This window comes from Streptomyces sp. NEAU-174 (assembly GCF_052665095.1).
Genome location: NZ_JBQTCE010000015.1, coordinates 231,885 through 289,555 on the forward strand (window position 1 = coordinate 231,885; position 57,671 = coordinate 289,555).

Here is a 57,671-nt window from a genome sequence, read left to right on the forward strand (position 1 = left end):
GGACTCGACCCCCGGGCCGGTGGCCACCACGACACCGGCTCCCTCACTTCCCATCAGCGCCCGGTGGTCCGGATACATGCCCAGCGAGATGAGCACATCGCGGAAGTTCAGCCCCGCCGCGCGTACGGCGACGCGCACCTCGAACTCACCCAGTTCACGAGCCACGTCCCCAGCCGCCGCCAGGGTCAGCCCCTCCAGCGTCCGCTCCTTCGAAGGCTCCAGCCGCCATGGCCGCCCCTCCGCCACGGGCACCAACACTCCACTCGCCGGGCCTTGGGTCAGGCGCGGCACCAGTACCTCACCCCCGCGCACGGCCACCTGGGGTTCCCCGGTCAGCACCGCCTCGCGCAGAGCGTCCAGCGAAGCGCCGGCGTCGTCCACGTCCAGCAGGACCAACCGCTCCGGGTGCTCGGCCTGCGCCGAGCGCACCAGTCCCCACACCGGGGCCGCGGCCAGATCACGCACATCCTCACCGGCCTCGACCGCCACCGCGCCCCGCGTGACCACGACCAACCGGGACCCGGCGAACCGCTCCTCCGCCAGCCACCCCTGTACCAGGCGCAGAACCCGGTCAACCGCCGCGCTCACCCCGGACACGACGCTCCGATCACCAACAGAACACGCGCATACCACCACAACATCGGGCACGCGCTCGCCCAGCTCATCGAAGTCCGCGAACCCCTCCGCCCCCCACACCTCGGTCAGCCCGACATCATCCTCCCCGACCACCGCACACTCCTGTGCTCCAACCTCCGGCCCCGCGGCCGGCGGCGCGGGCACCCACTCGACGCGATACAACGACTCCGCCACGCCGGCAGCGGCCGCGAACTCCCCCTCCCCCACCGGACGTGTCACCAAGGCATCCGCCGACGCCACCGGCACCCCCGCACCGTCGGCCACCACTACCGACACCGCGCCATCGCCGGCCGGCGCCAGCCGCACCCGCACCGCCGAAGCCCCGACCGCGTACAACGAGACACCACTCCACGCGAACGGCAACCGGACTCCCCCGGTTTTCGTATCGGTTTCCCTATCGGCTTCCGTATCGTGGTGGACCAACCAGACGTGAAGCGCCGCGTCCAGCAACGCGGGATGTACCCCGAACCGGCTCGCCTCGGTTCGTACGTCCTCCGGCAGCGCCACTTCGGCGAAGAGCTCATCACCCCGGCGCCAGGCGGCCCGCAGACCACGAAACGCCGGGCCGTACGCGAGCCCAGTGGCCGCCAGCCGCTCGTAGAGCCCCGCGGTCTCGACCGCCTGAGCGCCGGTCGGCGGCCAGACGCTCAGATCCGCGGAGGGCGCTGCCGGGCTCAGCGCGGTCAGTGTGCCTCGCGCGTAACGCGTCCATGACTCGCTCGGCGCGTCGTCGCGGCGCGCGTATACGCCGAATTCGCGGAGTCCCGTCTCCTGCGGCCCGCTCACGACCAGGTGCACCTGGAGCGCGCCCTCTTCGGGCAGCACCAGCGGCGTCTCGAGCGTGAGCTCTTCCAGCCGATCGCATCCGGCGGCGTCTCCCGCTCGCAACGCCAATTCGACGAACGCCGTGCCGGGCAGGACGGCACGGCCCAGCACCGCATGGTCGGCGAGCCAGGCATGGGTACGGAGCGACAGGCGGCCCGTCAACAGCAGACCATCGGAGTCGGGCAATTGAACCACGGCTCCCAGCAGGGGGTGCCCGGCCGAGGCCAGCCCCGCCGACGACACGTCATCGGCCTCCGTGGTCTCGGACTCCAGCCAGTAGCGGCGACGCTGGAAGGCGTACGTGGGCAGGTCCACGCGGCGCGCGCCGGTACCGGCGAACACCTCCCGCCAGTCGACGTCGGCGCCACCCACGTATGCCTCGGCGACAGACTTCAAGAACCGCGCCGGCCCACCCTCGTCACGACGCAGTGACCCGACCACCGTGGCCCGCGTTCCGTGGTCATCGGCTGTCTGCTCGATCCCCATGGTCAGTACCGGATGGGCACTGACCTCCACAAACACCTGGATACCCTCGCCCAGCACAACCCGTACCGTCTCATCGAAGCGGACGGTCCGCCGCAGGTTCCGATACCAGTAGGCGGCATCCAACTCCGCCGTATCCAGCACCCCGCCGGTCACCGTCGAATAGAACGGCACCGCCGACGACCGTGGAGCGATCCCCGCGAGGTCGCGAAGCAACTCGTCCTCGATCGCCTCCACATGTGCGGAGTGCGAGGCGTAATCCACCGGAACCCGGCGTGCCCGTACTCCGTCACGTTCGCACCGCACCAGCAGTTCCTCGAGCGCGTCGGTGTCACCCGACACCACCACGGCCGAGGACCCGTTCACCGCCGCCACCGACAGCCGTTCGCCCCACGCGGACAGCCGCTCCCGCACCTCGGCGACGGGAAGGCCGATGGACACCATGCCGCCCCGGCCCGACAGCGCCCGCAACGCCCGACTGCGCAGCGCGACCACGCGTGCCGCGTCCTCCAACGACAGCCCGCCCGCGACACACGCGGCCGCGATCTCCCCCTGGGAGTGACCGATCACCGCCGCCGGCACCACGCCGTACGAACGCCACAGCTCGGCCAAGGACACCATCACCGCCCACAGCACCGGCTGCACCACGTCCACCCGGCCCAACCAGCCGTCCCCGCCGGTGCTCCGCAGGACGTCCAGCGGCGACCAGTCCACATACGGCGCCAACGCGACGGCGCACTCGTCCATCCGCTCCGCGAACACCGGCGAGGAATCCAACAGCTCCGCCGCCATCCCGGCCCACTGCGATCCCTGTCCCGGAAAGACGAGCGCCACCGCGGTGCCGTGTCGTGCAACGCCCGTGACGAGCCCCGGAGTGTCGTGGTCCGCGACGTACTTCTCCAGCTCGCGTACGGCGCCCGCGTGGTCCGGCGCGAGGACCACCGCGCGGTGGTCGAAGACGGTCCGGGTGGTCCCGAGGGCCAGGCCGGTGTGGACCGCGGCGACCTCCGGATGCCTGCGCGCATGGTCCAGCAGCCGGGCGGCCTGGCCGCGCAGAGCCGCCGCGGACCTGGCCGAGAACGCCCACGGGACGAGTGGGAGCGATGCCGAGGCCACCGCGGGCGGTACGGCGCCGTCATCCGACGCGCCGTCCGCCTCGCCCTCCAGCGGGTGGGGCGCCTGCTCGATGATGGCGTGCGCGTTGGTGCCGCTGATGCCGAACGAAGAGACACCTGCCCGGCGCGGTAGCTCACCCTGCTGCCAGGGGGTGGCCTCGGCGAGGAGCCGGACGTGGCCGGCCGACCAGTCGACGTGCGGCGACGGCTCCTCGATGTGCAGGGTGGGCGGCAGCACGCCGTGCCGCATGGCCAGCACCGTCTTGATGACACCGGCCACGCCCGCGGCGGCCTGGGTGTGCCCGATGTTGGACTTCACCGAGCCCAGCCACAACGGCCGGTCCCCGTCCCGCTCCTGCCCGTACGTGGCCAGCAGCGCCTGCGCCTCGATCGGATCGCCCAGCGTCGTACCCGTACCGTGCGCCTCCACGACGTCGACCTCGGCCGCGGTCAGCCCCGCGTCCGCCAGCGCCGCCCGGATCATCCGCTGCTGCGACGGGCCGTTCGGCGCGGACAGCGCGCTGCTGGCCCCATCCTGGTTGACCGCCGTGCCGCGTACGACGGCCAGCACCGGATGGCCGTCGCGGTGCGCGTCGGACAGCCGCTCCAGGAACAGCATGCCGGCGCCTTCGGCGAGCCCGAAGCCATCCGCGGCGGCCGAGAAGGGTTTGCACCGGCCGTCCGGGGCGAGCCCGCGCTGCCGGCTGAAGCCGATGAAGGTGCCGGGCGTGGACATGACCGTGACACCGCCGACCAGCGCGCCGGAGCACTCTCCTTGGCGCAGGGACCGTACGGCCAGGTGCAGGGCCACCAGCGAGGACGAGCACGCCGTGTCCACGGTCACCGCGGGGCCCTCCAGCCCGAGGGTGTAGGCGAGGCGTCCGGACACGACGCTGAGGGCAGTGCCGGTCATCAGGTGGCCCTCGACACCATCGGTCGCCCTGTGCAGGCGCGGGCCGTAGTGCGGGGTGACGGTTCCGACGAAGACGCCGGCCCGACTTCCCTTGAGCGACGCGGGATCGATGCCCGACCGTTCGATGGCTTCCCACGACGTCTCCAGCAGCAGCCGCTGCTGCGGGTCCATCGCCAGCGCCTCACGCGGCGAAATCCCGAAGAAGTCGGCGTCGAAGTCCCCCGCGTCGCTGAGGAAGCCGCCTTCGCGGGTGTAGGAGGTACCCGGCCGGTCCGGATCCGGGTCGTACACGGCGTCGACGTCCCAGCCACGGTCCTCGGGAAAGGCCGTGATCGCGTCCTGCGCACCGGCCAGCAGCTCCCAGAACTCCTCGGGAGTCCGCACACCCCCGGGGTAGCGGCAGCTCATCCCGACGATCGCGATCGGCTCGCGCGCCGCCGCCTCCACTTCCTGAAGGCGCTGTCGGGTCTCATGTAGATCGGCGGTCACCCGTCGGAGGTAGCCGAGGAGCTTTTCGTGGTCCGACATCAATACCTCACGGGATTGAGCTTGGGAAGCTTGGGTGTACGGCGTGCGGTTGGTGTACGGCGTGCGAGAGCGTGCGCTCAGGACGGTCCGAATTCCTGGTCGATGAAGCTGAAGAGGTCTTCGGCCGCCGCGGACTCCAAACGATCAGCGATGGTGACCGGGTCCTTCTGCGCCGAGCCGGCCTGTGTCGGGCCGTCCGATGCCGGGGCGTCGGGAGGTGCCAGTTCCTTTCCGAGGTGTTCGGCGAGCGCGGCCGGGCTCGGGTAGTCGAAGATCAGGGTGGTGGGCAGTCGCAACCCGGTGGCCGAGTTCAGCCGGTTACGCAAGTCCACCGCGGTGTGCGAGACGAAGCCGAGGTCGAGGAAGCCGCGCTCAGGCGCCACGGCTCCCGCTTCCCCGAGGCCGAGGATGGCCGCGGCGTGTTCCCGGACCGTCCGGAGCAGTACCCGCTGTCGCTCCCCGTGGCCGAGGCCCGACAGACGCCGTACCAGCGGCGCTTCTTCCGAACGGGAGGCTTCGGCGTGGGCGGGGGCGGGGGCGCGTCGTGCGGGGACCGGCCGACGGACGCGTCCCTTCGGCCGGGCCGGGCGCGGCGTGAACACCTCGCCGCTCCGTACGGCCACCTGTCCCGCTCCCGCCAGGACGGCCTGCCGCAGGACATCGAGCGACGCCGCCGAATCGTCCACGTCCAGCAACACGAGCCGCCCCGGATTCTCGGGCTGCGCGGACCGCAGCAACCCCCACACCGGGGCCGCCGCCAGATCGCGGACGTCCTCACCCGCCTCGACGGCCACCGCACCCCGCGTCACCACCACCAACCGCGACCGAGCGAACCTCTCCTCCGCCAACCACTCCCGCACCACACCCAAGATCCCGCCCTCGGCACCACTCACGGCCGACGCCACCTCGCCGACGGCGGAATCAACGCACACCACCGCCACATCCGGCACCGCGTGCTCGCTCAGCGCGGCGAGATCCTTGAAGAACTCCGCCCCCAACGTCTCGGCCAACCCGAAGACGTCCTCGCCCACCACGGCGCACGATCCGCCCCCCGAAGCCGCAGGCAACGCGGCCGGCACCCACTCCACTCGGTACCGGCCCTCCCCCGCCCCCGCCGGGACCGCGAACTCCGCCTCCCGCACCGGTCGCATGACCAGCGCATCCACCGACACCACCGGCATCCCCGCCGCGTCGGCCACCGCCATCGACAGCCCGCCATCGCCATCCGGCGCCAGCCGCACCCGCACCACCGAAGCCGCGGCCGCATGCACGGACACACCACTCCACGCGAACGGCAGCCGCACCCCGTCCCCGGCGCCGTCCACGCATGCCAACCACGCGTACAACGCCGCGTCCAGCAGCACAGGATGCATCCCCAGGCGATCCGTACTCGTCCCCTCCGGCAACTCCGCCTCGGCGAAGACCTCCTCCCCCCGGCGCCACACCGACCGCAGCCCGCGAAACGCCGGCTCATATGCGAGCCCCACATCCGCCAACCGCTCATACGCCCCGGCGAAGTCGACCGTTTCCGCTCCCACCGGCGGCCATGCGCTCGCATCCCCCGAGCCGCTCCCATCCCCCGAGCCGCTCGCCTCACCACCAACGCTCAGCAGACCTCGCGCATGGCGCGTCCACGAATCGCTGCCGCCATCACGGGCGTACACACTCAATTCACGCCGGTCTTCCTCCCGCGGCCCGCCGACGACGAGCTGGACCTGGACCGCGCCCTCGTCGGCCAGCACCAGCGGCGCCTCCAGCGTCAGCTCCTCCAGCCGGCGACACCCCACCTCCTCCCCCGCCCGCAAGGCCATCTCCACCAAGGCCGACCCCGGCACGACCACCCGCCCCAGCATCATGTGATCGGCAAGCCAGGGCTGGGCGCGCAGCGACAAGCGCCCCGTCAGCAAGAACCCGCCCGACTCGGGCAGCGGCACCGCCGCCCCCAGCAACGGGTGCTCCGTCGGCTCCAACCCCACCGAGGCCGCAGCACCGGATTCCGCAGCAGCGCGTGAGTCGAGCCAGTACCGCCGACGCTGGAACGCGTACGTCGGCAAGTCCACGCGCCGCGCTCCCGATCCCGCGAACACCGCCGGCCAATCCACCCCGGCACCACCCACGAACGCCTCGGCCACGGACGCCAACAGCCGCTCCGGACCGCCCTCGCCACGGCGCAACGTCCCCACCGCCGCGATGCCGACCCCACAGTCGTCGGCCGTCCCCTCAACGCCCATCACCAGCGCCGGATGCCCACTGGCCTCCACGAACACCCGGAAGCCCTCGCCCAGCAACACCCGCACCGTCTCGTCGAACCGCACCCTTCCGCGCAGGTTCCGGTACCAGTACCGCGCGTCCAATTCCACCGTGTCCAGCACACCGCCCGTCACCGTCGAATAGAACGGGACCGACGACGGCCGAGGAGCGATCCCGGCAAGACTCCGCTCGAGCTCGGCCTCGATCGCCTCGACATGCGCACAGTGCGAGGCGTAGTCCACCGACACCCGACGCGCTCGCACCCCCTCCGCCTCACACACCGCCAGCCACTCCTCAACCGCTTCCACATCACCCGACACCACCACCGACGCCGGCGCGTTCACCGCCGCCACCGACAACCGCTCACCCCACGCCGCCAGCCACTCCTCCACCGCTGCCGCCGGCAGACTCACCGACGCCATCGCCCCACGGCCCGACAGCGCCCGCAACGCGCGACTGCGCACCGCCACCACCCGCGCGCCGTCCTCCAAGGACAAGCCGCCCGCCACCACCGCGGCCGCGATCTCCCCCTGCGAATGCCCCACCACAGCCGACGGCACCACACCCAGCGAACGCCACGTCCCCGCCAGCGACACCATCACCGCCCACATCACCGGCTGCACCACGTCGACCCGGTCAAGCCACTCCGGCCCCTCGGCACCTCGCACCACGTCCAGCAACGACCAGTCGACCGACGGCGCCAGCGCCGCCGCGCATGTCCTCATCCACTCCGCGAACACCGGCGACGAATCCAGCAGCTCGACCGCCATCCCCGCCCACTGCCAGCCCTGGCCGGGGAAGACGAAGACCGCTCTGTGGTCGGAGCCGATGACGGCACCGTGCGCCACGCCCGGGGCCTCCCGTCCCTCCGCCAGGGCGGCCAGGCCGCGCGCCATATCGGCGCGATCCGCGCCCAGGACCACCGCGCGGTGGTCGAACACCGCACGGGTGGTGGCCAGCGAGAATCCGACATCGTTCGTTGCCACCGCGTCCGGGCCGGCGCCCTCGTCGACAAGCGACAGCAACCGCGCGGCCTGGTCCCGGACCGCCGCCTCGGACTTCGCCGACAGCACCCAGGGGGTGATATCACCGGCAGCGACCGCCAGGGGGCTCGGCACGGGCTCGTCGTCCGCCTCGGCCTCCGCAGCCGCCTGTTCCGGTGAATGTTCCAGTGCCGGTGCCGGTGTCTGTTCCAGGATGATGTGGGCGTTCGTTCCGCTCACGCCGAAGGAGGACACACCCGCCCGACGCGGTCGTCCGGTCTCGGGCCACTCGACGGGGTCGGCCAGCAGCCTCACCGCGCCCGCGGACCAGTCCACATGCGGCGACGGCTCATCGACGTGCAGGGTCCGGGGCATCAGCCCGTGCCGCATGGCCAGCACCGTCTTGATGACACCGGCCACGCCCGCGGCGGCCTGGGTGTGCCCGATGTTGGACTTCACCGAGCCCAGCCACAACGGCCGGTCCCCGTCCCGGTCGCGACCGTACGTCGCCAGCAGCGCCCGCGCCTCGATCGGATCGCCCAGCGTCGTACCCGTACCGTGCGCCTCCACCACATCGACCTCGGCCGCGGTCAGCCCCGCGTCCGCCAACGCCGCCCGGATCACCCGCTGCTGCGACGGGCCGCTCGGCGCAGTCAGCCCGTTGGTGGCGCCGTCCTGGTTCACGGCCGAACCCCGTACCACCGCCAGCACCTGGTGCCCCTGGCGCCGGGCCTCCGACAGCCGCTCCACCACCAGGACGCCCACGCCCTCGGAGAAGCCGGCACCGTCGGCCGTCGCCGCGAACGCCTTGCAGCGCCCGTCGGGAGCGAGCCCGCCCTGGCGGGTGAACTCGGTGAACAGGCCGGGCGTGGCCATGACGGTCACCCCGCTGACGAGGGCGAGCGTGCACTCGCCGGTGCGCAGCGACTGTACGGCCAGGTGCAGGGCCACCAGCGAGGACGAACATGCCGTGTCCACCGTCATCGCGGGACCCTCGAGGCCCAGGGCGTAGGACACCCGGCCGGAGAGCACACTGGCCGTGTTGCCGGTGATGACGTATCCCGCCGCCTCCTCGGGCACCTCGGGGCTCATGGCGAGGTAGTCCTGGCCGTTCGTCCCGGCGAAGACGGCGGTGCCGGTGCCCCTGAGCGCCAAGGGGTCGATGCCCGCCCGCTCCAGCGCCTCCCAGGACGTCTCCAGCAGCAGCCGCTGCTGCGGGTCCGTCGCCAGCGCCTCACGCGGCGAGATCCCGAAGAAGTCGGCGTCGAAGTCGCCCGCGTCGTGGAGGAAACCGCCCTCGTCGGTACAGGACGTCCCGGCGCGGTCGTTGCCGGAGTCCGGGTCGTACAGGGCCGCCAAGTCCCAGCCGCGGTCGGCGGGGAACGGGGTGATTCCCTCCGCACCCGTGTCGAGCATCCGCCACAGGTCCTCGGGGGACCGGACGTCACCGGGGAATCGGCAGCTCATCCCGACGATGACCACGGGGTCCTGGTCGGTCGCCGGTTCTGCGGCCACGGGCGAGGCAGCCGCCGCCTCCGGTTCGGGGAGCAGTTCCGCGCGCAGGTGGGCCGCGAGCGCGCGGGCGTTCGGGAAGTCGAAGGCCGAGGTGGGCGACAGGCGCAGGCCGGTCGCCGCGTTCAGGTGGTTGCACAGCTCGATGGCGGTCACCGAGTCGAGGCCGAGGTCTTTGAACGCGCGGGACGGATCAACCGCGTCGGCTCCCACGTGGCCCAGGACCGACGCCACGTGGTCACGTACCACGGCGAGCGTCGCCGTCTCCTGTTCGGCCCGGGTCGCCAGGCCGGCGAGCCTGCCGGCCAGGCTGTCGGGCGCGGCCGCCGCGTGTGTGCCGGGACCGGCCACGTGGGCGAGCCTGCGTACGTCGGGCAGGTCGGCCAGGAAGGGGCTGGGGCGGGTGGCGGTGTAGGCCACATGGAACCTGTCCCATTCGACGTCCGCGATCACGACGTTGGGCTCGCCTCCGGCCACCGCGCCCGCCAGTGCCGACACCGCCAGTTCGGGGTCCATCTCCGGCAGGCCGTGCCGACGCGCCACCGTGCCGATGCCGCCCTCGGCCATGCCTTCCTCGGCCCAGGCGCTCCAGGCCACCGAGGAGGCGGGAAGGCCGAGGCCGTGCCGGTGCTCGGCGAGGGCGTCGAGGTAGGCGTTGCCGGGCGCGTAGTTGCCCTGTCCTGAGGCGCCCAGGGTGCCCGCCACAGAGGAGAACAGCACGAACGCGTCCAGGTCCATGCCGAGGGTCAGCTCATGCAGGTACCAGGCACCGTCGGCCTTCACCCGCAGCACGCGGTCGATCTGCCCGGGGGTCAGCCGCTCCACGACCGCGTCGTCCAGGACCGCCGCGGTGTGGACCACCGCCGACAGCGGGCAGCCGTCGTCGGATACGTCGTCGAGGAGCCGGGCGAGTGCCGTGCGGTCGCCCACGTCGCAGGCGGTGACGGTCACCCGCGCGCCGGTGGCCTCCAGTTCCTCGCGCAGCGCGGAGGCGCCGGGCGCGTCCGGTCCACGGCGGCCGGCCAGCACCACGTGCTCGGCGCCCGACCTGGCCAGCCAGCGGGCCACCCGCGCGCCCAGACCACCGGTACCACCCGTCACCAGCACGGTGCCGCGCGGGCGCCACACCGCCCCCGGGCCGGGACGCGTGGCGCGGGCGAGGCGGCGGGCGAACATTCCGGAGGGACGGAGCGCGACCTGGTCCTCGCCCTCGGCACCGGCCAGTACCGCCGCCAGCAGGCGGCCCGCGCGCGCGTCCCACCGCTCCGGCAGGTCCACCAGGCCGCCGAACCGCTCCGGGTGCTCCAGGGCCGCGATCCGGCCCAGGCCCCACACCATCCGCTGGGCGGGAACGCCGACCTGATCCCCGTCCGCGACGGCCACCGCACCGCGGGTCAGGCACCACAGGGGTGCGTCCACCCCTGCGTCGCCCAGCGCCTGGAACAGGGCGAGCGTCCCGGTCAGGCCCGCCCGGGAGACACCGGCTCCGGTGGGTGGCCCGTCGGCCAGGGACAGCAGCGACAACACACCGCGGTACTCGCCGCCCTCCGCCCGAACACCTCGCAGCGTGTCGGCGATCCGGTCGCGGACGGCCCCGGCGGGCAGCTCGACCGTGACCGCGTCGCCTCCGTGGTCCCGCACCGCGGCCGCGACCGGCCCCACGGCCTCCCCGGCGCGGCCCTCCGGGACGACCAGCAGCCAGGTGCCGGACAGCGTCGGCCGACGTGCCGTGCCCATGGGCACCCACCTGGTGCGGTAACGCCAGCCGTCCACCGTCGAGGTCACGAGCTGCCGCTGCCGCCAGGACTTCAACGCGGGCAGCACCTGCGCGACCGACTCGGCGTCGACCTCCAGTGCGCCGGCCAGCGACTCCGCGTCGCCGCCCTCCACGGCCTGCCAGAACGCCGCGTCGGCCGCGCTGCCCTCCGGTGCCGGCTCGGCGTCCGGCTCCCACCAGAACCTCTCGTGCTGGAACGCGTACGTGGGCAGGTCCACGCGCCGCGCCCCCGACCCGGTGTACGCCCGCGTCCAGTCCACCGGCACACCGTGGACGAACGCCTCGCCCAGCGACGTGAGCATGCGTCGCGCACCGCCGTCGTCGCGCCGCAGCGAACCGACCACCACGGCGTCGCTTCCCGCGGTCGCCAGCGTCTCCCGCAGGCTCACGGTCAGCACCGGGTGCGCGCTGCACTCCACGAACGCCCCGAAACCCTCACCGGCCAGCGCCCGGATCGCCTCTTCGAAACGCACCGTCTGCCGCAGGTTGCGGACCCAGTACTCGGCGTCCGGGCCGCGCTCGCCGCCCAGCCACTCCCCGGTGACCGTGGAGAAGAAGGGCACCGCGAACGTCTGAGGCTCCATCGGCGCCAGATCGGCGAGGATCTGTTCGCGGACCTCATCGACCTGCGAGGAGTGCGAGGCATAGTTCACCGCGACACGCCTGGCCCTTGTTCCGTCGCGTGCACACCGCGCCAGCAGTACGTCCAGCGCCTCCGGCGTGCCCGACACCACCGTGGACGACGGCCCGTTGACCGCCGCCACCGCCACCGCCCCGCCCAACGCCTCGATGCGCCGCCGCACTTCGTCGACCGGTGCCGCCACCGACACCATCCCGCCGCGCCCGGCCAGCCCGGTGCCGATCGCGCGGCTGCGCAACGCCGCCACCCGGGCACCGTCCCGCAGCGACAGGCCGCCCCCCACCACCGCGGCCGCGATCTCCCCCTGTGAGTGGCCCACCACGGCCGCCGGTTCGACACCGTACGAGCGCCACACCTCGGCCAGCGACACCATGACCGCCCACAGCGTGGGCTGGACCACCTCCACGCGCTCCAACGCATCGGCGTCGTCGAGCACATCCAGCAGCGACCACTCCACGAACGAGGACAGCGCCACCGCGCACTCGCTCATCCGTGCGGCGAAGGCCGTCGAGGACGTCAGCAGCTCCCGAGCCATTCCCACCCACTGCGACCCCTGCCCCGGGAACACGAACACGGGGCGAGGCGTGATTCCGCCGTCTCGCGCCACACCGCTCGTCGCGGTGGACTCGGCCACCGCCCTCACCGCTTTGAGGAGTTCCTCCCGCGAGCCGCCCGTCACGACCGCGCGCCGCTCGTGCAGCGACCGTGAGGTGACCAGTGACATCCCGACGTCAACGGGCGACACCTCGGGGCGCGCCTCCAGGAAGGACGCGAGCCGTCGCGCCTGCCCGCGCAGCGCCGCCTCGCTCTTCCCCGACAGGACCCAGGGCATGACAGCGGGGGCGACGTCCGGTTCTTCCGCCGGCGCTTCCGGCTTGTCCGGGGCCTCTTCGGCCTCTTCGGCCTCTTCGGCCTCTTCCAGGATGACGTGTGCGTTGGTGCCGCTGATCCCGAACGAGGACACACCCGCCCGCCGCGGACGGCCACCCCCGGCCCACGGACGCGCCTCGGTCAGCAGCTCCACCCCACCCGCCGACCAGTCCACCTGCGGGGTCGGCTCCTCCACGTGCAACGTCTTCGGCAACACCCCGTGCCGCATCGCCAACACCATCTTGATCACACCGGCCACACCCGCGGCCGCCTGCGTATGACCGATATTCGACTTCAACGACCCCAGCCACAACGGCCGATGCCCGTCCCGGTCCCGCCCATACGTGGCCAGCAGCGCCTGCGCCTCGATCGGGTCCCCCAACCTCGTCCCCGTACCATGCGCCTCGACGGCGTCGACCTCATCCGCGCCGAGCCCCGCACTCGCCAGCGCCGACCGGATCACCCGCTGCTGCGACGGACCGTTCGGCGCCGTCAACCCATTCGACCCACCATCCTGGTTCACCGCGGAACCACGCACCACGGCAAGGACCCGGTGCCCGTTCCGCCTGGCGTCCGACAGCCGCTCCACCACCAGCACCCCCACACCCTCACCCCACCCCGTACCATCCGCACCCGCCGAAAACGCCTTGCACCGGCCATCCGCCGACAACCCGCGCTGCCGGCTGAATTCAATGAACATGTCCGGGGAGGCCATGACCGTGACACCGCCGGCGAGGGCCAGGTCGCACTCGCCGGAACGCAGCGCCTGACCGGCCAGATGCAGCGCCACCAGCGACGACGAACACGCCGTGTCCACCGTCACCGCCGGGCCTTCCAGCCCGAGCGCGTAGGCGATGCGGCCGGACATCACGCTCGGCGTGTTACCGGTGAGCAGGTAACCGGCGAAGCCGTCAGCTGCCTGGTGGGCACGTGGACCGTAGTAATGGGTGGTGGCGCCTATGTAGGTGCCGGTCGCCGACTCGCGGCGCGATCGCGGATCGATTCCGGCTCGCTCCAGTGCCTCCCAGGACGTCTCCAGCAGCAGCCGCTGCTGCGGGTCCATCGCCAGCGCCTCACGCGGCGAAATCCCGAAGAACTCCGCGTCGAAGTCACCGGCTCCGGTGAGGAAGCCGCCCATCCGTGTGTAGCTGGTGCCCCAGTGCCCGGGGTCCGGGTCGTAGAGGGCGTCCAGGTCCCAGCCCCGGTCGGTGGGGTACCCGGAGATGGCGTCCTCGCCGGTGACGACCAGCTCCCACAGCTGTTCGGGCGTGCTCACGCCGCCGGGGTAGCGGCACGCCATGCCCACGATGGCCAACGGCTCCGCCGTCGCCTTCGCGACGCGGGTGTCAGTCGCCCGTCGCTTTCCGGTGATCTCTTCGTAGAGGTGGTCGGCGAGACCGCGCGGGGTCGGGTAGTCGAAGACCAGCCGGCCGGCGAGGGGCAGACCGGTGCGTGCGGCGAGACCGTCGGCCAGCTCCTGCGCCATCAGGGAGTCGAAGCCGAGGTCTTTGAAGGTCAGCGTGGCGTCGACCCGGCCGGTGTACTCCATGACCGACGCCGCCTGGTCGCACACCGTGTCGAGGACGGCGTCACGTTGTTCGGGCTCGGACAGCCCGGCCAGAACGGCGGCGAGGCGTCCGTCGGCCCGCCCCGCGTCCAATGCCGCTGCCACCCCGGCCCCGTCGGTCTCCGGGACCTCACGAGTGGGTTCGGCGGCCGTCCGTTCCGGTGACGGCCGGCTCTCGATCCAGTACCGCTCGCGCTGGAACGCGTAGGTGGGCAGGTCGACTTGTCGCGCCCCCACGAAGAACGGTTCCCAGCCGACCACCTCACCGCGCACCCATAGGTGAGCCATCGCAGTGGCCGCGGTATGCGTCTCGTCCCGATCCCTGCGGCAGAACGGGACCGCGGCGACGTCGGGATGCGTCCGCTCGTCCTCGGCCCAGGCCCGGACCGACTCCTTGATCATGGGGGTGAGAACGGCGTCGGGGCCGATCTCCAGAAAGGTCGCCACCCCGTGGTCACGCATGGTGGCAACCGCATCGGCGAACAACACCGTCCTGCGCACCTGGCGCACCCAGTACGCCGGATCCTGCAACACCCCCGGAGCAGCCATCCGTCCCGTGACGCTCGACACCACCGGCACGTGCTGATCCCGGTACCCCACCGACCCCACAACCCGCCCGAACGCCTCGAACATCGGCTCCATCAACGCCGAATGCGTCGCATGCGACACCGTCAGACGCCGCGTCCTCACCCCCAACCCCGCCAAGCGCCCCGCCTCGGCCAACACCGGCGCCACCGTCCCCGAAAGCACCACCGACTCGGGACCGTTCACCGCCGCGACCTCCACACCGTCGCCCGAACGCACCGCGTCCACCCCAGCTCCCACCGCCACCATCACGCCCTCGCCGGTCGGCAGCCCATGCATCAGCCACCCACGCGCCAGCACCACCCGAGCCGCGTCCCGCAACGACCACACACCCGCCACATGAGCCGCCACCAACTCGCCCAGAGAATGCCCCGCCACCACCGAGGGACGCACATCCCACGAACCCAGCAAACGCCACGAAGCCACCTCGAACGCGAACAACGCCGGCTGCGCCCACCCCGTCCCGGTCAGCCCGTCAATACCTCCGGACATCACCTCCCGCAGTCGAGCCGAGAAATCCCCTCCGACCCCGAAGACCTCCTGAAGCTCCTCCGAGAGCCCTATGTCAGCGGCCACACCACCAGCGACCTCGTCAAAGACGCCCAACACCTCATCCAGCGCCACAGTGAACGCACCGAACCCCGACAAGCCCTCACCCATGCCGACGCGCTGCGCGCCCTGTCCCGAAAACACCACCCCCACATCACCGTCCACCACCGAACCCGAGACCACGCCCGAGCCACCGCCCCGTTCAGCCAGCCCCGACAACCCCTCGGCGAGCTGACCCCGACCCGCGCCCATCACCACCGCGCGATGTCCGAAACGCGACCGCGACGACACCAGCGACCAGCCCACGTCGACCGCGTCCATGTCGCCGGCGCCCTCGACGAACCGGGCCAGGCGGCGCGCCTGTCCGCGCAGCGCCTGCTCGGAGCGGCCGGAGACGATCCAGGGCACGATGGGCGGATCCGTTCGGGTGCGCCCGCCGGTGTGCCCGTCCGCCGGTTCCGGCCGCCAGTCCGACAGCACGACATGGCAGTTGCTGCCGCCCATCCCGAAGGAGCTCACCCCCGCGACGAGTGGCTCGTCCGGCGCCGGGTCCCCGGGCCACGGACCGAGTTTCCGCTGCACCTGGAGGTTGAGTTCGTCCAGGGGAATCCGGGGGTTCGGTGTCTCGAAGTTCAAGCTGGCGGGCAGCAGCCGGTGCTTGAGGGCCAGGACGGTCTTGATGAACCCGGCGATACCGCCCGCGCCGCTCAGGTGGCCGATGTTGGTTTTGATCGACCCGACGGCGAGCGGCCGGCCGACCGGACGCCGACTGCCGATGGCCTCTCCCAGTGCGGCGGCCTCGACCGGGTCGCCCACCGGGGTTCCGGTTCCGTGCAGCTCGACGTAGCGCACGGCGGCCGGGGACAGGCCGGCGTGCTCGTAGGCCCGGGTGAGGACGTCGGCCTGGGCGCCCACCGTCGGAGAGGTGAGCGTCTCACCCCTGCCGTCGTTGTTGGTCGCGCTGCCACGCACCAGGCACAGGACGCGGTCTCCGTCCTCGAGCGCGGCGCTCAGACGCTTGAGCACGACGGCGCCTCCGCCCTCGCCCGGCACATATCCGTTGGCCTTGGCGTCGAACGTGTGGCAGCGGCCGTCCGGCGAGAGACCGCCCCAGCTCGCGGCGAGCAGCACGCTTTCCGGCATCAGGTGCAGATTGACGCCGCACGCGATGGCCAGTTCCGACTCCCCGGACCGCAGGCTCTCGCAGGCCAGGTGCAGGGCCACCAAGGAGGAGGACTGTGCGGAGTCAATCGTGAGGCTCGGGCCACTGGCGCCGAGGAAAGCGGAGAGCCGGTTGGCGATAATGCCGCGCTGAATGCCCGGCAAGGTGTGGTGGGCGCCGAGTGCTTCGGCGTGACGCGTCAGCAGCTTCGCGTAGTCGTCCGCGTTCACGCCGACGAATGTGCCCAGTCGGCTGCCGCTGACCTCACTGGGGACCACGCGGGCGTCCTCAAGGGCTTCCCAGCCCAGTTCCAATACGAGTCGCTGTTGCGGGTCGACGAAAGGCGCCTCGCGGGGGGAAAGGCCGAAGAAGCCCGCGTCGAAGTCCGCCGGCCGGTCGAGAAAGGCGCCCCACCGAGGTGCTCCGTCGGAGGCCTGACCTGTCCAGCGGTCCGGCGGGACCTCCGTGACGGCGCTTTCGCCCGACGCCAACAGCTCCCACAGCCGCCGCGGGCTTTCCGCCCGCGGGAACCGGCAGGAGACGCCGATCACGGCTATCGCCGTGTCCGGGTCGACAGCGTCTCCGGCGCGGACCTCTCCAGACAGGCCGACAGTGGTCATCGAGAGAAACCTCCAGCACCGGGCGTGCGGCCGAACGGAAACGAATTCAGAAGAAGCCCGGCGTGGAGTTCATGCTCTCGATATACCCGGCATCAACTGCCTTATAAGTGTCCGCCGCCGCACCCGTCAGTGACATCGGCGATCACCGCCGTTACGGCACTGTCCTCTGCGCATCAGCATTCGCAGCCCATTGCCCACCGGGCCGTCGGATGGTAAGTGTGACGGCAGCGCATGCCGAGTCTTCTGGTACCGGCTCGCCGATCCCGTCATCCGGCCAATGAATCCGCCGTATCATCATGGAGGGCACAAAGGGTATGCCGAACTATGACGCCGTGGTTTCCGAGATTACGGAGATACGCTCGACCTATATCCGCGATCGTTTCGCTTTCGTCCCCGGCGCTCAGCTCACCAGGATCGTCAAGGGATTGGGCGCCACAGACGACGACCTCAAGAGCCTCACCACCGTCAGCGACGGGCTGAAGAGCGACCCGACCCTCCCGTTCCGAAAGACCAGGACCGGCCGCTTCGGTTTCGACCCGTCTGCCATGCGGGTGCGGCGGCTCGAATTCCAGCCGTTCATGCTGTCCATGGAGGACGACTTCGTACGGCACGATTCCGGCCAGGTGCGCAACTTCGACGAGATTCAGAACGACCTACAGCTCAACACCGCCCTGCAAGCGCTTCTCGTCTTCAAGTTCATGGTCTTCGAAGGCGTGACGGTCACCCATCGGCCGAAACTCGACTACGACAGCGACCAGTGGATCTGCACCCTGCTCAACGTGAGGACCACCACCGACGGTGACATGATCGGCGAGCCGGCGCTCGAAGGGGTGCACAGCGACGGCGTCGACCACACCATGACGACCTACCTGGGCAGCGAGAACATGACGGACGACAGCGCCGTCACGTTCCTGCACGACATGCGCGAGGTGAACGGCACCCGATGGCACGACACGGACGCCGACCTGATTCGCGCCAAGGCGCAGCACCGTGACTTCCTCGACACATGCCTGATCGTCGACCACGAGAGCAAGCACAGCGTCTCGACCCTGTACGCCGCCGACACGTCGAAGCCCGCCACGCGGGACCTGCTGGCCTTCCTGACCCGCAAGCCGGTGGCCGAAGGGCACCACTCGCACGCCTTCGATTCGCTCGAGCCGCACCGGGAGCTTCCCATGACGGTCGGCCTGCGCCTCCTCGACAGCACACCATCCAGGTAGCGGCCGTGCCGCGTCAGACCGGAAAGGTCACGAGGCGGCCCACAAGTCGCGGAGGGATCGCTCCAGCGGCACCCGCGGGGACCAGCCCAGCCGCCCGCGCGCCAGCCGGATGTCGGCCTGGGTCCACGCGCCGCCCTTGCTGTGTACCGGGGCCTGCCCCTTCCGCACCAGGTGCGGGGGCACCCCCGACACGGAGACGAGAATTCCGGCGAGTTCCCGCATGCTGGTGGCGGTCCCCGACCCGATGTTGATCAGGCGCCCGGTCGCCCGTGTGCCCGCCGCCAGCACCACGGCCTCGGCGATGTCACGTACGTCGACGAAGTCGCGCTGGTCGTCGACGACGGTCAGGGTGAGCGGAGCGTCCTCGCTGGTGGTGCGCAGTTGGGCGGCGAGCCGGCCGAGGAAGCCGTGCAGCGGGGCGCCGGGTCCGCAGCCATTGGTGAGGCGGAGCACACAGCCGTCCACGCGCCCCGCCTCCGTGGCGTCCAGGACGATTCGGCTGCCGGCCAGCTTGGTGCGCGCGTAGAGGCTGCCAGGGGCGGTCGGGTGATCCTCCGCGATGGCCGTGCCCTCCGGGACGGGGCCGTACTCGTGCACGGTGCCGAGCTGTAGCAGCCTCGGCCGTCGGCGGAGCGTCGAGACGGCGCGCACCAGCCGGTCGACGAGCAGGACATGCCCGGCCGTCATCCGTTCCTCGTCGTCCGCCCCGAGGTCGCCCGCCGCGTTGACGACGAGATCGGCGGAGCCCACGGCCTCGGCGATGTCCCCGACCGTCGCGGCTGCCACGTCGAGCGGCAGGAAGCGGGCCCCGGGAGTCGGTTGGGCGGGTTTTCTCGCCACGGCCAGGACGTCATATCCATGTGCGGTCAGCGCTGCGCAGATGTGCCGTCCCAGGAATCCGGTGCCGCCGATGACGACGGCGGAGCCCGCGTGCGCGTCGATCGCGTGGTTCACCGTGCCCCGTCACCCCTGTCCACGTGCAGCGCCCGGCACACCTCGTACGACGGCAGCACGCCGGCGCGGCGGGCCTCGGCCAGCGTCGGCGCGTCCCGGTCACGTGGGGAGACCAGGTACTCCATGCCGTCGGGCCAGGGCAGCCCGAGCGCCGGGTCGAAGGCGTCGACCTCGTGCTCGGCCGCCGGGTCGTACTCCACCGACGTCACATAGGCGGCCACCGTGTCGTCCCGCAGGGCGATGAACGCGTGCCCGAGTCCCTCCGCCAGGTACACCGCACGGCAGGAGTCGGGGTTCAGCCGGGTGCTGTCCCAGCGGCCGAACGTGGGGGAACCGACCCGCAGATCGACCACCACATCGAGCAGCTCCCCGGCGGGGCAGGTCACCACTTTGGCCTGGCCGGGCGGCACATCCTCGTAGTGCACACCCCGGACGACCCCGCGCCGGGAGAAGCTGTGGTGCACCTGACCCAGGCGCAGCGGATACCCCACGGCTTCCGAGAAGGCGGTTTCGGTGTAGTGGGCGACGAACGCGCCGCGCCGGTCGCGGTGAACGTCGGGTACGAACTCGTAGGCGCCGGACACCGCCAGCTCTCGTACCTTCATCGGCGACGCTCCGCGGTGAGGTTTTCCAGTACGGGTACCAGATCGTGTGGGGTGGGCGCGCTCAGGTTCTCCTGGCGCAGGCGCTCGGCTCCGCTCCGGAAGGAGGGGTCCTTGACCAGCCGTTGCACGCTGTCGCGCAGGACGTCGGCCGTCAGCTCGGAGGCGTGAACGGCGAGTCCCGCACCGGCCTCGGACAGGCTTGTCGCTCTGTTCCACCAGTCGCCGTAGCGGATGGTGGGGATGAACTGGGGTACGGCGTTGGCGAGTGCGGTGCTCCAGGAGCCGAAGCCGCCGTAGTGGACGACGGCCGAGGCAGTGGGAAGCAGGGCGTGCAGGGGGACGAAGTCGACGATACGGGTGTTGCCGGGGACCTTGACGAGCTTCTCGGCCTCGTCGGGCGGCAGCGTGGCCACCACGTCGACGTCCATGTCGCCCAGCGTGTCGATCATGTCGGGGATCGGGAGGAGGGTGCCGCCGACCACGGCATGCGCGGAGATGCCGGGCGTCAGGACGACGCGCGGGCGCTCGGGTGGCTCGTGCACCCAGTCCGGGATCTCACAGGGTCCGTTGTAGGGGAGGTAGCGGACCGGTATCCGCTCCACCGTCAGCGGAAACTGGAGGCTGGTGGGTACCTGGTCGATGGTCCACTGGCCGACCACGACCTCTTCGTCGAACGAGCTGCCGTAGCGGCTGAGGTGCTTGCCGAGCCAGTCGGCCATCGGGTCTTCACGGCGCTCCCGCGGGCGTTCCGCCTGGCGCTGGAGGAAGACGTCGCGCATCGCGGAGTGGTTGTCGAAGCACCACAGCAGCCGGGCGTGGGCGGCGCCGACGACGCGCGCCGCCACCGGCCCCGCGTAGCTGAGGGGTTCCCAGATGACCAGGTCGGGTCGCCAGCGGCGGGCATACGCGACCAGGTCGGGGATCATGGGGTCGTTGTAGACCTGGTGCGAGAACATGACGCTGACTCTGAGCTTCGCCAGCGCCTGCTCCCACGAGTGCGCCTCGAGGGTCGGGTTGGACCAGTCGGAAAGCGGGTTCTCCAGCGAGCCGCGGTTCCGCGCCAGCATGTCGTGGAAGTTGTGGTCCTCGCCGACGGAGACCGCGGTCAGGCCCATGCTCTTGATGGCGTCCACCAGCGCGGGGCTGCTGGCGACTTGGACGTCGTGGCCCGCGACGGCCAGGGACCACGCGAGCGGCACCATGGACAGCAGATGTGACCTGTCGGAGAGCGTCACGAAAAGTACACGCATCGTCGGGTTCTCCCTCAGCCGATGGTCTGTCCGCCGCGGGTCCGCGCCGCACTCAGGGTGTCCGTGATCGCCGCGGCCACCGCTGTCCCGTGCTCGGCGACATAGAAGTGGCCGCCGGGGAACACCCGCAGGTCGAAGCCGCCCGCGGTGTGCTCCCGCCAGCCCGCCGCCTCCTCGACCGAGACGTGGTCGTCGGCTTCGCCGGTGAGTGCGACGATGTCGCACCGCAGCGCCGTGCCGGGCTCCGTCTGGTAGGTCTCGGACGCCTTGTAGTCGCTGCGGATCGACGGCAGGGCCAGTTGCAGCAGTTCGCGTTCGTCGAGGATCTGCGCGTCGGTGCCACTGAGCCGTCGCAGCTCGGCGACGAGCCCGGCGTCGTCGAGACGGTGGATGTCCCGGCCGCGCTGGAGCGAAGGCGCGGGCCTGGCGGAGGCGAAGAGCGCCAGGGGTGTGGTCCCCAGCTCTCGTTCGAGCAGCATGGCCAGTTCGAATCCGACGGCGGCGCCCATGCTGTGGCCGAACAGCGCGACGGGACGCTCGGCGGCGAGCGGCTTCAGCACGTCGAAGACGGCCCGCGCCATCTCGGGGACGCTCTCGACGCACGGCTCGCTCAGCCGGTCCTGTCGCCCCGGGTACTGGACGGCCAGGGCCTCCACGGTCGAAGGCAGCAGCTCGGAGAGCGGGAAGTAGAAACTCGCGGTTCCCCCGGCGTGCGGCAGACACACCAGGCTGATATCGGCCTCCGAGTTCGGATGGAACCTGCGGAACCACCGGCTCTCACCGGTAGCGGGCAACGCCATGGCTCTTGTCATTCCCTTCTCTGGTGTTTCTGTCCGCTCGTGGACGAGAGGTTCCCTCAGCTTCGAGAGTTTCCTTCCGCGCGCCCACCCACTATCCGCTCACCTTCAGTGGCTCCCACCAATCGCGTCGCCCCGCATACCATTTCACGGTGTCCGCCAGGCCCTCCTCGAGGGACACGGCGGGCTGGTAGCCGAGTTCGCCGGAAATCTTGGTGATGTCCAGCGAATAGCGACGGTCATGCCCCTTTCTGTCCGGCACCTTCCGCACCATCGACCAGTCGGCACCGAGCAATTCGAGTATTCTCTCCGTGAGCTCCCGGTTGGCCAGTTCCGTACCGCCGCCGATGTTGTACACCTCCCCCGCCAGTCCCCTTTCCGCGACCAGGGCGACGCCCCGGCAGTGGTCTTCGACGTGCAACCAGTCCCGCACGTTCGCGCCGTCGCCGTACAGCGGCACCGGCTCACCATCCATGAGGTTGGTGATGAACCGCGGGATGGCCTTCTCCGGATGCTGGTAAGGACCGTAATTGTTTGCGCACCGGGTCACGCACACGGGAAGCCCGTGGGTGCGGTAAAAGGCCCGTGCCAGGAGATCGGACGATGCCTTGGACGCGGAATAGGGAGAGTTGGGATCGAGTGGTTCGTGCTCGGTCCAGGAACCCCGGTCGATAGAGCCGTACACCTCGTCCGTGGAGACATGGACGAATTTCGCCACCTCGGCTTCGGCCGCCGCCTCGAGGAGCGTGTGGGTGCCCAGTACATTGGTCCTGACGAACTCCTCGGCGCCCGCTATGGAACGGTCGACGTGCGATTCGGCGGCGAAGTGGACCACCTGGTCGGCCCCGCGCAACAGGTCGTTGACGAGCGCCGCGTCGCAGATGTCACCCCGCACGAAGCGCAGCCGGGGACTGGCGGCAACCTCCGCCAGGTTGGCCTCGTTGCCGGCGTAGGTGAGCTTGTCGACCACCACCACCTCCGCGTCCACCAGGGCCTCGTACGCCCCCGTCAGTGCCTGGCGGACGAAGTGCGAGCCGATGAAACCCGCACCGCCAGTCACGACTATGCGCATGAGTTCTTCCCCTCAGCGGTTTTCGGCCGTGATGTCCATAAGGTACTTTCCGTAGTCCGTATGCCGCAGTTGTTCGCCGAGCCCGTAACAGGCCGCGGCGTCGATGTACCCCATGCGGAAGGCGATCTCTTCGAGACAGGCGATCCGCACTCCTTGGCGCTGTTCGAGGAGCTGGACGTACTGTCCGGCCTGGAGCAGCGAATCGTGCGTTCCGGTGTCGAGCCAGGCGAAGCCGCGGCCGAGGCTGATCAGCCTGGCCTTCCCGCGCTCCAGATAGACCCGGTTGACGTCGGTGATCTCCAGTTCGCCGCGCTCGGACGGCCGGATGTTCTTGGCGATGTCCACGACGTCGTTGTCATAGAGATAGAGTCCGGTGATCGCCAGATTTGACGTGGGCTCCGCCGGCTTCTCCTCCAGGTGGATCAGCCGGCCCCGCTCGTCCATGGTGCCAACGCCATAGCGCTCCGGGTCCTTGACCGGATAGCCGAAGAGCACGCAGCCGTCGATGCTGCCTGCCTCCCGGTGCAGCATCCTCGAAAAACCGGGACCGTGGAAGATGTTGTCCCCGAGCACGAGTGCCACGGGATCGTCCCCGATGAATTCCGCACCGATGACGAAGGCTTCGGCGATGCCGTTCGCCGCACGCTGCTCGGCGTACTCGATCGACATCCCCAGTTGGCTGCCGTCGCCCAGGAGCACACGGAACAGGTCCAGATGGCGCGGAGTCGATATGACGAGGATTTCCCTGATCCCGCCGAGCATGAGCACCGACAGCGGGTAGTAGACCATCGGCTTGTTGTAGACGGGCAGGATCTGCTTCGACACCGCATGCGTCAAAGGATGCAGCCGGGTACCGCTCCCGCCCGCGAGGACTATCCCCTTCATGCCGTAACACGCGCCGAGGGCGGCTCAGCCGCCCATCGCCTCGATCAGGCTCTTGGGTCGCATATCCGTCCAGTTCTCCTCGATGTACGCCAGGCACGCTGCACGAGTGTCCTTGCCGTGGGCGATATGCCAGCCGTCGGGCACGTCCGCGAAGGCGGGCCACAGCGAATGCTGCCCCTCGTCGTTGACCAGCACCAAGAACTCGGCGTCGGGGTCGTCGAAAGGATTCACGCCAGTCTCTGCCTCTCATGCCGTCCTGCGGTGGACAGGCCACCTGAATGCCACCATCCTCACGTGCCCCGGCGGGAGGGGCGTCCGCGAGAGCCACAGTTACAGGTCCCAGCACACCCTGAACCGGTGCCAGGCAAACCCTCCTATGGCACTCTTGCTGCGCAACAGCCGCCGCAAGATCCGCCCTTCGTACCCACAGTTGGGTGGCGGCGCGGTGCCGATGTCGCGCACCACGCCGCCCGCGGATCGCCGAGCGCTCGGCGGCCGTGTTTCCCGGAACGAGTAGAGGCGGAGTCGATGACCGCGACAGGTCTGATGTTGCCGTCCCGCACCGCGGAACCCCGTAGCGTGTCGAGGCTTGCCGCCTCCGCCGCCGCGGTCGACGGCGGGGTGATGAGCAACCCGGAGGTACTGGCGTGGCTCGACAGACGTCGTCGCGAGCACGCGCAGCGAGTGGAGCGGGTGCCGTTCGCCGCCTTGCGCGGCTGGGGCTTCGACGAACGGACGGGCGATCTGCGGCACGCGAGCGGACGGTTCTTCTCGGTGCACGGGCTGCGGGTGCGATCGGACTTCGGTCCGGTGTCCGCATGGTCGCAGCCGATCATCCGACAGCCGGAGATCGGCCTTCTCGGCATCGCGCTGCGCGACTTCGACGGTGTGCCGCATCTGCTGATGCAGGCGAAACCCGAGCCGGGGAACGTCAACGGCGTACAGCTGTCGCCGACCGTGCAGGCGACCAAGAGCAACTACTCCCGGGTGCACGGTGGTTCCGCCGTCCCCTATCTGAGGCTCTTCCGCCGCGCGGCGCCCGAATCCGTCGTCGCGGACGTTCTCCAGTCGGAACAGGGCTCGTGGTTCCTGCGCAAGCGCAACCGCAACATGATCGTGGAGGTCGGCCCCGAGGCCGAGGCGGATGAGGACTTCGCCTGGCTGACGCTGGGACAAGTCCACGCGCTGCTGCGGCAGGACAACCTGATCAACATGGACGCGCGGACCGTCCTGTCCTGCCTTCCGGACTGGCGGCAGGAGGACACCCGGCGGGCGCTCCACGCGGACCGGGAGATCCGTAGCTGGATCACGCGGCGGCGGGCCGAGCACGAGGTCGAGGTGGTGCCGATCGGCCTCGCGGAGACCGCGGGCTGGCACCTTACCGCGGACGAGGTGGCCCATGAGCGGGCGCTGTACTTCAAGGTGGTGGCGGTCGACGTCTCCTCGCGCCGGCGTGAGGTGCCCTCCTGGTCCCAGCCGCTGCTCGAACCGCACGGCACCGGAGTCGTGGCCCTGTTCGTCCGCCGGGTCGACGGTGTACCGCACGCGCTGCTGCGGGCGCGGGCGGAGCCGGGATTCCTCGATGTGGTCGAGCTCGGCCCCACGGTGCAGTGCGTGCCGGAGAACTACGCCCATCTGCCCGCGGCCGACCAGCCGCCCTATCTCGCCGAGGCACTGGCCCGCGCCGATGGCGCCGCCTACGACGTGGTCCTGTCGGAGGAAGGCGGCCGGTTCCGGAACGCCCAGAGCCGTTACCTGATCATCGAGGCGGAGAGCGACCTCCCCACCGTATCGGACGATTTCCGTTGGGTGACACCATGTCAGTTGGACGAACTGCTCCACTACAGTCATCACGTGAACGTGCAGGCCAGGACCCTGGTGGCGGCGCTGCGGGCGTTGTGAGCCCGGCCGGGGTCCGGCCGTTGCGGCTGGGGGCGCTCGCCACGTCGTCGATCGCCCGCAGGCGCGTGCTGCCCACCGCGGTGAACATGCCGGAGGTCGATCTCATCGCGGTCGCCGGCCGGTCCGTGGAGAAGGCGGGCCGTTTCGCCGAGCAATTCGGCTGTGCGGCGGAGACGGACTACGCCGCGCTGCTGAACCGCCCGGACGTGGAGGCGGTGTACATCTCGACACCCACGGCGCTGCACCGCGCATGGGCAGACCGCGCGCTGCGCGCCGGCAAGCATGTGCTGATCGAGAAGCCGATCGGGGTGAACGCCGACGAGGCACGCCAGTTGTACTCCCTCGCGCGGGAGCGCGGTCTGGTGCTGCGGGAGAACTTCATGTTCCCGCACCATCCGCAGCACGCGTTCGCCGCGGACCTGGTGCGACGCGGACGGATCGGCACGCCGAGCACGTTCCAGGCGTCCTTCTGCATTCCGCCGCTCCCCGCTGACGACATCCGGTACGCACCCGGCCTCGGCGGCGGGGCGCTGCTCGACGTGGGCGTCTATCCGTTGCGCGCCGCGGCGCTGCTGCTGGGGCCCGGGCCGCGGGTGGCGGGCGCGACGCTGCGCACGCGCGCCTCGGACGGGCTCGACCTGTCGGGGCAGGCCTTGCTGATCTCGCCTTCCGGGGTACTGGCCCACGTGACGTTCGGCTTCGAGCACGTGTACGCGTCGTCGTACACGCTGTGGGGAGACCGGGGCCGACTGTCGGTGACGCGCGCGTTCACTCCGCCCGCGGCTCATCAGCCGGTGCTGGTGCTGGAGGAGCAGGACCACGAGGAGCGGTTCACGCTGCCGGCGTCGGACCAACTGCGCGTCTGTCTCCAGGACTTCGTGGCCGCGGTGCGCGGGGGCGATGTGGGCGAGGGGAGCGCGGAGGCCGACAAGCGAAGAGACGCGGTCGCCGTGTTGGAGTGCGTGGATGAAGTGCGCAGACAGGCCGTGCGCGTCATGACCGATGACCGTCCGTAGGGGCTGGCCGCGGCGAGCGGCGAGGAGCGGAGGGAGTCGGACATCTGGCGGCGCGGTGCTACGGCTCGATGTGGTGTCAGACTCCGCCCACTCTCCCTCGGCGCGCCGCGCCACGGTGGCCGCGGACCCGCCGCGCTTACTTGCCGCGCCCGGTGACGAAGTCGCGGGCTCGGTCCACCAGCCCCGCTCCGGGGGCGAGCAGCTTGTTACCCGGCGGGGTGTCCGGAGCGCTGGGATGCGGCCGGGTGGGGGCGGTCTTCTTCGCGCGACGGACCTTCTCCCCCCGACGCGGGAATGGTCGGCGATCTCCTTGTCGGCGACCGCGTCTCCTCCGGCCAGGTGACGGCGGACGGCGGGATAGAGATGCTCTTCCTCAGCGACTGAATGTCGCACCAATTCGCGTCACGGCCGGGTTCCCTCCGATTCCCATCCGCTAACAAGCCTGCCGCCAGGGTTTCGGACGTCCGATGGTTTGCATGTGTTGCCGAGGGGAACTCAGGGCACCCGATCTTCTGGTTTCGGAGGCCATCACATGAGCGGACAGGACCAGCGTCATCCAGGGAAGCGCTACCCTCAGCCCGAATTTCCGCAGCAGGACCAATCCCATCCCGGCGCCACGGACCACATGGAGCCGCGGCCCGACCACGGAGAAGGCAGCTACCAGGGCCATGGCCTGTTGGACAACCGACATTCTCTGATCACCGGCGGCGACTCCGGGATCGGGCGGGCCGTAGCCCTCGCATTCGCCCGTGAGGGCGCCGACGTCGTTTTCAGCTATCTGCCCGAGGAAGAGAAAGACGCCCAGGAGACGGCACGTCTGATCAAAGAGGCCGGGCGCCGCGCCGTTCCGGTGCCCTGCGACATCCGCGACGAATCCGAGTGCGGGAAATTGGTGGCGCAAGCGGTCGACGCCTTCGGCTCGATCGACATCCTCGTCAACAATGCCGCCTTCCAAATGGCACAGTCGGGAGGGCTCGAAGACATCACCACCGAGCAATTCGACCGCGTGATGCGCACGAATCTGTACGGGATGTTCTGGCTCTGCAAGATGTCCCTGCCGCATATCCCGGAAGGCGGCAGCATCATCAATACCACCTCGGTGCAGGCGTACAAGCCCAGCCCTCATCTGCTCGACTACGCCACGACCAAGGGCGCCATCGTGACCTTCACGCAGGGCCTGGCCGGCAACCTGGCGGAACGCGGCATCCGGGTGAACGCCGTGGCCCCCGGCCCGGTGTGGACGCCGCTGATCCCCGCCACCTTGCCCGACACCTCGCAATTCGGCGAGCAAAGCCCCCTGGGGCGTCCGGGCCAGCCGGCCGAGATGGCCCCCGCGTACGTTTTCCTGGCCTCACAGCAGGCCAGCTACATCACCGCCGAAATCCTCAACGCCACCGGCGGCACGCCCCTGCCCTAGCTGCCTACTTCATGTCTCGACGCCCAGATCGCAGGGCGACCATTTGGCCACTCACCTTCGGCCGCCCGCTGGAACTGCTCGGACTGCCCTGACCTGCAACGCGACCTGATCAAACGGTGGGCCCGGCCGGTGCCGGGCCCACAGGGCGTTTCTCAGGTGTCGGGGATGAGGAGGGAGTCGTCTTCGGTGCGGGCGCCGGGGAGTTGGTGGCGGGCGGCGATCACGCTGCGCTGCTCGGCGCCCGGCGCCCGGTGCCGGGCGCCGGGCATCAGGCGGCGGCCGGGATCGGCTGGGGCCGCGGCTCGGTCTCGACCTGTTCGCGGATGTCGTGGCAGCTGCGGGAGATGAGACGCGAGACATGCATCTGGGAGATGCCCAGCTCATCGGCGATGCGCGCTTGGGTCATATCGCGGAAGAACCGCAGGTACAGGATGTGCTGCTCCCGCTCCGGAAGCCGGTGCAGGCAGGGCTTGACCGCTTCGCGGTCGAGGACCGTCTCGTAGCGGGCCTCGGGCCGGCCGAGGGTGTCGGCCAGGGAGTAGCCGTCATCCGCACCCGTCAGCTCGGCGTCCAGGGAAAGGGAGCGGTAACTGCCGAGGGCCTCCATGCCGGTGAGCACGTCCTCCTCGTTCATACCGGCGGCCTCGGCGACCTGCGCCACGGTCGGGGAGCGGCCGGCGCCTTCGGTGGCGGCCATCTCCTGGACGGTGGCGCGGACCTTGTTGCGCAGCTCCTGCACCCGCCGGGGAACGTGCAGGGCCCAACTGTGGTCGCGGAAGTACCGCTTGAGCTCCCCGACGATCGTGGGGATGGCATACGGCTCGAACGCGCCGCCGCGCCGCGCGTCGTAGCGGTCGACGGCCTTGACCAGGCCCATCGCCGCGACCTGTTCCAGGTCCTCCAGGTTCTCTCCGCGGTTGCGGTAGCGGTGGGCGAGGCGGTGGGCCATCGGCAGCCAGGCCGCCACCAGCTCCTCCACCAGCACCTCGCGCTCGGGCCCATCGGAGGCCGCGGCCAGCCGCTCGAAGTCGGCCTGGGTGTCAGGGGCGTCGTCGTGAGAGTGGCGGGCACGTGCGGGTGCGGGTGCGGTGATCATCGGTGTCATCTCTGCTCCCTGCTCGTTGCTGTCCAGCAGCGCGGAAGCCCAGCGCGGCACATCTGGGGTTCACAGCGCGTTACGCGCGGCTCCCGCGGGGTGTGCCTGCTTTCCGAAGCACCTCGGTTGCTGACTCTTCTAGCCCCGCGCACTGATGTCAAACCGTTGTGTTCCAGTGCTTGGCAACTTCACTCGCATCCCGCAGACGCTTCGGAACGAGCTGAGGGGCGAGCTGGATGAGCGGCCGTGCGGCCAGGGTTCCGTGCCGTCTGGGCCGGTTTCGCCGTCCCCGCCTGCTGAGATACCTCCCCCGGCCGTTTCGTACGCGCCGCCCCGGGCACCCGCCCACCCTGCTTCGGCAACACCGCGTGGTCGCGTGGCAGCCCGGCTGCCACGGCCGCCGAAACCGCCCCGTCAGAGGAGGGATGGCCGTGCAAGAACGAGACGCCACGAAGACCGCCGCGTACGAGACCGCGCCTCAGGTCGTGTCGGAGCCCACACCTCGGTTCCGCGCGCTGAAACAGGAGCCCCCCGGCCTCGAGCGGGACATGGACCCCCGCCCTCGCTACCGGGCCGAAAACTACAGGGCATCCGGCAAGCTGACCGGCAAGGTGGCCCTGATCACCGGTGGTGACTCCGGGATCGGCCGCGCCGTCGCCCTGCTCTACGCACGCGAAGGCGCCGACGTCGCCATCGTCTACCTCCCCTACGAACAGCCGGACGCCGAGGAAACGCAACGCGTCGTGGAAGAACAGGGCCGCACATGCCTGCTCCTCCCCGGAGACCTGTGCGACCCCGACTTCTGCCGCGAGGTCGTCGAACAGACGGTGCGGAGGTTCGGCCGCCTGAACATCCTGGTCAACAACGCGGCCTACCTGAACAGCAAGCTGGAGCTGGAACAACTGACCGCGGAGGACTGGGACCGCACCTTCAAGACCAATGTGTACGCCTACTTCCACCTGGTCATGGCGGCCCTGCCGCACCTCGAGCCGGGCGATGCGGTCATCGCCACCGCCACCGAGGAAGCTCTCAAGGGCAGCACCACGATGATCGACTACGCGGCGTCCAAGGCGGCTCTGGTCGCCTTCACCAAATCCATCGCCCCCCACCTGGCCGAGCGGGGAGTCCGCGCCAACATCGTCGCACCGGGGCCCACTTGGACCGCCCTCAACAACTCCGACGATCACATGCCACGCGAAGGCCTCGCCGATCTCGGCAGCGAGGCGCCCCTTGGCCGCCCGGCCCAGCCGGAGGAAATCGCGCCGGCGTACGTCTACCTCGCCTCGGACGCGGATTCGAGCTATACGGTGGGCGAAGTGATCGCCGTGACGGGCGGAATCGTGGACACCCGCTGAGACCCGCCACATGTCCGGATGATCTGGGCGCTGCCGCCCTGCTTGACCGGATGGGAATCGGCGCCCACGGCGGTTACATCTTCGCGCTCGCCGACGTCATAGTGTGGACATCCCGTGCGGCAGACGAAGGGTGGAGGAGTGTGGACGGGCTTCATCACCGGGACGCGACCGAACTGGCTGAGCTGATCCGGACACGGCAGGTGTCGGCGGTCGAGGTGGTGCAGGCGCATCTGGACCGGATGGCCGAGGTCAACCCACGGCTGAACGCGGTGGTGACGGTGCTCGCCGAACAGGCACTCGCCGCGGCGCGGGCCGCCGATGAATCGGTCAAGGCCGGTGCCTCCCTCGGGCCCCTGCACGGTGTGCCCTTCACGGTCAAGGACGCGCTGGACGTCGCGGGCGTCGTGACCACGCGCGGCTCCGTGTTGTTCCGCGATCACCTCGCGGCTGCGGACGCGACCTCGGTAGCGCGGCTTCGGGCAGCCGGTGCCATTCCGCTGGCCAAGACGAACCTGCCCGAGTTCTCCTACTGGACCGAAACCGACAACCTGCTCGTCGGCCGGGCCCGCAACCCCTGGGATGCCGAGCGCACACCCGGCGGTTCCAGCAGCGGAGAGTCGGCCGCGATCGCCGCCGGGATGTCACCGCTCGGGCTCGGCAGCGATGTCGCCATCTCGGTGCGGGGCCCAGCACACGACACGGGGATCGTCGCCCTGAAGGCGACCCGGGGAAGAATCCCGATCACCGGACACTGGCCCGAAGTCCCCCGTCGGTACTGGCACGTCGGCCCGATGGCGCGCAGCGTGCGGGACATCGTGACCGCGTTGCGCATTCTTTCCGGGCCTGACGGCGTGGATGGCGACGTGCGGCACTCACCACCCCACACCGACGCCCCGAAGGAGGTGGCCGGGCTGCGCGTCGGCTGGATGGCCGAGCCCGGATTCGGTCCGGTGGACCGGGAGGTGGCGGCCACGGTGGCGGCCGCTGCCGAGGCGCTGCGCGGCATCGGCTGCACCGTCGAACCCGCTCCCCTGGGAACGTTGGAGACGATCGACGGCACCGCGCTGAGCGCCGTCCTGTATACCGCGGAGACGGTGCCGTACTTCCGGCGGGCCGCCGCCGGCCGCGAGTCCGAGCTGCACACCGTCATCCAACGCACGCTCTCGGATCCGGAGGTGACGTCGGCCGACTACATCGCCGCGCAACAACGAGTCGAGGCGCTCAGTTCGCTGTTCGCCGGATACTTCGAGCGCTACGACGCGCTGCTGTGCCCCGTGTGCCCGGTGCCGGCCCCGCTCCATGCGCAGCCGACGTTGCTCGTCGGGGACCGGACGGTACCGGCGCGCGGCATCATGCGCGCCACCGTGCCGTTCAACCTCACCGGCTTGCCCGCGCTGTCGTTGCCGTTCGGGGCCACCGGCGACAAGCTGCCGATCGGTGTCCAGCTCGTCTCACGCTGGTACGACGAGTCGACCGTCCTGCGTCTGGGCGCGGCACTCGAGTCGGTCAGTCCCGTCCGCCACCGCTCCCCCGACCTCGCCCGCCCCTGACCCCCGGTTCGCGCCGCTCCTCCGGCCGTTCGCCCCGGGTTCGGGCCGACGTCGCTCAGTGGCCGGTCAGCGCCCGCGCGCCGAGTTGGCGGCTGGCTCATGTGTGGAACGATACCCATCCGGTATCGACACCACGGAAGGGGTCTTGGACACTCACGGCCCCCCGGCAGTGGAATGACGGCGTGACCGATGAACCGAAGATCAGTGAGCCGAATGCCGACCCCGCCGTATCGGTGGTCGGCCCGGGCGACGGTGAGACGATCGTCCTGGGCACCACGCGACTGCGCATCCTCGAGGACGGCAGCAACACCGGGCACCGCCTCGGGCTCGCCGAATCCGTCCTCGCACCGCACACGCCCGGACCGCCGCAGCACCGCCACGCCCAGCACGACGAGGGTTTCTACGTCATCTCCGGCACGGTGCGATTCACGGTCGGAGAGCAGGACTACGACGCGACGGCGGGCACGCTCGTGATGGTCCCTCCCGGCGCCCCGCACACCTTCGCCAACGTGACCGACCAACCAGCCGTCATGCTCAGCACATTCACACCGGACCTGTATGTGCAGTACTTCCGGGACCTTCAGGACATGATCACCGGCGGCCAGGCGCTGACCCCGCAGGCGAACCTCCAGGTGATGAGCCGTTACGCCACCGAGCCGGCCACCGACTTCGCCCAGAGGGCGGAAGGGACGACGTGGTCGCCCGCGACTGGTGACTCCGGACGGGAATCATGATCATCACCTATTGGATCGTCGCCGGCCTGCGGCTCGGCCAGGGTGCCGCGCGGGATGCCCGCCCGGTGGCGTCCGAGGGTCCGACGACGAGTGAGCGCCGGGAGCCGGCAGCCCATGGGACTTCGCTCTGGACAACGCCAGAGGGCCCCTTGTGGAGATCTCACAATCCGGGCTCCCGCCTGGGCGAGAGAAAAATGAGACACCTTGGCCGCTTTCCTCGGACACTCGTCCGCCGTCGCGCACATCGTGCAACTATGGCCGGGCGATATCCGGCTGATCGACGGGGAAGATCCTCGCTCCCCTCGGCGTTGCTGCCTCGCATAAGGATTCGATGCGCGTGACAGGAGTGGAACACCGTATGCCCAGCCCTTCCACCGTCCAGCCCACCGCCCAGATCGGCGTCACAGGGCTCGCCGTCATGGGTAGCAACCTCGCCCGCAACTTCGCCCGGCACGGGCACACCGTCGCTCTCCACAACCGCACGTTCGCCAAGACCAAGGCGTTGATGGAGGAGCACGGCCACGAGGGGAACTTCGTGCCGGCGGAGAGCGCCGAGGAGTTCGTCGCCTCGCTCCAGCGGCCCCGGCGGCTGATCATCATGGTCAAGGCGGGTGCGCCCACCGATGCCGTCATCGAGGAGTTCGCACCCCTCCTCGAAGAGGGCGACGTGATCATCGACGGGGGCAACGCCCACTTCGAGGACACCCGGCGCCGGGAGAAGTCCCTGCGCGAGCGCGGGCTGCACTTCGTGGGCACCGGCATCTCCGGCGGCGAGGAGGGCGCGCTCAACGGGCCCAGCATCATGCCCGGCGGATCGGTGGAATCCTACAAGTCCCTCGGTCCGCTGCTGGAGTCCATCTCCGCCAAGGTGGACGGCACGCCGTGCTGCACCCACATCGGCCCGGACGGCGCCGGCCACTTCGTGAAGATGGTGCACAACGGCATCGAGTACGCGGACATGCAGCTCATCGCCGAGTCGTACGACCTGCTGCGGCGGGCGCTCGGCATGTCGCCCGGTGAGATCGCAGAGGTGTTCCGCACCTGGAACGGCGGCCGCCTGGAGTCGTATCTGATCGAGATCACCGCCGAGGTGCTCGGGCACACCGACGCCGCCACCGGCAAGCCGTTCGTGGACGTGGTGCAGGACCAGGCGGAGCAGAAGGGCACCGGCCGCTGGACCGTGCAGACCGCGCTGGACCTGGGCGTGCCGGTGAGTGGGATCGCCGAGGCGGTGTTCGCCCGCTCGCTGTCCGGCCACGCGGAGCTGCGGGACGCCTCGCAGGGGCTGCCGGGGCCGTCCGGCAAGGGGCTCACGGGGGCCGCCGCGGAGCGGTTCGCCGACGATGTCGAGCAGGCGCTGTACGCCTCGAAGATCGTGGCGTACGCGCAGGGCATCCACCAGATCGAGGCGGGCAGCCAGGAGTACGGCTGGGACATCGACCCCGGGGCGGTCGCGCGGATCTGGCGCGGTGGCTGCATCATCCGGGCGCGGTTCCTGAACCGGATCACCGAGGCGTACGCCAAGGACCGCAAGCCCGTCACGCTGCTGACCGACGACCACTTCGCCGAGGCGCTGGGCGCGGCGCAGGACGCCTGGCGGCGGGTGGTGGCCACCTCGGTCGAGTTGGGCGTACCGGCCCCGGGCTTCTCGGCGGCGCTGGCGTACTACGACGCGCTGCGCTCGGAGCGGCTGCCCGCCGCGCTGGTCCAGGGGCAGCGGGACTTCTTCGGTGCGCACACCTACCGGCGGGTGGACCGCGAGGGTTCGTTCCACACGCTGTGGGGCGGCGACCGCGACGAGCGTACGGCCTGAGGGCCGCGACGGCCGTGCCCCCGCCCAGGATTCCGGCGGGGGCACGGCCGTCGTGCGTTCGCCTGCCCGAGCGCGGCCGCGTCGTCAGGGCGTGTAGCGGCGGAACGCGGGCACCGCGACGGCGAGCCCGAGTGTGCTGACGGCCACCAGCAGCCCGCCCGCGGCGACCGCCGCGCGGGTCCCGAGGAGCGAGCCCGCGGTGCCGTGCAGCAGATCGGCGATGCGCGGGCCGCCCGCCACCACCACGGTGAACACACCCTGCATCCGGCCGCGCATGTCGTCGGTGGCTGCGGCCTGGAGGATCGTCCCGCGGAAGACCATCGAGACCATGTCGGCCACGCCCGCGAGGGCGAGGAAGGCCACCGCCCACCACAGGTTGAGGCTGAGCCCGAATCCGGTGATGGCCACGCCCCAGGCCACCACGGCGGCGATGACCATCAAGCCGTGGCGGCGGGCGCGGGAGAAGGTGCCGGAGAGCAGACCGCCGGCCACCGCGCCGAGCGGGATCGCCGCGAAGAGCAGGCCGAGCGCGAACCCCTCGCCCCAGGGCGCGTAGGTGTGCGCGGCGAGTTGGGGGAAGAGCGCGCGGGGCATGCCGAAGACCATGGCGATGATGTCGGCGAGGAACGACATCAGCAGGATGCGGTGGGCGGCGATGTACCGGAAGCCGTCGACCACATCGCGCCATCCGCCCCGCCGCGCGCCGCCCTCGGCGCCCGTGGCGCCCTCGGTGAGGGGCGGCAGCGCGGGCAGCCGCCAGACGGCCCACAGGGTGACGCACAGCGCCACGGCGTCGATGAGGTAGAGCGCGGGCAGGCCGAGGACGGGGATCAGGGCGCCCGCGAGCAGCGGGCCGAGGATCATGCCGGTCTGGGCGACGGTGGACTGGAGGGCGCCCGCGGCGGGCAGTTCGTCGGCGGGGACGAGACGGGCGACGGAGGCGCTGCGGGCCGGGGAGTTCATGCCGAAGAAGCCCTGCTGGACGGCGAGCAGCACCATGAGCAGCGCCACCGAGTCCAGACCGGCGAAGGACTGCGCCCAGAACAGCACCGAGGTGACGGCGATGCCCACGTTGGTGACAAGCATCAGGGTGCGCCGGTCCATCCGGTCGGCCACCACCCCGCCCCACAGCGCGAAGACCACCAGCGGGAGGAGTCCGGCGAAGCTGGCGTAGCCGACCCACGCCGACGAGCCGGTGATGTCGTAGATCTGCTTGGGCACGGCGACGGCGGTGAGCTGGCTGCCGATGGCGGTGACGGTGGTGGAACTCCACAGCCGGCGGAAGGGGCGGTGGCGCAGCGGCCGGATGTCCATCACCCAGCGGCGCCAGCCGGGTCTCGGCGGCGGGGCGGCGTCGGTGTCCCCGGCGCCGAGGGGCGCGTCATCGTCGGCGGCGGTGGGTTCTATGTCGTCGTCGCTGCTTCGAGCGGTCTCCACGGCTGGTTCGATTCCTCCTACATCCATTCGGGCCGGGAACCATTGTGACGATCCCCGGCCCGGGCCGTGGCCCCGTCTCAGCCTCCGGCCGCGGGCCGCATCGGCTCCTGACTGTGGATGCTGCCGCTGAGGGAGGTCAGCCGGGTGCCGCTGCCGCCCCAGCGGTCGGCGATGATCTCGGCCGCGATGCTGACGGCGGTCTCCTCCGGGGTACGGGCGCCGAGGTCCAGGCCGATCGGCGAGGCGAGTTTGGCCACCGCCTCCTCGCCGAGACCGGTGGCGCGCAGCCGGCGGAGCCGGTCGTCGTGGGTGCGGCGGGAGCCCATGGCGCCCACGTAGGCCAGCGGCAGGCGCAGGGCGACGTCCAGCAGCGGCACATCGAACTTGGGGTCGTGGGTGAGCACACAGACCACCGTGCGTTCGTCGATCCGGCCCGCCTCCGCCTCGGTGCGCAGATAGCGGTGCGGCCAGTCGGTCACCACCTCGTGTGCCTCGGGGAAGCGGCGCGGGGTGGCGAAGACGGGCCGGGCGTCGCACACGGTGACGTGGTAGCCGAGGTAGGCGCCGATCCGGGCCATGGCCGCCGCGAAGTCCACGGCGCCGAAGACCAGCATCCGCGGCGGGGTGGCGTGGACCGAGACGAACAGGGTGAGTTCCTCGTCCATGCGGACGCCGTCGTAGCCGAAGCGCAGGGTCTCGGTGCGCCCGCCGGCCAGCAGTCCGCGCGCGTCCTCGGCGACGGCCGCGTCCAGCCGTCCGGAGCCGAGGGATCCGGAGGTGCCGTCGGGCCGTACGACCAGCCGGCGGCCCAGCCGTCCCTCCGGGTCGGGCCCGTCGACGGCCACGCAGATCACCTCGGCCACCGGCTCCCCGGCGGCCACCGCCTCGGCCACCTCGCCCAGTTCGGGGAAGCCCGCGGGGTCGATCCGCTCCACATAGACGTCGATGATCCCGCCGCAGGTCAGCCCGACCGCGAAGGCGTCGTCGTCGCTGACGCCATAGCGCTCCAGCACGGGCCTGCCGCTGTCGGTCACCTCCTGGGCCAGTTCATAGACGGCGCCTTCGACACAGCCGCCGGAGACGCTGCCGATCGCCGCGCCATCGGGGCCGACCAGCATGGACGTCCCGGGCGGCAGCGGAGAGGAATGCCAGGTCGCCACCACCGTGGCCCGGGCGAACGGTTCGCCCTCGCCCCACCATCGGTGCATCTGCGCTACGACGTCCCGCATGGAATTCATATCTCCTCGCCACGGATGTAAGAGGTTGATACATTCAATGTATGAGCCTCTCACATCACTCACCGAGTAGCGACATCACCTTGCGGATCAACGGCACGTCCCACTCCCTGACGATCGACAACCGGACCACCCTGCTCGATGTGCTGCGCGAGCGGATCGGGCTCACCGGCACCAAGAAGGGCTGTGACCACGGTCAGTGCGGGGCCTGCACGGTGCTGGTGGACGGTGAGCGGGTGAACAGCTGCCTGATGTTCGCGGTGACCGCCGAGGAGCGCGAGATCGTCTCCATCGAGGGCGTGGCGGCGCTGTCGGACGGCGGGGAGCTGCACCCGGTGCAGCGTGCCTTCCTCGACCACGACGGGCTCCAGTGCGGCTATTGCACCCCGGGCCAGATCTGCTCCGCCATCGGGGCGCTGGGCGAGGCCGGGCGCGGCTGGCCCAGCCATGTCACCGAGGACACCGCCACCGGGGTGGCCGATGTCTCCGCGCTGGACGCGCGGGAGGTGCGCGAGCGGATGAGCGGCAACCTGTGCCGCTGCGGCGCGTACAACGGGATCGTCGAGGCCGTGCTGGAGGCCGCGGGCGCCCAAGCCGCCCAGGACACGGCCACCGTCGGGGGCGCCCGATGAAGGAGTTCGCCTACGCCCGCGCGGGCGACGCCGCCGAGGCGGCCGCGCTGATCGCCCAGCGCCCCGATGCCACCTATCTCGGCGGCGGCACCAATCTGGTGGACCTGATGAAGCTCGGCGTCACCGACCCGGGTCTGCTCATCGACGTCTCCCGGCTGCCGTACGACCGGATCGAGCACCGCGCGGACGGCTCCGTGCTCATCGGCGCCACCGTGCGCAACGGCGCGCTGGCGGGCGATCCGGGCGTCCGTGAGCGCTTCCCGCTGCTGTCCCAGGCGCTGCTGGCGGGGGCCTCCGGGCAGCTGCGCACGGTCGCCACGGTGGGCGGCAATCTGCTCCAGCGCACCCGCTGCGGGTACTTCCAGGACGTGACCAAGCCGTGCAACAAGCGCGAGCCGGGCACCGGGTGCCCGGCGATCCAGGGCGCGCACCGCGATCTGGCCGTGCTGGGCACCTCCGACCACTGCGTGGCCTCCCACCCCTCCGACATGGCGGTGGCGCTGGTGGCGCTCGACGCGGTGGCGCACGTGCGGTCGGTGGACGGCGGCTCGCGCGCCGTTCCGGTGGCGGAGCTGTATCTGCCGCCCGGCGACACACCGCACCGGGAGACCGTCCTGGACCACGGCGACCTCATCACCGCCGTGGAGCTGCCCCCGCCGCCGCACGGTGCCCGGATGCGCTACCGCAAGGTGCGCGACCGCTGGTCGTACGCCTTCGCGCTGGTGAGCGTCGCCACCTCGGTGTCCGTGGCCGAGGACGGCTCGCTGCGGGACGTGCGGATCGCGCTCGGCGGAGTGGCGCCACGGCCGTGGCGCGCCCGGACCGCCGAGGAGCGGCTGCGCGGCGCCCGGCCGGACGAGGAGACGCTGCGCGAGGCGGCGCAAGCCGAGCTGGCCGAGGCGCGGCCACTGCCCGACAACGCCTTCAAGGTCGACCTGGCCACTGATCTGATCGTCGCGGGCGTCCGCGACCTCGTCGCGAGGAGGGATCGCGCATGACCACCGTCGAACAGAGCGTCGGCGCCCCGGTGACCCGGGTCGACGGCCTGGACAAGGTGACCGGCGCGGCGCGCTACGCCTATGAGTTCCCCACCCGGGACGTCAGTTACGTATGGCCGGTGCAGGCCACCATCGCCCGCGGCCGGGTGACGGAGGTGGACCCCGCCCCGGCGCTGGCCCTGCCCGGTGTGCTGGCGGTGCTCGACCACACAAGCGCCCCGCGGCTGAACGCCGAGGCGCAGGCGAGCGCGGACCTCTTCGTGCTTCAGTCCCCTCAGGTGGCGTACCACGGCCAGATCGTGGCCGCCGTGGTGGCCACCTCGCTGGAGGCGGCGCGCGAGGGCGCGGCGGCGGTCCGGGTGGGCTATGAGCGGGAGCCGCACGATGTGGTGCTGCGCGCCGACGACGAGCGGCTGGAGATCGCCGAGACGGTGACCGACGGCAGCCCGGGCCTGGTGGAGCGCGGTGACGCCGATGGCGCCTGGGCCACCGCCCCGGTGCGGGTGGACGCCACGTACACCACTCCGGTGGAGCATCCGAGTCCGATGGAGCCGCATGCCACCATCGCGGTGTGGGACGAGGACCGGCTGACGCTGTTCAACTCCGACCAGGGTCCCTATATGAGCGCGCAGCTGATGTCCGCGCTGTTCGGGATCGAGCTGAGCGCGGTGGAGATCGTGGCCGAGTACATCGGCGGGGGCTTCGGCTCCAAGGGCATTCCGCGCTCGCCGACGGTGCTGGCGGCGCTCGCCGCGCGGGCCGTCGAACGGCCGGTGAAGATCGCCCTGACCCGGCAGCAGATGTTCCAGCTGATCCCCTACCGCTCCCCCACGATCCAGCGGGTGCGGCTGGGCGCCGAGCGCGACGGCCGGCTGACGGTGATCCAGCACGAGTCGGTACAGCAGCGCTCGGCCCAGGTGCCGTTCGCCGATCAGACGGTGTCCTCGACACGGATGATGTACGCGGCGCCCCACGTCCGTACGACGGTGAAGGTGGCGCCGCTCGATGTGATGACGCCCGCCTGGTTCCGCGCCCCCGGCCACACCCCGGGGATGTTCGCGCTGGAGTCGGCCGTCGACGAGCTGGCCGGGGCGCTGGGCATGGACCCGGTCGAGCTGCGCATCCGCAATGAGCCGGAGACCGACCCGGAGAGCGGCAAGCCGTTCAGCAGCCGCAACCTGGTGGCCTGTCTGCGCGAGGGCGCGGCGCGGTTCGGCTGGGAGCGCCGTGATCCGGCCCCGGGGATCCGGCGTGAGGGGCGCTGGCTGCTGGGCACCGGTGTGGCCGCCTCGCACCACCCGGACTACACCTTCCCCTCCTCCGCGGTGGCGCGCGCCGAGGAGGACGGGACGTACCGGGTGCGCATCGGCGCGGCCGACCTGGGCACGGGCGCCCGTACCGCCCTCACCCAGGTGGCGGCGGACGCGCTCGGCATTCCGCTGTCGCGGCTGCGGCTGGAGATCGGGCGTGCCTCGCTGGGCATGGCGCCGTTCGCGGGCGGTTCGCTCGGCACCGCATCGTGGGGCTGGGCGGTGGACAAGGCGTGCCGTGCGCTGCTCAAGGAGCTGGACACCTACGGGGGTGTGGTCCCGGACGGCGGTCTGGAGGTGGTGGCGAACACCGTCGAGGATCTGGAGCGGCGGGCGGATCTGTCGCGGCACACCTTCGGGGCGCAGTTCGCCCAGGTGCGGGTGGACGGCGACACCGGTGAGATCCGGGTGGACCGGATGCTGGGCGTGTTCGCCGCCGGGCGGATCGTCAATCCGCACACCGCGCGCTCCCAGTTCCTCGGGGCCATGACGATGGGTCTGTCGATGGCGCTGCTGGAGATCGGCGAGGTCGATCCGGTCTTCGGCGACTTCGCCAACCATGACTTCGCGGGCTATCACATCGCCGCCCACGCCGATGTTCCGCGACTGGACGTGGTGCTGCTGGAGGAGGACGACAACACCACCAACCCGGTGGGCGCCAAGGGCATCGGCGAACTGGGCATCGTGGGCGCGGCGGCGGCCATCGGCAACGCCTTCCACCATGCCACCGGAGAGCGGGTGCGGGATCTGCCGATCCGCGTCGAGCGCTCGCGGGACGCCCTGCGGGCCGCCCGGGCCGCCGAAAGGCGCAGGCCAGGGGCGGGTGAGCCGGAATCGCGGGTCGGGTAGGGTCACCCGAATGGCACCCACCCCGAAGGGACGCGCCACCTACCACCACGGCGACCTGGCCGCCGCGCTGGTGCAGACGACCCTGGAGATCATCGACGAGGTCGGAGTGCGCGGCTTCTCCGTGGCGGAGGCCGCGCGCCGCACCTGTGTGAGCCCGGGCGCGCCGTACCGCCACTTCGCCGACCGTGACGCGCTGCTCGCGGCCGCCGCCCTGGAGGTCTCGCGGCGGCTGCGGGCCATCTACCTGGAAACGGTGGCCGACGTCGGGTCCGCCCAGGAGCGGCTGGCGACGGTGGCGGGCACCTTCGTGCGCACGGCGGCCCGCTACCGCGGCGGTCTTGACATCCTCTTCGCTACGGGGCTGCGGGCCACCCATCCGGAGCTACGGGACAGCAGCAGGGAGTTCGTGGACCTGCTGCTGCCCAGCGCCTTCGAGGTGGTCGCCCCGGGCGATGCCGCAGTGACGGCGGTGGCGTTGCTCGACGCCCTGCACGCGCTCGCCCGCGGCTATGTCGCCCAATTGCTGGAAGGGAAGTTCGGCGATCCGGATGACGTGGTCGAGGAGGTCGCCATCCGGGCGACCCGGGCCGCGAGGGCGCTGGTGGCGGGCTACGGCCTGCCGTCCGGGCCGTTCGGCGAGGAGGGCCGGGACCGCTGACGGAGGGACAGAATTTCCCGTTCCGCTTCACGTTCTTCGTTCGGCGCGCATACCGTCGATGCGGAACGGATCGGAGGAACAGATGTCCCTGAAATCCGGTAAGGGCGCCCACCGGCGCCCCTCGCGTCTGCGCTCGCCCTACGCCATCGGCGGACTGGGAGTGGCGATCACCGCCGCCGTCCTCGCCACCCTCGTACCGGCCACGGCCTCGACGACCGACCCCGACCACGACGCCGGCAACGGCCCGGCCCCCGCGGCGTCCGTCCCGCACCCCGAGCGGGACTGGATGGGCTCGACCATCGCCCGTCACGAGAAGACCGACCCCGGCGCCACGCCCCGGGCCGCCAGAGCGGCCTCGGTGGAGGGCGTGGACGTCAGCGACCACCAGGGTTCGGTCGACTGGGCGGCCCTGTGGGACGACGACGTCCGATTCGCCTATGTGAAGGCCACCGAGAGCACGACCTACAAGAACCCCTCGTTCGCCGCGCAGTACAACGGCTCCTTCCAGCAGGGCATGATCCGCGGCGCCTACCACTTCGCCCTGCCGGACCGTTCCAGCGGCACCCGTCAGGCGGACTTCTTCGTCGCCAATGGCGGCGACTGGTCGGACGACGGCAGGACACTGCCGCCCGTCCTGGACCTCGAGTACAACCCGTACGGAGCAACCTGCTACGGCCTGACCGACGCCCAGATCGTGAACTGGATCGGCGACTTCACCGCGCGGGTCAAGGAGCGCACCGGACGCCGGCCGGTGATCTACACGACCACCGGCTGGTGGCGGACGTGCACCGGCGACAGCGCCGCCTTCGCCGAGCGGAACCGGCTGTGGCTGGCGCGGTACGCCGCCACCCCCGGTCCGCTGCCGGCCGGCTGGAAGGCCCACACCCTGTGGCAGTACACCTCCAGCGGGCCGCTGGTGGGCGACCACAACCGGTTCAACGGAAGCCTGGCGGACCTCAAGGCGCTGGCCACGGGGTGAGGCGGCGGCGCTCAGCCGCCGAGCACCCCGCCGACCCCGCCGAGCACCCCGTCCAGGGTGTCGCCGACACCGTCCACCAGTCCGCCCACCACACCCTTGCCGTGGTGGCCGCCCTGACCGGGGGTCTGCGACGGCTGGCCGGGCTGCTGCGACGGAGTGGTCGGGTCGGCGCTCGGGGTCGTCTCGCTCGGCGCGGAGGGCGACGAGGGCACCTGGTCGTTCCGCTGCGCGGGGGCGGTGGGCGCCATGGTGGGCGCGGCCTTGGAGGGGGCCGCGTCCGGGGTGCCCGGGGCTGCGTGCCGCGGGGTGCCGGCGCTCCGGTCCGAACCGCCGCCACCGGGGGTGGCGGCGTCGGTGTGGTCGGAGATCAGCTTCGGCTTCGAGGACTCGCTGGGCGAGACATGGCTCTGCGAGGGCGAGTGATCCGCGGTGGGCTCGACCTCGTCCGGCGTCTGCGCCTGCTGTGCGTTCACATCGGAGCGGGCCTCGACGGACTTGTCACCGCCGACCGTCGAGTGGAGGCCGAAGGCTATGGTTCCGGCCACTCCGAGGGCGGTGGCCGCCTTGAGCGTCGTGGTACGCGCCTGCTGTGCGGCGGTCGGTCGGCTGTGTCGACCCATTTCGCTGGTCTCCCCGTTATGGCATGGGTTGGGTGGGGTGCCCCGGAAGCCCGATTCCCAGCGGAACAGATGTCCGACGCACACGTGTTAGACAGTAAAGAACCAGCCAGATGATAACCACCGTCCCCCGGTGTACGGCCACCCGTGCACCGGGGAACGTGTGTTCCTGGCTAGCGCGCGGCCTCCGGATAAAAGTCGCGCGAACGGCCCTTGCCGTCCTTGAGCTTCCCGAGCAGGCTCGCCGGGTACTCGATGGCCCAGTAGCTCACCGCGGCGGCGGGCACGGCCACCACCAGCACGATGACCACGGCCAGCGGGAAGCCCTCCTGGCCGTCGGGCGGCAGCAGCCCCGCGTTGTACAGGCCCAGCATGATCGGCTCATGCCAGACGAAGAGGCTGTAGCTGGCGAGGCCGACACCGGTGAGCCAGCGGGCCGTGAGCCATGCGTGCCACCGCCCCTGCCGCCGCACATGGATGGTGCTGTACAGCAGCAGCATCCACAGCAGGGCGGACAGCGGATGGTAGAAGGTGGTCGGGAAGTCCTCCGCCTCCGTACCGCAGTAGGACAGCAGGTACAGCCCTACGAGGGCGGCCGCCCGCAGCGGGATCGCCACCTTCGCGTCCAGCCGGCCGCGGTCGCCGAGGGCGACCATCGCCACGGCGAGGCCCATGCCCGCCGCGAACCCCCCGAAGCGGGCCTGCGGTCCGAAGTACACCGGCCATTCGGTGTGCGGGATCTCCAGCCCGTAGCGTGCGACCGCGATCCAGATGAACGGCCCGATGTACAGCAGGGCACAGCCCACGGCGCACACCGCCACCCGGGAGGCCCTCCGGCGCAGCGGACGGCAGGCGCGGACGGCCAGCGGGCCGAGCCCCACCAACGCCACATAGAACATGATTTCCAGCGACAACGACCAGGTCGGGCCGATGGTGTAGAAGATCTGCTCCTGGTCGAAGACCTGGGTGAAGGTGAGATGGTGCAGCAGATCGGACCACTCGCCGGGCAGGGTGGGATTGCGGGTGGCCCAGATGAACGTCACCGCCAGGAAGTACAGCGGGACGATCCGGATGGCCCGCCGGAAGAGGAACACCCGGCCGGGCCGGGTCGAGCCCCCCTCGATCGCCGCCCGTGCGTAGGACAGCGTCAGCAGATACGCGGACAGCACGAAGAAGAGGTCGATGACCTCCAGCGACACCAGCGCGTTCGCGTACCGGTTGGGCACCGGTGAGTGGGCTCCGTCCCGGTCGTAGACGAAGTACTGCTGCCAGACGTGGAAGACGACGGTGAGCAGCGCCGCCATTCCCCGCAGGCCCTGGATCTCCTGGCTCATCCGGTTCCGCGAGGGCGCGCCCTTGGCGGGTGTGCCGTTGACCGCCCGGGGGGCGGTGGTGGACGCGATGGCCGTGGACAGCGTGCTCATGTCCGCTTCACCGCCTTGTCACCGGGGCGCGGGGTGACCCGCCACTGGCGGTCCCGCAGCACCTCCTTGAGGAGCGACTGCCGGGCCACGATGTTCTTGAAGTGGCTGTAGAAGACGGTGGACACCAGCAGATACCGCCAGAACCACGCCCTGCGGCGGCGCAGTTCCGGCACCGCGAGCCGCCACGCGAACAGCGCCTGCACCAGCCCGGCGGACAGTGTGAACAAGGTGGCCAGCAGGCAGACCGGCACCGCCCAGTCGAGATGGTCCACTCCCCCGGCCCGCCACGCCGAGTACAGCAGTACGGGCAGGATCTGGAGGGTCAGCCACGGCTGGATCTCCCGCCACCCCAGCAGCACCAGCAGCCCCGCCTTCTGGCGGGCGGTGAAGGCCGGGGAACGCAAGCCGCGCCACAGGTACTTCAGCGACACCTGGAGCCAGCCCTGGGCCCAGCGCGACCGCTGGTTCCACAGCGCCTTGAGGGTGGTGGGCGCCAGTTCGCGCGAGATGAGCGTGCGGTCGGTGGCGATCCGGGCGCCCTCGTGCAGGGCGCGCATCGTGGAGTCGATGTCCTCGGTGAGCATCGTGCCGTGCATCCGGGTCCTGGCGAGCAGATCGGTGCGCCAGAAACCGTTGGAGCCGCCGAAGACACCGAAGGTGTAGAGCCGGGTGCGGCCGGGGTGGCTGACCGCGTAGATGGCCTCGAACTCCACGCCCACCAGCTTGGCGACCCAGGAGCTCTCGCCGTTGCGGATCACGCAGTGGCCCTGGACCACGTCGTAGCCGGCTGACAGCCAGTGCCAGGCGTGCTGGAAGGCGTCGGGCACCGGGTGGTGGTCCGCGTCGAAGATGCCGACGAACTCACCGCGCACCCGGGTGACCGCGGCGTTGACGTTCTGCGCCTTGGAGGTGCTGCCCGCCACCGGCATCAGCACCAGCCGCGGGTCGCGGCGGGCCATCTCGCGCAGGGTCTCCTCCACGGGCATGGGGTGCGGCGTGTTGTACGCGAGCACGATCTCCAGCTCGTTGGGGTAGTCCAGGCGCAGGAAGGACTCGATGGTGTCGACGATGGTCGCGGCCTCATTGGGCAGATACGCGGCGATGACGGCGCTGGCCGGTGGGTACGGCTGCGCGGGCCGTTCCGGCCGGGGCTTGGCGTCCAGCGAGAAGAGGCACTCCAGCACGATCAGCGCGGCCGAGAGCACCAGGCCGGACACCACGACCCAGTACGCGGCCGAGCCCACGTCCCAGCCCAGCTCGTACATCTGCTGGTAGAAGACGAACGGGATGCCCACCCCGAAGAGGAGCACCAGGACGGGCGAGAGCGCCGACAGCAGGGTGCGGAGCGCGGTGGCGAGGGTACGGCGGCTGCGCCGGTGGGTGCCGCGCATCCACGCCGCGTACTTGACCGGCCGCAGATCCCGGTGGCGGACCGACTCCTCGACCGCGTTCCGGGCGTTGGCGACGGCCTGGGCGCGGTCCGCGCAGTCGGCCAGCGGGGTCCAGCCGATCGCCGGGGTCAGCCGCACGTTCTCGTCGGCCACCACGAAACGGGTCCCGGCCACGGCGTTGGCGAAGTTCTGGAGTTCGCGGCGCGCGGCCTCCTCGTCCACACCGGGCATCAGCATCAGCAGATGGCCTTCGTCGTCCCAGCCGAGCCGGTCGCAGACGCCGCCCAGCTTCTCGGCCACGCCCGCGAGACGTTCGGCCACCTCCCGGCGCACCCGCGGCCCCAGCCGGGCCTCGAGCGCGGCGATCTCGGCCACGCCCACCATGGCGACGACGCCACCGGTGCGGCTGTCGTCGACCCGCTTGAGCTCCCGGTCGAGCTCGCCCAGGAAGTGGGGCTGGGAGTACAGGCCGGTGCGCGGGTCGAGCAGCAGGTTCTCGACGGGGACCGGGACCCGGCGCAGCTTGGCCTCGATCCGGGCGGAGAGCTCGACCGGGTCGGAGGTCTCCGCCACGCAGTCGTCGGCGCCGCCGCGCAGCATGTCGGCGACGCCGGTGGGGCCGGGGTCGGAGGTGACCATCAGCAGGGGGAGCGCCCGTCCCGCGGGGACGGCGCGGACCTCGCGTATCAGGTCCAGTCCGTCGTCGGCGTCGTCCAGGGCGACGATCGCGTCCGGCGGGGAGTGCCGCATCTGTCGGCTGACGTCGCCGGGCTCCGCATGGGTCACCTCATGCCCGGTGGAGACGAGTGTCCGGGTCAGCCGGTCGAGCCTGGGGCCCGGTTCGCCAACCGCCAGCACATGCCCGCTCTGTCCCGCCACGTCGCCGCGAGCGGCGGGCACGGGTTGCTGGGGTTCGCGTGATCGTGGGTGGTGCGAAGTAAGCACCTGAGGGGTTCCTTTCGTGGGGGGTTGCGTCACCGAACGGGCCGTGGGCACGCGGACGTTCCGGCCGGGTCGTGGCAGACCGCGTGGTCATGACGGACCACCGCGGTCAGGGCAGACCACCGCGGTCATGGCAGACCGCCGGGGTCATGGCAGACCACGTGGCCCGCGGGCGGGTGCACGGGGGCACGCGCCTACGGGCAGGCCGGAGGACGGCGTCGCCGGGAAGGCCGGGGCGATCCGCCGTTCGGTGAGTGGTGAGAGGCGGCTACGCCGCTACCGTGGCCGATCCGCGCGGGGAGAGGTGAGATCTCCGGCGGGCTCTCGGACAGACGGGCACGACGGCGGCGGGGATCACGCGGGCGTGCTCCAGTGAATTGCGCATTAGGTCCCATCCTGTTCGGATCGTGGGGGGCGGACCGAACATCACCAGTGCGGGGCGACCGATCTTTTGGGCCGACCGGTCGGATTCCCCAGTCTCATCGATCACTACGGAACCACACAACACATCGAGGTAACACTCTCATTAACCGATGAGAGAGTTCCGTTCGCCCGCCGATCGACCCCGGCCATCCCCAACTGCCCTGCGACACCCGCGTGTCGGCGCCCTGTCGGCGCCGCGTCGGCGGGTCGTCGGCGCGTCATCGACCCGGCGTCGGCGCCGCGTCGGTGGCATGTCGGCGGCTCCGGCCAGTCTTTATCGAGGCACCACATTCGGTGGTTGAATTCGGAAGGGACAACGCCATGCGGAATGCACGGGTTCTGATTTCCGGGGCCAGTATCGCCGGCCCCGCGCTCGCCTACTGGCTGGATCGTTATGGTTTCCAGGTCACCGTCGTGGAGCGCGCCGCGCGCCCGCGCCCGGGTGGACAGGCGATCGACGTACGGGGCCCGGCGCTCGAGGTGTGCGAGCGGATGGGCGTGCTGGAGGAGGTCCGGGCGCGCCGCACCGGGCTGCGCGGCATGTCGATGGTCGACGACGACGGCAAGGAGCTGTTCAGCACCACCGAGCGGACCGCGAGTGGCGGAGATCTCAACAGCTCCGACATCGAGATCCTGCGGGACGATCTGTCCTCGGTGCTGATGGCCGCGGGTGGCGACGGGATCGAGTACCTCTTCAACGATTCGATCGCCTCGCTCGTCCAGGGCCCCGACGAGGTGGCGGTCACCTTCCACCGGGGCGGTGCGCGCGCCTTCGACATCGTGGTGGCGGCCGACGGGGTGCACTCCTCCACCCGGGCGCTGGTCTTCGGCCCGGAGGAGGACTTCCTCCGCCATCTGGGCGGCTATCTGGGCGTGTGGACGGTGCCGAACTATCTGGGCCTCGACCGCTGGGAGGTCATCTACCAGATGGCCGGGGACGTCTGGGGCGGCATGATGATGAGCGTCCGCGACAACACCGAGGCGCGGGTCTACATCGGCATCGACTCCGAGGAACCGCCCGCCACGTTCCTCGGCTCCCGGTCGGTCTCGGAGCAGAAGCGGCTGGTGGCCGAGCGGTACAAGGACGCGCGCTGGGAGATGCCGCGGCTGCTGGAGTACATGTGGGGGGCGCCGGACTTCCACTTCGACGCGGCGGCCCAGATCCACGTGGACTCCTGGTCCCGTGGCCGGGTGGCCCTGGTCGGCGACGCCGGATACTGCGGCTCGCCGGCGTCCGGGCAGAGCACCAGCGTGGCCGTGGTCGGCGCCTATGTGCTGGCGGGCGAGCTCAGGGCCGCGGGCGGCGACCACACCGCGGCCTTCGCCGCCTACGAGCGCGAGCTGCGGGGCTATGTGGCGGCCAACCAGCAGCTCGCGCTGGACAACATGGCCCGGAAGCAGGCGCAGGACGCATCGGCCGGGCAGGGGCCCGACACCAACCCGACCAATATCGACGACAGCTTCTACGAGGTGGTCAACTCCTACACCGTCAAGGACTACTGACCCGGCCCGGCGGCCGTGGCCGGGTCAGCATCCGTGCCGGAGCAGCGGCCGTGGCCGGGTCAGCGGCCGTGGCCCGGCTAGGACACCACGTCCTTGCGGCCGAAGCCGCGGAAGGCGAACGCGACGAGCACCAGGGCGTACGCGACGGACACCGAGACGCCCTTCACCATCCCGCCCCACTCCATATGGGGCTGGAGCGCGTCCGCCCACGCGAACTGCCAGTGCGCGGGCAGGAAGTCGCGCCACGAGCCGAGCGCGGTGACCGCGTCCAGCACATTGCCCACGATGGTGAGCCCGACCGCGCCGCCCACCGCGCCCAGCGGCGCGTCCGTGACGGTCGAGAGCCAGAACGCCAGGGCGGCCGTGACCAGCTGGGACAGGAAGATGTACAGCACCACCAGGGCCAGCCGGACCAGGGCGTCCCCGACCGGCAGCTCACCGCCCGTGGGCATCCGCAGCGGCCCCCAGCCGTACGCCACGGTGCCCACCGCGAGCGCGACCAGCGGCAGCAGCACCATGGCGGCCGCGCTGAACACCAGGGCCACCACCAGCTTGCTCACCAGCAGCCGGGCCCGGGGCACGGGCGCGGCCAGCAGATAGCGCAGCGAGGACCAGCTGGCCTCGGAGGCCACGGTGTCGCCGCAGAACAGCGCGACCGGTACCACCAGCAGGAAGGCGGCCGAGACGAACAGCGCGGTGGCGGCGAGGTTGGCGCCGGAGGCGGTGGCCGTGGTCATCAGGGTGACCCGGTCCTCCCGCCCCTCGGGGGTGCCGCCGACGGCGAACGCGATCACGAGGACGAACGGCAGCAAGGCCAGCACCAGGCCCATCACCAGGGTCCGGCGACGGCGCAGCTGCCGTACGGCCTCGACCCGCAGCGGCAGGGTGTGGCGGGCCCGGTAGCCGGGCGCGACCTCGGTGACCTGGGACAGGGAGCTCACGCGGGTCCTCCTCCGATCAGCGTCAAGAAGGCGTCTTCCAGGCGCCGGTTGGGCCCGAAGCTGGTCACCGGGACCTCCAGCCGCACCAGTTCGGCGAGCAGCCGCGCGGGGGTGGTCCCGTCGAGCTGGACGAGCAGTCCGTCGGCGGTGCGGCCGGCGGAGACGACCCCGGGCAGCGCGCCCACCTTGCCCACCAGGGCCTCGCTCAACTCGCCGTCGTGGCCCACCAGCACACTGCCGCCGTTACCGGTGATCTCGCCGACCGCGCCCGCCTGGACCAGCCGGCCGCGGTCCATCACGACCAGATGGGTGCAGGACTGCTCGACCTCCGCCAGGAGATGGCTGGAAACGATCACCGTGCGCCCCGCGGCGGCGTACCGGATCATCACCTCGCGCATCTCGCGGATCTGCGGCGGGTCGAGGCCGTTGGTCGGTTCATCGAGGATCAGCAGATCGGGCAGGCCCAGCATGGCCTGGGCGATGGCCAGCCGCTGCCGCATGCCCTGGGAGTAGGTGCGTACGGCACGCTCCAGCGCGCTGCCCAGGCCCGCGATCTCCAGGGCCTCCTCGATATGGGCGTCGGCGGCGGGGCGGCCGGTGGCCCGCCAGTACAGCTCGAGGTTGGCGCTGCCGGTCAGATGCGGCAGGAAGCCCGCCCCCTCGACGAAGGCGCCGACGCGGGAGAGCACGGGCGCGCCGGGCCTGATGGCCTGGCCGAAGACCCGGATCTCGCCGTCGTCGGGGGCGATGAGCCCCATCAGCATCCGCAGGGTGGTGGTCTTGCCCGCGCCGTTGGGCCCGAGGAGCCCGAGCACCTGTCCCTTCTCGACGCGGAAGGACAGATCGCGCACCGCGTAGCGGTCGGCGGACTTGGCGTAGCGCTTGCTCAGACCGGTGATCTGAAGGGGTACGTCGGCCAGTTCGGGGTCGGGTGGCGGAGTGGCCGTACGCCGCCTGCCGGTCAGCAGCAGCGCGAGCGCCACCACGGCCGCGCCGAGCGGCAGCCCCCACACCCATGCGGGCAGCGGGGCGGGCTGGGTGTGCACCCCGGGCGCGGTGGGCACCGTCAGACCGCCGTCCGCGAGCCCGACCGTGTACGTGGCGGGCTCGTTCGGGGAGGCGTAGCCGAGGTCGGTGGAGGCGAGCACGAGCCGCAGCCGGTGGCCCGCGATGAGCTCGTGGTCCACGGCGGGCAGCCGGACGGTGACGGTACGGCCCTGCTTCGCGCCGTCGACGCGCACCGGCGCGACCAGTTGCTCGGGCAGCACCTGCTGTCCGTCCGGCCCCACGTCGTAGACCTTGGCGAAGAGCACGGCGTCGTCCGTGTCGGCCTTGACCCGCACCTTCACCTCGGGCGATCCGGTGATCCGCAGGGGCCGGTCCAGCGGCGCCGAGTCGAACCGGGCGAACTGCCCGGGGATGTCGAGGGAGAGACCGACGCCGAGCGAGGACGCCTGGGACAGTCCGGCGATGCCCGGCACGGTGGAGATGGACGGCGGTCCCGCCCCGGGCGGGTTGGCGAACGACTGCTCGCGTCCGCGCAGCGCCACCTTCCGGTCGCCGTCGCCGAGGCCGGCGTAGCGGTCGCCGGTGGCGCCGCGCAGTTGGACCGCGCCGTTGGTGGTGTCGATGCCACCGGTGCGGCTGATCCGGAAGGCGGGTCCGGTGTCGGTGCCCTTGTCGCCCTTGAGGTAGCGGTCGAACCAGGCGCCGGTGCGGGCCGCCACCCGCGAGGTCTCGCGGTCGCCGCCGTCGTGCCCGCCGGCCGTCCAGTCGACGGCGACCGGCGCGCCGTTGGCCCGGATCGCCTTCGCCATGGCGTCGGCGTGGCCGAGCGGGAAGAGGGAGTCGGCCTGCCCCTGGAGGATCAGCGTGGGGACCTTGATCCGGTCGGCGACGGCGGACGGGCTGCGGGCCTCGAGCAGTCGGCGGGCGGCGGCGTCGGGCTTTCCGGCGACCGCGACCCGCTCGTACATCTCGCACAGCTGCTTCTCGAAGCGGCCGCAGCCCTGGCTCTGGTCCGTCCTGGCCTCTCCCCCGCCGTTCGGGCCGCCCGGGTCCGACTGGACTCCTTGGCCCGTCCCGCCGCCTCCGCCTCCCTGGCCGCCCTGACCTCCCGGGCCCATCCCCCCGCCGCCCGCGCCGCCGGCGTCCTCCTGGTCGCCCTGGGCACCGCCGAGGTCGGCCGAGCCGGTGGTGAAGAACAGCCCGGCCCAGAGCTTCTTGTAGACGCCGTTCGGGAAGAGCGCGTCGGCGAGGTTCCAGTAGGTGATCTCGGGCGCGATGGCGTCCACCCGGCGGTCGTATCCGGCGGCGAGCAGGGAGATCGCCCCGCCGTAGGAGGCGCCTGCGACGCCCACCCGGGGGTCGCCCTGGCGGTCGAGCCGCACCTCGGGACGTTTCGCCAGCCAGTCGATCAGCCGCCGGACATCGGCCACCTCGTGGTCCGGGTCATTGAGCCCGATCTTGCCCGTGGATCTGCCGAAGCCACGCGCCGACCAGGTCAGCACGGCGTATCCGTCGCGGGCGAGTTCCTCGGCGTGGTCGCGTACGTCGTCCTTGCTGCCGCCGAAGCCGTGGCCGAGCAGGACCGCGGGCCTGCGGCCGGTGCCCGCGGTGAAGTACGAGGTGTCGATGTGCGCGCCCGGCATGTCCAGCACGCGGTCCTGGCGGTGCACGGCCGGCCGGTCGCCGGAGGCGGCCACCGCCCAGGTGCCCGCGCCCGCGAGGAGGACCGCGGCGGCGACGGCGGCGACCAGGCGCCGGCCCCTCGGCCGGGTCTTTCGGAGATCCATAGGTGAAACCCTAAGAGGAGGAGGCAAACGCCGCGGCTGACACCAGACGGATTCTCGTCCACTCCCCGGGGAGTACCCGGACACCGTCCGTACACCCGGCGCGGTATGCCCCGACCGTGGTGGCCGGGCTTTTGGATCAGCCGGATGATGCTCCATAAGATGCGCCGGTGATCATAAAGAAACGTCTGGCGACAGGCGCGTTGGGGCTGCTCGCGGCCCTCGCCTGCGGCCTGATATCCCCTCCGGCCGCGATGGCCGGCGAACCGGCTCCCGATTCCCCCAAGGTCGAACTGGTGCTCGACGTCAGCGGCTCCATGCGGGCCCGCGACGTCGACGGCGACACCCGGATGGCGGCGGCGAAGCAGGCGTTCAACGAGGTGCTGGACGCCACACCCGAAGAGGTGCGGCTGGGCATCCGCACCCTCGGCGCCAATTACCCCGGCAAGGACCGTAAGGCCGGCTGCCAGGACAGCGAGCGGCTCTACCCGGTGGGCCAGGTGGACCGCACCGAGGCCAAGGCGGCCGTCGCCACGCTGCGCCCGACCGGCTGGACGCCCATCGGGCTCGCGCTGCGCGGCGCGTCCAAGGACCTCTCCGGCGGCGAGGGGACCCGCCGGATCGTGCTGATCACGGACGGCGAGGACTCCTGCGGTCTGCCGGACCCGTGTGATGTGGCCCGGGAACTGGCCGCCCAGGGAACCCACCTGGTCGTCGACACGCTCGGGCTGACGCTGGACCGCAAGGTCCGCGAGCAGCTCAGCTGTATCGCCGAGGCCACCGGTGGCACGTATACCGCGATCCAGCACCGGGACCAGCTCTCCAGCCGCATCAAGCAGCTGGTCCGGCGCTCCGCCGACACACCCGTGGAGACGCCCACGCCGGTACGGGGCGCCGCGCAGTGCGCGAAGGCCCCGTACCTGGGCTCCGGCCTCTACAGCGACCGGGAGAGCTTCGGGGAACACCGCTGGTACCGGATGCGGGTGGCGCCCGGTCAGGAACTGCGGGCCTCGGCGAGCGTGGCCGTGGACCGCGCCGTGGACCCGGACTACGGCGTGCTGGTGCGGGCCGTGACCCCGGGCGGCCGGGAGCTGGTGCGCGGCAGCGAGGCGGGCAGCGGCCGTACGGACGTCATCTCCAGCGGACTGCGCTATCCGGTCGCGGACGTGGACGACGACGAGGACGAGACGGCGCGGACGGTGTGCGTGGAGCTGAGCCAGTCCTTCTCCGCGCCCGCCTCGGTCAAGCGCGCTCCGGGCCTTCCGGTGGAGCTCGCCGTCGACGTGGTGGACAACGACGATCCGCCCGCCGATGTGGCCGCCTTCGGCCTGGGCCGCGGCTGGGTGCTGCTGGGCGTGCTCACCGTGGGCGGGCTGCTCGTGGGGTTGCTGTGGGGCTGGCTGGCCCGCTGGCGTGTCACCGTCTGGAGGTCCAACTGATGCGAGCCTTGCGTACTCTCGGCGCGGCGCTCACCCTGTGCGCCGCCGCCTGGCTGACCGCCGCCGCACCGGCCGCCGCGGACGGCACGGACGGCACGGACGGCAAGAGCGGCACGGAGGCGCCCACCGAGGCGGGGACGGGCTTCCGTACCGCCACCGAGATCAAGCCCGGTCAGCGGGCCACCGCGGCGGCCTCCACCGGCGACTATCTGTACTGGGTGTTCCCGGCCGCCGCCGGGCAGGTCCCCGAGGTCGAGGCGGAGCTCAAGCTGCCCGACGCCTCGAGCCGGCACGGCAGCGCCACCTGGCAGCTGGATGTCTACGACGGTCTGCGCCGCCACCAGCCGTGCGCCTCGGGCACCCCGGCGCGCCGGGCGGCCCAGCAGGACCGGACGGTCACCGTGAGCTGCACCCTGCGCCAGGTGCGGTCCTGGTCCGAGCGCTGGGCCAACGACCCGCTACAGGGCGCCTATTACGTGCGGCTGACCGTCGTCGATCTGCCCGCCCAGGACCTCGGGCTGCCGATCGACGCCGAGGTCGAGGCGTCCGTACGGGACGCGGGCGGGGCGCACGCCGACGGCGGGGACATGACGCCGCTCAATCCGGTGCTGCGAGCCGGAACGGCCCCGGGGACGGACTCCGAGCCGCCGGACGACGACACGGCCTCGGATTCCGCGGATTCCGCGGACGACAAGGGCGGGGAGGTCCCGCACGCGGTCGCCGAGCCGGAGGACGGCTGGGGCTCCGGCTGGTGGTCGGACCGCTGGGTGTGGACCGTGATCGGCGCGGCGCTGGCGGCGCTCGCCGGGGTGGGCGGCTACACCCTCACCCGGGGGCCGCGCGCTCCGGGCCGTCCGCCGGTCGGGCCCTGATCCGATATCTGACCTGATGTCCGGAATCGGCGAGGGACCCGCACGGCGATCGTGCGGGCCCCGCGCCGCATCGGCTCCGGCGGCCCGGCCTTCAGGGAAGCTCCCGGGAAGTCGCCGCCCGGGCGCTCAGGAATAGTCCTTGCCCATGAGCTGTCCAAAGCCCTCGGGATCCGCGTCGAATCCACGAATAGCGCTCTGAATTCCCCATTCCCCCGCGTCGTCCCGGGTGAATACCGCGACCGTGGCGGAAGTGGCTTCTGAGACACCGGTGAAGTCACTCGTCATGAGTTCGGTGTATCCATTGAGAATCCGGACACTGGTGTTCGGGACATCCCCGAACGTCTTACGTCCCGAACCCTGCTGGATGGTTATCCCGACGACCACCCGCGCGTATTCGGACGACAGCCGTTCGAGCTCGAGGGTCATGGACTCGTCGGTGCCAAGGCCCTGACCGGTGCGGCTGTCCCTGTTGAGGTTGATGGTGCCGTCCGGTGAGCGGCTGTCGAAGTGGACCAGGTACGCGGGCGCACCGTACGGATCGGCGGCGCGGTACGTCCCGGCCACGATGTCGAGATCATGGGGCGGCTCACCGAGGGGACTCGGATCCCACTTGAGCGCCACCTCGATTTTCTGAAGCCCCTTGTTGAGACCAGTCACCCGGACTTCCCTTCCCTCGAACCGTGCGGATTTGAATGCGCGTGGCGTCAAGCCTATCGCGGGCAGGGCGAGTTGAGGATTTTTCCACAGCCGGGTGCGACGCCCCGCCGAGGGGTCTCTACTATGGGCCTCCGTACTAACGGCGGAAGGAAGCGTCCATGCGACGGTTGGGGGAGCTCGAGGCGGAGATCATGGACCGCCTCTGGGCTTGGCAGCGTCCCACGACGGTGCGGGAGATCGTGGACGACATCAACGAGCACCGTCCGGTCGCCTATACCACGGTGATGACCGTCGCTTCCATCCTCTACAACAAGGGCTGGCTGCTGCGCGCCAAGGAGGGCCGGGCGTGGGTGTACTCACCGGTCCGCAGCCGCGAGGAGTACACCGCGGCACTGATGGAGGACGCCCTCGGCACCAGCGAGGACCGCTCCGCCGCGCTCACCCACTTCGTCGAGCAGATGGGCCCCGAGGAGGTCAGCGCGCTGCGCAAGGCCCTGCGGACCGCGGGGCGGCGGACCAAGGCGTGACGGCCGCCCTCGCCCTGGCCTGCTACGCCGCCGTCGCCGGCTCAGTGGCCCCGAAGGCGCTGGCGCGCAGCGCCTGGCCGCATCGCGCCCCCGCCTTGGCGGTTGCCGTTTGGCATGGGTTAGTCCTGTCGTTCACCATCGCGCTGGCTCTGACCACTTATCACCTCGTCACCCCAACTTGGCATCTTCATAATGGAATGTCCGGCTTGCTCCGGTTCTGCGGATTGACGCCGGACGCCCGGATCCCGGGCACGGGCCCGGTCGGCGTTCCGGCCATTGCCGCACCGGCCTCGGTGGCGCTGATCGCGCTCGCCTTCTTCGGCCATGAGGTGCTGCGGGCCCGGCGCGTCCGCGCCCGCCACCGGAGCGTGCTGGACATGGTCGGCCGACGCTCGGCGCGGCTGCGCGCCACCGTGCTGGACCATGACACGCCCGCGGCCTACTGCCTGCCCGGCCGCAGGCCGCGGATCGTGGTGAGCGCGGGCGCGCTGCGGCTGCTCTCCCCCGCGCAGCTGGAGTCCGTACTGGAGCATGAGCGTGCGCATATCGCGGGCCGCCACCATCTGGCGCTGGCGGCCACGGAGGCGTTCGCCCGGGCGTTCCGGTGGCTGCCGCTGGCGCGCGAGGCCAGGGCGCAGACGGCGCTTCTGCTGGAGATGGCCGCGGACGACCGCGCGCTGCGCCGCCACCCACGCCAGGCGCTCGTCTCCGCCCTCTGCACGATGGCGGCGGGCCAAGGCGCCCATGCCCCCGGCGGCGCCTTCACCGTCGGCGGACCGGGCGCCGTGGTCCGGCTGCGGCGGATGCTGGACGCCCGGCGGCGTCCGCATCCGGCACTGTGCGGCGTGCTGGCGGCGGTCGCGGTGGGCTTACCGCTGCTGCCGCCTCTCCTGGGCTGCGCTCCTGGGATGTAGCGCTCCGAGCGCACCCCAGGGCCCGCCCCGGGCCGTACAGAGGGACCGCGGGACCCAGGGCGGGGTGTGGCGCGGCTCAGAGCCGTGACGGGGCTCAGAGCCGGTCGAGCAGGGTCCGCAAGGTGGCGACCTCGGTGGACTGGCTCTTCGCAACACCATCAGCGAGCTTCTTGGCCTTGGCGTTACGACGCTTTTGCCAAGTGTTGACTGTTCCGTGGGACGTACCGGCGCTTTACACACGGTTCGGCCTATATCCGCAGAACAATGGGTCGGGGTGGCCCAGGGTGTGCGCGCAGACCCCGAAAGCCCCCAGGAACCGCTCACCCCTCCCGCATCGCCAGCCTGGCCAGCATGTTCTTCGCGTCATCGGCGACCTGGGCGTCCGCGACCACCTCATAGCGCGCGGCCACGATCTGGCTGCGGGACGCGAAATCGCGCTGCCCTCCGGTC

37 protein-coding genes and 1 pseudogene (2 of these 38 cut by a window edge) are annotated in these 57,671 nt (G+C 71.2%); 18 read left to right on the plus strand and 20 right to left on the minus strand.

Translation table 11 applies throughout. From position 1 onward, the window contains the following. A protein-coding gene (locus ACT2CW_RS36575) for a type I polyketide synthase (protein ID WP_445519661.1) crosses the window boundary here: on the minus strand, positions 1 to 4,500 show its start. The gene continues 6,552 nt to the left of window position 1, outside the view; only the first 4,500 of its 11,052 coding nucleotides appear in the window; the start codon lies at positions 4,498 to 4,500; its stop codon lies off the left edge, out of view. Positions 4,501 to 4,577: 77 nt separating this feature from the next. After that, positions 4,578 to 17,015: a type I polyketide synthase gene (locus tag ACT2CW_RS36580; RefSeq protein WP_445519662.1), complete on the minus strand. Its 12,438-nt coding sequence runs from the start codon at positions 17,013 to 17,015 to the stop codon at positions 4,578 to 4,580. A gap of 332 nt (positions 17,016 to 17,347) precedes the next feature. On the opposite strand from ACT2CW_RS36580, the gene ACT2CW_RS36585 reads away from it, so the two are divergent. After that, a complete protein-coding gene (locus ACT2CW_RS36585) occupies positions 17,348 to 18,235 on the plus strand; it encodes a 2OG-Fe dioxygenase family protein (protein ID WP_445519663.1) in 888 nt (295 codons plus the stop codon). Between the two features lie 27 nt (positions 18,236 to 18,262). Here the strand turns inward: ACT2CW_RS36585 and ACT2CW_RS36590 are convergent, their stop codons facing one another. The 7 genes from ACT2CW_RS36590 to ACT2CW_RS36620 all read right to left on the minus strand — a co-directional run bounded on the left by ACT2CW_RS36590 (position 18,263) and on the right by ACT2CW_RS36620 (position 24,029). Continuing rightward, complete coding sequence (locus ACT2CW_RS36590; protein ID WP_445519664.1) at positions 18,263 to 19,189, minus strand: NAD-dependent epimerase/dehydratase family protein; 927 nt, start codon at positions 19,187 to 19,189, stop codon at positions 18,263 to 18,265. After that, complete coding sequence (locus ACT2CW_RS36595; RefSeq protein ID WP_445519665.1) at positions 19,186 to 19,794, minus strand: dTDP-4-dehydrorhamnose 3,5-epimerase family protein; 609 nt, start codon at positions 19,792 to 19,794, stop codon at positions 19,186 to 19,188. Before ACT2CW_RS36595 ends, ACT2CW_RS36590 begins: the two co-directional genes overlap by 4 nt. Beyond that, entirely contained in the window at positions 19,791 to 21,044 is a 1,254-nt protein-coding gene (locus ACT2CW_RS36600; protein WP_445519666.1) for an activator-dependent family glycosyltransferase, read from the minus strand. The genes ACT2CW_RS36595 and ACT2CW_RS36600 overlap by 4 nt, the downstream gene beginning before the upstream one ends. A 14-nt stretch (positions 21,045 to 21,058) precedes the next feature. Continuing rightward, positions 21,059 to 21,844 carry a thioesterase II family protein gene (locus tag ACT2CW_RS36605; protein ID WP_445519667.1) on the minus strand — a complete coding sequence of 262 codons (786 nt, stop codon included), beginning with the start codon at positions 21,842 to 21,844 and terminating at the stop codon, positions 21,059 to 21,061. Between the two features lie 91 nt (positions 21,845 to 21,935). Next, entirely contained in the window at positions 21,936 to 22,913 is a 978-nt protein-coding gene (gene rfbB / locus ACT2CW_RS36610; RefSeq protein ID WP_445519668.1) for a dTDP-glucose 4,6-dehydratase, read from the minus strand. A gap of 12 nt (positions 22,914 to 22,925) precedes the next feature. Beyond that, positions 22,926 to 23,798 (minus strand): glucose-1-phosphate thymidylyltransferase RfbA, encoded by an 873-nt coding sequence (gene rfbA / locus ACT2CW_RS36615; RefSeq protein WP_445519669.1) that lies wholly within the window; start codon positions 23,796 to 23,798, stop codon positions 22,926 to 22,928. 24 nt (positions 23,799 to 23,822) lie between these two features. Beyond that, complete coding sequence (locus ACT2CW_RS36620) at positions 23,823 to 24,029, minus strand: MbtH family protein (RefSeq protein WP_445519670.1); 207 nt, start codon at positions 24,027 to 24,029, stop codon at positions 23,823 to 23,825. A gap of 297 nt (positions 24,030 to 24,326) precedes the next feature. On the opposite strand from ACT2CW_RS36620, the gene ACT2CW_RS36625 reads away from it, so the two are divergent. Next, positions 24,327 to 25,700 (plus strand): NDP-hexose 2,3-dehydratase family protein, encoded by a 1,374-nt coding sequence (locus ACT2CW_RS36625; protein WP_445519671.1) that lies wholly within the window; start codon positions 24,327 to 24,329, stop codon positions 25,698 to 25,700. After that, positions 25,697 to 26,716 (plus strand): Gfo/Idh/MocA family protein, encoded by a 1,020-nt coding sequence (locus ACT2CW_RS36630; protein WP_445519672.1) that lies wholly within the window; start codon positions 25,697 to 25,699, stop codon positions 26,714 to 26,716. Before ACT2CW_RS36625 ends, ACT2CW_RS36630 begins: the two co-directional genes overlap by 4 nt. Positions 26,717 to 26,852: 136 nt before the next feature. On the opposite strand, the pseudogene ACT2CW_RS36635 reads toward ACT2CW_RS36630, so the two are convergent. Next, positions 26,853 to 27,115, minus strand: a pseudogene (locus ACT2CW_RS36635) (hemerythrin domain-containing protein); the annotation flags it as partial. 133 nt (positions 27,116 to 27,248) lie between these two features. On the opposite strand from ACT2CW_RS36635, the gene ACT2CW_RS36640 reads away from it, so the two are divergent. Beyond that, positions 27,249 to 28,133 carry an SDR family oxidoreductase gene (locus ACT2CW_RS36640; RefSeq protein ID WP_445519673.1) on the plus strand — a complete coding sequence of 295 codons (885 nt, stop codon included), beginning with the start codon at positions 27,249 to 27,251 and terminating at the stop codon, positions 28,131 to 28,133. Positions 28,134 to 28,401: 268 nt separating this feature from the next. Here ACT2CW_RS36640 and ACT2CW_RS36645 read toward each other — a convergent pair whose 3' ends face one another. Next, a complete protein-coding gene (locus tag ACT2CW_RS36645; protein ID WP_445519674.1) occupies positions 28,402 to 29,238 on the minus strand; it encodes a SigB/SigF/SigG family RNA polymerase sigma factor in 837 nt (278 codons plus the stop codon). Between the two features lie 422 nt (positions 29,239 to 29,660). Here ACT2CW_RS36645 and ACT2CW_RS36650 point away from each other — a divergent pair, with 422 nt between their 5' ends. The 4 genes from ACT2CW_RS36650 (at position 29,661) to gndA (ending at position 34,681) form a co-directional block, all read left to right on the plus strand. Then, positions 29,661 to 30,584, plus strand: a complete 924-nt coding sequence (locus ACT2CW_RS36650) for an SDR family oxidoreductase (protein ID WP_445519675.1) — start codon at positions 29,661 to 29,663, stop codon at positions 30,582 to 30,584. A 140-nt stretch (positions 30,585 to 30,724) separates the two neighbouring features. Continuing rightward, positions 30,725 to 32,134 (plus strand): amidase, encoded by a 1,410-nt coding sequence (locus ACT2CW_RS36655; protein WP_445519676.1) that lies wholly within the window; start codon positions 30,725 to 30,727, stop codon positions 32,132 to 32,134. Between the two features lie 182 nt (positions 32,135 to 32,316). Then, positions 32,317 to 32,868, plus strand: coding sequence for a cupin domain-containing protein (locus tag ACT2CW_RS36660; protein ID WP_445519677.1), 552 nt, complete (start codon positions 32,317 to 32,319; stop codon positions 32,866 to 32,868). A 358-nt stretch (positions 32,869 to 33,226) separates the two neighbouring features. After that, positions 33,227 to 34,681, plus strand: coding sequence for an NADP-dependent phosphogluconate dehydrogenase (gene gndA, locus ACT2CW_RS36665; RefSeq protein WP_445519678.1), 1,455 nt, complete (start codon positions 33,227 to 33,229; stop codon positions 34,679 to 34,681). Positions 34,682 to 34,765: 84 nt separating this feature from the next. Here gndA and ACT2CW_RS36670 read toward each other — a convergent pair whose 3' ends face one another. After that, positions 34,766 to 36,118 (minus strand): MFS transporter, encoded by a 1,353-nt coding sequence (locus ACT2CW_RS36670; protein ID WP_445519679.1) that lies wholly within the window; start codon positions 36,116 to 36,118, stop codon positions 34,766 to 34,768. A gap of 77 nt (positions 36,119 to 36,195) precedes the next feature. After that, positions 36,196 to 37,347: an XdhC family protein gene (locus ACT2CW_RS36675; RefSeq protein ID WP_445519680.1), complete on the minus strand. Its 1,152-nt coding sequence runs from the start codon at positions 37,345 to 37,347 to the stop codon at positions 36,196 to 36,198. A gap of 50 nt (positions 37,348 to 37,397) precedes the next feature. On the opposite strand from ACT2CW_RS36675, the gene ACT2CW_RS36680 reads away from it, so the two are divergent. From ACT2CW_RS36680 to ACT2CW_RS36700, 5 genes are all read left to right on the plus strand, one after another. After that, complete coding sequence (locus tag ACT2CW_RS36680) at positions 37,398 to 37,985, plus strand: (2Fe-2S)-binding protein (RefSeq protein ID WP_445519681.1); 588 nt, start codon at positions 37,398 to 37,400, stop codon at positions 37,983 to 37,985. Further along, complete coding sequence (locus ACT2CW_RS36685; protein ID WP_445519682.1) at positions 37,982 to 38,983, plus strand: FAD binding domain-containing protein; 1,002 nt, start codon at positions 37,982 to 37,984, stop codon at positions 38,981 to 38,983. Before ACT2CW_RS36680 ends, ACT2CW_RS36685 begins: the two co-directional genes overlap by 4 nt. Further along, the gene (locus ACT2CW_RS36690) at positions 38,980 to 41,142 is read left to right on the plus strand and encodes a xanthine dehydrogenase family protein molybdopterin-binding subunit (protein ID WP_445519683.1); all 2,163 of its coding nucleotides are present in this window, start codon (positions 38,980 to 38,982) and stop codon (positions 41,140 to 41,142) included. The genes ACT2CW_RS36685 and ACT2CW_RS36690 overlap by 4 nt, the downstream gene beginning before the upstream one ends. Before the next feature lie 10 nt (positions 41,143 to 41,152). Continuing rightward, a complete protein-coding gene (locus ACT2CW_RS36695) occupies positions 41,153 to 41,800 on the plus strand; it encodes a TetR/AcrR family transcriptional regulator (RefSeq protein ID WP_164426620.1) in 648 nt (215 codons plus the stop codon). Between the two features lie 82 nt (positions 41,801 to 41,882). Next, positions 41,883 to 42,779, plus strand: coding sequence for a lysozyme (locus ACT2CW_RS36700; RefSeq protein ID WP_164426618.1), 897 nt, complete (start codon positions 41,883 to 41,885; stop codon positions 42,777 to 42,779). An 11-nt stretch (positions 42,780 to 42,790) separates the two neighbouring features. Here the strand turns inward: ACT2CW_RS36700 and ACT2CW_RS36705 are convergent, their stop codons facing one another. From ACT2CW_RS36705 to ACT2CW_RS36715, 3 genes are all read right to left on the minus strand, one after another. Further along, on the minus strand, positions 42,791 to 43,399 hold the full coding sequence (locus ACT2CW_RS36705) for an extensin (RefSeq protein WP_164426616.1): 609 nt from the start codon (positions 43,397 to 43,399) through the stop codon (positions 42,791 to 42,793). Positions 43,400 to 43,569: 170 nt separating this feature from the next. Beyond that, the gene (locus tag ACT2CW_RS36710) at positions 43,570 to 44,820 is read right to left on the minus strand and encodes an acyltransferase family protein (protein WP_445519684.1); all 1,251 of its coding nucleotides are present in this window, start codon (positions 44,818 to 44,820) and stop codon (positions 43,570 to 43,572) included. After that, positions 44,817 to 46,811: a glycosyltransferase gene (locus tag ACT2CW_RS36715; protein ID WP_445519702.1), complete on the minus strand. Its 1,995-nt coding sequence runs from the start codon at positions 46,809 to 46,811 to the stop codon at positions 44,817 to 44,819. The genes ACT2CW_RS36710 and ACT2CW_RS36715 overlap by 4 nt, the downstream gene beginning before the upstream one ends. 1,086 nt (positions 46,812 to 47,897) lie before the next feature. Here ACT2CW_RS36715 and ACT2CW_RS36720 point away from each other — a divergent pair. Further along, positions 47,898 to 49,079 (plus strand): FAD-dependent monooxygenase, encoded by a 1,182-nt coding sequence (locus ACT2CW_RS36720; protein WP_445519685.1) that lies wholly within the window; start codon positions 47,898 to 47,900, stop codon positions 49,077 to 49,079. Between the two features lie 77 nt (positions 49,080 to 49,156). On the opposite strand, the gene ACT2CW_RS36725 is transcribed toward ACT2CW_RS36720, so the two are convergent. Both ACT2CW_RS36725 and ACT2CW_RS36730 read right to left on the minus strand, forming a co-directional pair. Then, on the minus strand, positions 49,157 to 50,011 hold the full coding sequence (locus ACT2CW_RS36725; RefSeq protein ID WP_445519703.1) for an ABC transporter permease: 855 nt from the start codon (positions 50,009 to 50,011) through the stop codon (positions 49,157 to 49,159). Positions 50,012 to 50,016: 5 nt separating this feature from the next. Continuing rightward, positions 50,017 to 52,815, minus strand: coding sequence for an alpha/beta fold hydrolase (locus ACT2CW_RS36730; RefSeq protein ID WP_445519686.1), 2,799 nt, complete (start codon positions 52,813 to 52,815; stop codon positions 50,017 to 50,019). Between the two features lie 167 nt (positions 52,816 to 52,982). Here ACT2CW_RS36730 and ACT2CW_RS36735 point away from each other — a divergent pair, with 167 nt between their 5' ends. Continuing rightward, entirely contained in the window at positions 52,983 to 54,251 is a 1,269-nt protein-coding gene (locus ACT2CW_RS36735; protein ID WP_164426606.1) for a VWA domain-containing protein, read from the plus strand. Then, the gene (locus tag ACT2CW_RS36740; protein WP_445519687.1) at positions 54,251 to 55,123 is read left to right on the plus strand and encodes a hypothetical protein; all 873 of its coding nucleotides are present in this window, start codon (positions 54,251 to 54,253) and stop codon (positions 55,121 to 55,123) included. Before ACT2CW_RS36735 ends, ACT2CW_RS36740 begins: the two co-directional genes overlap by 1 nt. A 126-nt stretch (positions 55,124 to 55,249) precedes the next feature. Here the strand turns inward: ACT2CW_RS36740 and ACT2CW_RS36745 are convergent, their stop codons facing one another. Continuing rightward, positions 55,250 to 55,831 (minus strand): TerD family protein, encoded by a 582-nt coding sequence (locus ACT2CW_RS36745; protein WP_277815353.1) that lies wholly within the window; start codon positions 55,829 to 55,831, stop codon positions 55,250 to 55,252. A gap of 107 nt (positions 55,832 to 55,938) precedes the next feature. Between ACT2CW_RS36745 and ACT2CW_RS36750 the strand changes: the two genes are divergently transcribed. Beyond that, the gene (locus tag ACT2CW_RS36750) at positions 55,939 to 56,307 is read left to right on the plus strand and encodes a BlaI/MecI/CopY family transcriptional regulator (RefSeq protein WP_037956606.1); all 369 of its coding nucleotides are present in this window, start codon (positions 55,939 to 55,941) and stop codon (positions 56,305 to 56,307) included. Between the two features lie 197 nt (positions 56,308 to 56,504). Continuing rightward, positions 56,505 to 57,221, plus strand: coding sequence for a M56 family metallopeptidase (locus ACT2CW_RS36755; protein WP_311766739.1), 717 nt, complete (start codon positions 56,505 to 56,507; stop codon positions 57,219 to 57,221). Between the two features lie 320 nt (positions 57,222 to 57,541). On the opposite strand, the gene ACT2CW_RS36760 is transcribed toward ACT2CW_RS36755, so the two are convergent. Beyond that, positions 57,542 to 57,671: the end of a general stress protein gene (locus ACT2CW_RS36760; RefSeq protein WP_138910649.1), read on the minus strand. Its footprint extends 350 nt past the window's final position; only the last 130 of its 480 coding nucleotides appear in the window; its start codon lies beyond the right edge, outside the window; its stop codon occupies positions 57,542 to 57,544.

Bases quoted from the DNA above. Each gene is read 5' to 3' on its own strand.
- ACT2CW_RS36640 (WP_445519673.1), top strand. From the start codon at position 27,249: ATGAGCGGACAGGACCAGCGTCATCCAGGGAAGCGCTACCCTCAGCCC.
- ACT2CW_RS36605 (WP_445519667.1), bottom strand. From the start codon at position 21,844: ATGGCGTTGCCCGCTACCGGTGAGAGCCGGTGGTTCCGCAGGTTCCAT.
- ACT2CW_RS36740 (WP_445519687.1), top strand. From the start codon at position 54,251: ATGCGAGCCTTGCGTACTCTCGGCGCGGCGCTCACCCTGTGCGCCGCC.
- ACT2CW_RS36595 (WP_445519665.1), bottom strand. From the start codon at position 19,794: ATGAAGGTACGAGAGCTGGCGGTGTCCGGCGCCTACGAGTTCGTACCC.
- ACT2CW_RS36750 (WP_037956606.1), top strand. From the start codon at position 55,939: ATGCGACGGTTGGGGGAGCTCGAGGCGGAGATCATGGACCGCCTCTGG.
- ACT2CW_RS36730 (WP_445519686.1), bottom strand. From the start codon at position 52,815: ATGGATCTCCGAAAGACCCGGCCGAGGGGCCGGCGCCTGGTCGCCGCC.
- ACT2CW_RS36720 (WP_445519685.1), top strand. From the start codon at position 47,898: ATGCGGAATGCACGGGTTCTGATTTCCGGGGCCAGTATCGCCGGCCCC.
- ACT2CW_RS36600 (WP_445519666.1), bottom strand. From the start codon at position 21,044: ATGCGTGTACTTTTCGTGACGCTCTCCGACAGGTCACATCTGCTGTCC.
- ACT2CW_RS36755 (WP_311766739.1), top strand. From the start codon at position 56,505: ATGTCCGGCTTGCTCCGGTTCTGCGGATTGACGCCGGACGCCCGGATC.
- ACT2CW_RS36680 (WP_445519681.1), top strand. From the start codon at position 37,398: ATGAGCCTCTCACATCACTCACCGAGTAGCGACATCACCTTGCGGATC.
- ACT2CW_RS36685 (WP_445519682.1), top strand. From the start codon at position 37,982: ATGAAGGAGTTCGCCTACGCCCGCGCGGGCGACGCCGCCGAGGCGGCC.
- ACT2CW_RS36690 (WP_445519683.1), top strand. From the start codon at position 38,980: ATGACCACCGTCGAACAGAGCGTCGGCGCCCCGGTGACCCGGGTCGAC.
- rfbA (WP_445519669.1), bottom strand. From the start codon at position 23,798: ATGAAGGGGATAGTCCTCGCGGGCGGGAGCGGTACCCGGCTGCATCCT.
- ACT2CW_RS36625 (WP_445519671.1), top strand. From the start codon at position 24,327: ATGACCGCGACAGGTCTGATGTTGCCGTCCCGCACCGCGGAACCCCGT.
- gndA (WP_445519678.1), top strand. From the start codon at position 33,227: ATGCCCAGCCCTTCCACCGTCCAGCCCACCGCCCAGATCGGCGTCACA.
- ACT2CW_RS36695 (WP_164426620.1), top strand. From the start codon at position 41,153: ATGGCACCCACCCCGAAGGGACGCGCCACCTACCACCACGGCGACCTG.
- rfbB (WP_445519668.1), bottom strand. From the start codon at position 22,913: ATGCGCATAGTCGTGACTGGCGGTGCGGGTTTCATCGGCTCGCACTTC.
- ACT2CW_RS36715 (WP_445519702.1), bottom strand. From the start codon at position 46,811: ATGCTGCGCGGCGGCGCCGACGACTGCGTGGCGGAGACCTCCGACCCG.
- ACT2CW_RS36675 (WP_445519680.1), bottom strand. From the start codon at position 37,347: ATGCGGGACGTCGTAGCGCAGATGCACCGATGGTGGGGCGAGGGCGAA.
- ACT2CW_RS36645 (WP_445519674.1), bottom strand. From the start codon at position 29,238: ATGACACCGATGATCACCGCACCCGCACCCGCACGTGCCCGCCACTCT.
- ACT2CW_RS36705 (WP_164426616.1), bottom strand. From the start codon at position 43,399: ATGGGTCGACACAGCCGACCGACCGCCGCACAGCAGGCGCGTACCACG.
- ACT2CW_RS36710 (WP_445519684.1), bottom strand. From the start codon at position 44,820: ATGAGCACGCTGTCCACGGCCATCGCGTCCACCACCGCCCCCCGGGCG.
- ACT2CW_RS36580 (WP_445519662.1), bottom strand. From the start codon at position 17,015: ATGACCACTGTCGGCCTGTCTGGAGAGGTCCGCGCCGGAGACGCTGTC.
- ACT2CW_RS36700 (WP_164426618.1), top strand. From the start codon at position 41,883: ATGTCCCTGAAATCCGGTAAGGGCGCCCACCGGCGCCCCTCGCGTCTG.